At 68.4% G+C, this 56,177-nt stretch carries 49 protein-coding genes and 3 tRNA genes (1 of these 52 running past the window's edge); 16 read left to right on the forward strand and 36 right to left on the reverse strand.

What is annotated here, in order from left to right; genetic code table 11:
* Both ASC66_RS13565 and ASC66_RS13570 read right to left on the reverse strand, forming a co-directional pair.
* Positions 1-22, reverse strand: partial view of a LuxR C-terminal-related transcriptional regulator gene (locus ASC66_RS13565; RefSeq protein ID WP_055840540.1) — the 5' portion only. The gene continues 710 nt to the left of window position 1, outside the view; the window shows 22 of its 732 coding nt (coding positions 1-22); its start codon is at positions 20-22; the stop codon falls past the left edge of the window.
* A gap of 12 nt (positions 23-34) precedes the next feature.
* The gene (locus tag ASC66_RS13570) at positions 35-1,360 is read right to left on the reverse strand and encodes an ATP-binding protein (protein WP_082492340.1); all 1,326 of its coding nucleotides are present in this window, start codon (positions 1,358-1,360) and stop codon (positions 35-37) included.
* Positions 1,361-1,474: 114 nt separating this feature from the next.
* Here ASC66_RS13570 and ASC66_RS13575 point away from each other — a divergent pair, with 114 nt between their 5' ends.
* Both ASC66_RS13575 and ASC66_RS18475 read left to right on the forward strand, forming a co-directional pair.
* On the forward strand, positions 1,475-3,151 hold the full coding sequence (locus ASC66_RS13575) for a PspC domain-containing protein (RefSeq protein ID WP_055840543.1): 1,677 nt from the start codon (positions 1,475-1,477) through the stop codon (positions 3,149-3,151).
* Positions 3,152-3,160: 9 nt separating this feature from the next.
* Complete coding sequence (locus ASC66_RS18475; RefSeq protein ID WP_235496926.1) at positions 3,161-3,616, forward strand: hypothetical protein; 456 nt, start codon at positions 3,161-3,163, stop codon at positions 3,614-3,616.
* A gap of 149 nt (positions 3,617-3,765) precedes the next feature.
* Here the strand turns inward: ASC66_RS18475 and ASC66_RS13585 are convergent, their stop codons facing one another.
* Entirely contained in the window at positions 3,766-4,122 is a 357-nt protein-coding gene (locus ASC66_RS13585; protein ID WP_055840545.1) for a helix-turn-helix transcriptional regulator, read from the reverse strand.
* A gap of 157 nt (positions 4,123-4,279) precedes the next feature.
* On the opposite strand from ASC66_RS13585, the gene ASC66_RS18570 reads away from it, so the two are divergent.
* Positions 4,280-4,402: a hypothetical protein gene (locus ASC66_RS18570; RefSeq protein ID WP_278044041.1), complete on the forward strand. Its 123-nt coding sequence runs from the start codon at positions 4,280-4,282 to the stop codon at positions 4,400-4,402.
* Between the two features lie 107 nt (positions 4,403-4,509).
* On the opposite strand, the gene ASC66_RS13590 is transcribed toward ASC66_RS18570, so the two are convergent.
* The 8 genes from ASC66_RS13590 to gabT all read right to left on the reverse strand — a co-directional run bounded on the left by ASC66_RS13590 (position 4,510) and on the right by gabT (position 13,671).
* On the reverse strand, positions 4,510-5,709 hold the full coding sequence (locus ASC66_RS13590) for a UDP-N-acetylmuramate dehydrogenase (RefSeq protein WP_055840548.1): 1,200 nt from the start codon (positions 5,707-5,709) through the stop codon (positions 4,510-4,512).
* 9 nt (positions 5,710-5,718) lie between these two features.
* A complete protein-coding gene (locus ASC66_RS13595; protein WP_055840551.1) occupies positions 5,719-6,192 on the reverse strand; it encodes a MaoC family dehydratase in 474 nt (157 codons plus the stop codon).
* The gene (locus ASC66_RS13600; RefSeq protein WP_082492342.1) at positions 6,192-6,638 is read right to left on the reverse strand and encodes a MaoC family dehydratase N-terminal domain-containing protein; all 447 of its coding nucleotides are present in this window, start codon (positions 6,636-6,638) and stop codon (positions 6,192-6,194) included. Before ASC66_RS13600 ends, ASC66_RS13595 begins: the two co-directional genes overlap by 1 nt.
* 161 nt (positions 6,639-6,799) lie before the next feature.
* Complete coding sequence (locus ASC66_RS13605; RefSeq protein WP_055840557.1) at positions 6,800-8,338, reverse strand: APC family permease; 1,539 nt, start codon at positions 8,336-8,338, stop codon at positions 6,800-6,802.
* Positions 8,335-9,225, reverse strand: coding sequence for a universal stress protein (locus tag ASC66_RS13610; protein ID WP_055840560.1), 891 nt, complete (start codon positions 9,223-9,225; stop codon positions 8,335-8,337). Before ASC66_RS13610 ends, ASC66_RS13605 begins: the two co-directional genes overlap by 4 nt.
* A 47-nt stretch (positions 9,226-9,272) precedes the next feature.
* Positions 9,273-10,631: a flavin monoamine oxidase family protein gene (locus ASC66_RS13615; RefSeq protein ID WP_055840563.1), complete on the reverse strand. Its 1,359-nt coding sequence runs from the start codon at positions 10,629-10,631 to the stop codon at positions 9,273-9,275.
* Between the two features lie 68 nt (positions 10,632-10,699).
* Positions 10,700-12,199 (reverse strand): NAD-dependent succinate-semialdehyde dehydrogenase, encoded by a 1,500-nt coding sequence (locus tag ASC66_RS13620; RefSeq protein ID WP_055840566.1) that lies wholly within the window; start codon positions 12,197-12,199, stop codon positions 10,700-10,702.
* Positions 12,200-12,294: 95 nt separating this feature from the next.
* A complete protein-coding gene (gabT, locus tag ASC66_RS13625) occupies positions 12,295-13,671 on the reverse strand; it encodes a 4-aminobutyrate--2-oxoglutarate transaminase (RefSeq protein WP_055840569.1) in 1,377 nt (458 codons plus the stop codon).
* A gap of 159 nt (positions 13,672-13,830) precedes the next feature.
* Here gabT and ASC66_RS13630 point away from each other — a divergent pair, with 159 nt between their 5' ends.
* Positions 13,831-15,405, forward strand: coding sequence for a PucR family transcriptional regulator (locus ASC66_RS13630; RefSeq protein ID WP_055840572.1), 1,575 nt, complete (start codon positions 13,831-13,833; stop codon positions 15,403-15,405).
* Between the two features lie 187 nt (positions 15,406-15,592).
* Here ASC66_RS13630 and ASC66_RS13635 read toward each other — a convergent pair whose 3' ends face one another.
* Positions 15,593-16,795, reverse strand: coding sequence for a hypothetical protein (locus tag ASC66_RS13635; RefSeq protein ID WP_200944826.1), 1,203 nt, complete (start codon positions 16,793-16,795; stop codon positions 15,593-15,595).
* 177 nt (positions 16,796-16,972) lie between these two features.
* Here ASC66_RS13635 and ASC66_RS13640 point away from each other — a divergent pair, with 177 nt between their 5' ends.
* The 4 genes from ASC66_RS13640 (at position 16,973) to ASC66_RS13655 (ending at position 20,371) form a co-directional block, all read left to right on the forward strand.
* The gene (locus tag ASC66_RS13640) at positions 16,973-18,355 is read left to right on the forward strand and encodes an FAD-binding oxidoreductase (RefSeq protein ID WP_055840575.1); all 1,383 of its coding nucleotides are present in this window, start codon (positions 16,973-16,975) and stop codon (positions 18,353-18,355) included.
* A 113-nt stretch (positions 18,356-18,468) separates the two neighbouring features.
* On the forward strand, positions 18,469-19,248 hold the full coding sequence (locus tag ASC66_RS13645) for an SGNH/GDSL hydrolase family protein (RefSeq protein WP_055840578.1): 780 nt from the start codon (positions 18,469-18,471) through the stop codon (positions 19,246-19,248).
* On the forward strand, positions 19,245-20,120 hold the full coding sequence (locus ASC66_RS13650; protein ID WP_235496928.1) for a carbohydrate kinase family protein: 876 nt from the start codon (positions 19,245-19,247) through the stop codon (positions 20,118-20,120). The genes ASC66_RS13645 and ASC66_RS13650 overlap by 4 nt, the downstream gene beginning before the upstream one ends.
* 59 nt (positions 20,121-20,179) lie before the next feature.
* Positions 20,180-20,371, forward strand: a complete 192-nt coding sequence (locus ASC66_RS13655) for a DUF1918 domain-containing protein (protein ID WP_055840581.1) — start codon at positions 20,180-20,182, stop codon at positions 20,369-20,371.
* A 58-nt stretch (positions 20,372-20,429) separates the two neighbouring features.
* On the opposite strand, the gene ASC66_RS18205 is transcribed toward ASC66_RS13655, so the two are convergent.
* Entirely contained in the window at positions 20,430-20,600 is a 171-nt protein-coding gene (locus ASC66_RS18205) for a hypothetical protein (protein WP_157509805.1), read from the reverse strand.
* Between the two features lie 178 nt (positions 20,601-20,778).
* Here ASC66_RS18205 and ASC66_RS13660 point away from each other — a divergent pair, with 178 nt between their 5' ends.
* A complete protein-coding gene (locus ASC66_RS13660) occupies positions 20,779-22,485 on the forward strand; it encodes a cation:proton antiporter (protein ID WP_055840584.1) in 1,707 nt (568 codons plus the stop codon).
* A gap of 36 nt (positions 22,486-22,521) precedes the next feature.
* Here the strand turns inward: ASC66_RS13660 and ASC66_RS13665 are convergent, their stop codons facing one another.
* From ASC66_RS13665 to ASC66_RS13680, 4 genes are read right to left on the reverse strand one after another with little or no spacing between them, the layout of a single operon-like run.
* Positions 22,522-24,258 (reverse strand): glycoside hydrolase family 36 protein, encoded by a 1,737-nt coding sequence (locus ASC66_RS13665; protein WP_055840586.1) that lies wholly within the window; start codon positions 24,256-24,258, stop codon positions 22,522-22,524.
* A 9-nt stretch (positions 24,259-24,267) separates the two neighbouring features.
* Positions 24,268-25,113: a carbohydrate ABC transporter permease gene (locus ASC66_RS13670; protein ID WP_055840590.1), complete on the reverse strand. Its 846-nt coding sequence runs from the start codon at positions 25,111-25,113 to the stop codon at positions 24,268-24,270.
* Positions 25,113-26,045, reverse strand: coding sequence for a carbohydrate ABC transporter permease (locus ASC66_RS13675; RefSeq protein ID WP_200944827.1), 933 nt, complete (start codon positions 26,043-26,045; stop codon positions 25,113-25,115). Before ASC66_RS13675 ends, ASC66_RS13670 begins: the two co-directional genes overlap by 1 nt.
* A 60-nt stretch (positions 26,046-26,105) precedes the next feature.
* Positions 26,106-27,449: an ABC transporter substrate-binding protein gene (locus ASC66_RS13680; protein ID WP_055840593.1), complete on the reverse strand. Its 1,344-nt coding sequence runs from the start codon at positions 27,447-27,449 to the stop codon at positions 26,106-26,108.
* 104 nt (positions 27,450-27,553) lie between these two features.
* On the opposite strand from ASC66_RS13680, the gene ASC66_RS13685 reads away from it, so the two are divergent.
* Both ASC66_RS13685 and ASC66_RS13690 read left to right on the forward strand, forming a co-directional pair.
* Positions 27,554-29,698 carry an alpha-galactosidase gene (locus tag ASC66_RS13685; protein ID WP_055840597.1) on the forward strand — a complete coding sequence of 715 codons (2,145 nt, stop codon included), beginning with the start codon at positions 27,554-27,556 and terminating at the stop codon, positions 29,696-29,698.
* Positions 29,695-31,122, forward strand: coding sequence for a hypothetical protein (locus ASC66_RS13690; RefSeq protein WP_055840600.1), 1,428 nt, complete (start codon positions 29,695-29,697; stop codon positions 31,120-31,122). The genes ASC66_RS13685 and ASC66_RS13690 overlap by 4 nt, the downstream gene beginning before the upstream one ends.
* Before the next feature lie 24 nt (positions 31,123-31,146).
* Here the strand turns inward: ASC66_RS13690 and ASC66_RS13695 are convergent, their stop codons facing one another.
* The 7 genes from ASC66_RS13695 to ASC66_RS13725 form a co-directional block, all read right to left on the reverse strand.
* Positions 31,147-32,217: a LacI family DNA-binding transcriptional regulator gene (locus tag ASC66_RS13695; protein ID WP_082492343.1), complete on the reverse strand. Its 1,071-nt coding sequence runs from the start codon at positions 32,215-32,217 to the stop codon at positions 31,147-31,149.
* A gap of 305 nt (positions 32,218-32,522) precedes the next feature.
* Positions 32,523-32,596: transfer RNA gene (locus ASC66_RS13700), tRNA-Met, on the reverse strand.
* Positions 32,597-32,623: 27 nt separating this feature from the next.
* Positions 32,624-32,695: transfer RNA gene (locus ASC66_RS13705), tRNA-Thr, on the reverse strand.
* Between the two features lie 78 nt (positions 32,696-32,773).
* Complete coding sequence (locus ASC66_RS13710) at positions 32,774-34,747, reverse strand: glycoside hydrolase family 13 protein (protein ID WP_055840604.1); 1,974 nt, start codon at positions 34,745-34,747, stop codon at positions 32,774-32,776.
* A 71-nt stretch (positions 34,748-34,818) separates the two neighbouring features.
* Positions 34,819-35,781, reverse strand: a complete 963-nt coding sequence (locus ASC66_RS13715) for a sugar ABC transporter permease (RefSeq protein ID WP_082492344.1) — start codon at positions 35,779-35,781, stop codon at positions 34,819-34,821.
* A complete protein-coding gene (locus tag ASC66_RS13720) occupies positions 35,781-37,418 on the reverse strand; it encodes an ABC transporter permease subunit (RefSeq protein ID WP_055840607.1) in 1,638 nt (545 codons plus the stop codon). The genes ASC66_RS13715 and ASC66_RS13720 overlap by 1 nt, the downstream gene beginning before the upstream one ends.
* A gap of 150 nt (positions 37,419-37,568) precedes the next feature.
* Positions 37,569-38,810, reverse strand: a complete 1,242-nt coding sequence (locus tag ASC66_RS13725) for a sugar ABC transporter substrate-binding protein (protein ID WP_055840610.1) — start codon at positions 38,808-38,810, stop codon at positions 37,569-37,571.
* A 299-nt stretch (positions 38,811-39,109) separates the two neighbouring features.
* Between ASC66_RS13725 and ASC66_RS13730 the strand changes: the two genes are divergently transcribed.
* On the forward strand, positions 39,110-40,819 hold the full coding sequence (locus tag ASC66_RS13730; RefSeq protein ID WP_235496930.1) for a glycoside hydrolase family 13 protein: 1,710 nt from the start codon (positions 39,110-39,112) through the stop codon (positions 40,817-40,819).
* 236 nt (positions 40,820-41,055) lie between these two features.
* Here ASC66_RS13730 and ASC66_RS18575 read toward each other — a convergent pair whose 3' ends face one another.
* From ASC66_RS18575 to ASC66_RS13750, 4 genes are all read right to left on the reverse strand, one after another.
* Entirely contained in the window at positions 41,056-42,657 is a 1,602-nt protein-coding gene (locus ASC66_RS18575) for a peptidoglycan DD-metalloendopeptidase family protein (RefSeq protein WP_055840616.1), read from the reverse strand.
* Between the two features lie 257 nt (positions 42,658-42,914).
* Positions 42,915-43,535, reverse strand: a complete 621-nt coding sequence (locus tag ASC66_RS13740; protein WP_200944828.1) for a GNAT family N-acetyltransferase — start codon at positions 43,533-43,535, stop codon at positions 42,915-42,917.
* Entirely contained in the window at positions 43,532-44,383 is an 852-nt protein-coding gene (locus ASC66_RS13745; RefSeq protein ID WP_055840618.1) for an inositol monophosphatase family protein, read from the reverse strand. The genes ASC66_RS13740 and ASC66_RS13745 overlap by 4 nt, the downstream gene beginning before the upstream one ends.
* Positions 44,384-44,510: 127 nt before the next feature.
* The gene (locus tag ASC66_RS13750; RefSeq protein WP_055840621.1) at positions 44,511-45,380 is read right to left on the reverse strand and encodes an SDR family oxidoreductase; all 870 of its coding nucleotides are present in this window, start codon (positions 45,378-45,380) and stop codon (positions 44,511-44,513) included.
* A 128-nt stretch (positions 45,381-45,508) separates the two neighbouring features.
* On the opposite strand from ASC66_RS13750, the gene ASC66_RS13755 reads away from it, so the two are divergent.
* A complete protein-coding gene (locus ASC66_RS13755) occupies positions 45,509-45,889 on the forward strand; it encodes a winged helix-turn-helix transcriptional regulator (RefSeq protein ID WP_055840623.1) in 381 nt (126 codons plus the stop codon).
* A gap of 103 nt (positions 45,890-45,992) precedes the next feature.
* Here ASC66_RS13755 and ASC66_RS13760 read toward each other — a convergent pair whose 3' ends face one another.
* Together ASC66_RS13760 and ASC66_RS13765 are read right to left on the reverse strand one after the other, a co-directional pair.
* Complete coding sequence (locus ASC66_RS13760; RefSeq protein ID WP_055840626.1) at positions 45,993-46,667, reverse strand: TetR family transcriptional regulator; 675 nt, start codon at positions 46,665-46,667, stop codon at positions 45,993-45,995.
* 181 nt (positions 46,668-46,848) lie between these two features.
* Positions 46,849-46,933, reverse strand: a tRNA-Tyr gene (locus ASC66_RS13765).
* Between the two features lie 205 nt (positions 46,934-47,138).
* Between ASC66_RS13765 and ASC66_RS13770 the strand changes: the two genes are divergently transcribed.
* The 3 genes from ASC66_RS13770 to ASC66_RS13780 all read left to right on the forward strand — a co-directional run bounded on the left by ASC66_RS13770 (position 47,139) and on the right by ASC66_RS13780 (position 49,460).
* A complete protein-coding gene (locus tag ASC66_RS13770) occupies positions 47,139-48,158 on the forward strand; it encodes a LacI family DNA-binding transcriptional regulator (protein WP_055840629.1) in 1,020 nt (339 codons plus the stop codon).
* 94 nt (positions 48,159-48,252) lie between these two features.
* A complete protein-coding gene (locus ASC66_RS13775) occupies positions 48,253-48,741 on the forward strand; it encodes a YajQ family cyclic di-GMP-binding protein (protein ID WP_055840632.1) in 489 nt (162 codons plus the stop codon).
* Positions 48,741-49,460, forward strand: a complete 720-nt coding sequence (locus ASC66_RS13780) for an NUDIX domain-containing protein (RefSeq protein ID WP_055840635.1) — start codon at positions 48,741-48,743, stop codon at positions 49,458-49,460. The genes ASC66_RS13775 and ASC66_RS13780 overlap by 1 nt, the downstream gene beginning before the upstream one ends.
* 280 nt (positions 49,461-49,740) lie before the next feature.
* On the opposite strand, the gene ASC66_RS13785 is transcribed toward ASC66_RS13780, so the two are convergent.
* Genes ASC66_RS13785 through cpaB form a run of 6 tightly spaced genes read right to left on the reverse strand, consistent with a single transcriptional unit; the run spans position 49,741 to position 56,156 of the window.
* Positions 49,741-50,763 (reverse strand): alpha/beta hydrolase, encoded by a 1,023-nt coding sequence (locus ASC66_RS13785; protein ID WP_055840638.1) that lies wholly within the window; start codon positions 50,761-50,763, stop codon positions 49,741-49,743.
* Between the two features lie 34 nt (positions 50,764-50,797).
* Positions 50,798-51,667, reverse strand: a complete 870-nt coding sequence (locus ASC66_RS13790) for a type II secretion system F family protein (protein ID WP_200944829.1) — start codon at positions 51,665-51,667, stop codon at positions 50,798-50,800.
* 10 nt (positions 51,668-51,677) lie between these two features.
* Positions 51,678-52,634, reverse strand: coding sequence for a type II secretion system F family protein (locus tag ASC66_RS13795; RefSeq protein ID WP_055840642.1), 957 nt, complete (start codon positions 52,632-52,634; stop codon positions 51,678-51,680).
* The gene (locus tag ASC66_RS13800) at positions 52,631-54,091 is read right to left on the reverse strand and encodes a TadA family conjugal transfer-associated ATPase (protein ID WP_055840646.1); all 1,461 of its coding nucleotides are present in this window, start codon (positions 54,089-54,091) and stop codon (positions 52,631-52,633) included. The genes ASC66_RS13795 and ASC66_RS13800 overlap by 4 nt, the downstream gene beginning before the upstream one ends.
* Entirely contained in the window at positions 54,088-55,416 is a 1,329-nt protein-coding gene (locus ASC66_RS13805) for a CpaE/TadZ family protein (protein WP_055840650.1), read from the reverse strand. Before ASC66_RS13805 ends, ASC66_RS13800 begins: the two co-directional genes overlap by 4 nt.
* A complete protein-coding gene (gene cpaB, locus ASC66_RS13810) occupies positions 55,413-56,156 on the reverse strand; it encodes a Flp pilus assembly protein CpaB (RefSeq protein WP_055840653.1) in 744 nt (247 codons plus the stop codon). The genes ASC66_RS13805 and cpaB overlap by 4 nt, the downstream gene beginning before the upstream one ends.
* Positions 56,157-56,177 lie beyond the last annotated feature (21 nt).

The raw sequence follows: 56,177 nt of genomic DNA on the forward strand, positions 1-56,177 counted from the left end.
GTGCATCAGTGCTGGTGTTCATCGACTGCCGGCCTCACTGTTCCGATTTCGAGGGTTCTGGTGCTGTGGGTTCTGGTGCTGTGGGTTCTGGTGTTGAGCGTTGCGGCGCTGCGGGTTCGTGTTCCGTGCTCGTCCCATTCTGCCCGCGGCCGGCCGGCCGCGCGGCGGAGCGCAGCCGCACCTCGGTGCCGGAGCCGCCGACGCCGCGGCGCACGGTCGCGTTGCCCCCGGCCCGGCGCATGCGCCCGATGATCGACTCGCGCACGCCGAGGCGGTCGGCGGCGACCTCTGAGACCTCGAAGCCCTGGCCGCGATCGCGCACGTACACCTCGACGGCATCCGCGGTGCCCTCGATGTACACCGAGACCTCTCCGCCGGCGTGCCTGGCGGCGTTCAGCATGGCCTCCCTGGCTGCGGCGGCGATCTCGCCGCTGGCGCGTTCGCCGGACTCACCGACGGTGACGATGTCGACGCGCACGGGATAGTCGAGCTCGAGGGCGGCGGCCCAGTCGCGCAGATCGGTGGCCAGATCGCTGTCGGCGGGGGTGTCGGCCGCGAACAGCCAGCTGCGCAGTTCGCGCTCCTGAGCCCTGGCGATGCGGGCGACCTCGCTGGACGCTCCGGCCCGGTTCTGGATCAGCGCCAGCGTCTGGAGCACCGAGTCATGCAGGTGGGCGGCGATCTCACTGCGCTGCTCCTCGCGGATGCGGCGGGTGCGTTCGGCGCCGAGCTCCCGCCAGAGCCGGAGCAGCACCGGCGCGAAGACGAGGGCGATGCCGAGCAGCAGAGCGAAGCCGACAAGCAGCACGTAGAGGCTTCGCCACGCGGAGAGGGGGCCCAGGAAGACGGCGATGATGAGCACGCCGAGCACGATCGTCGCGGCGGCGCGCACGAGGCGTTCGGTGCGGCGCCCGCGCTCCGGATCGGTGCGGTCGACGAAGGTTGCCCAGAAACTCGCGGACACCGCGAGCACGATCGCCGCGAGGATCGGCAGGAGCACCCGATCGACAGACCAGGCGTCGTAGTAGTCATACGGCGCGAGGACGATCGCGGCGCCCGCGGCGACGGCGGAGCCAGCGACGAGCGCCCAGGCGACGGGCGCCCGACGCGTGACGGTGTCGGCCTCTGCGTCGCCCGTCGCCGGGTCGAACGGCAGGAATGCCCAGAGCCAGAGATAGAGCAGGATCCCCATGCCCGAGAGCAGACTGAGTGCGATGAACGCGGCGCGCACGACGCCCACCGGCCAACCGAGGTGGCGGGCCAGGCCGGCTGCGACTCCGGTGGCCAGACAGGAGCGCGGGCGGCTGAGCCGGGGCCGGGGTGCGCGGGGCACGGGGGCGGCCTGCGCGTTCGGTGACATAGAAGCATCCAAACAGAGATCGATCGCCGACGGAGACTCCCCCGGCCGATCTCAGGGTGCGTTCAGGGATTCACCCCATAGCGGGCGGATGCCGGCAGGGGCCACGATCGAATTATGAAACATGACCTCCCCGCCGATCTCGATGCGGACGCCGCTGCGAACACCGCCGCCGCCGGCGCAACCGGCGACACCGCCGGCAGCGGCCCTGCGACGCCCGACTTCTCGGCCTACTCCTCCAGTAGCGACCGCGATCAGCACGGCGGCGCACCGCACGGCTTCTTCGCCTGGCTGCGCAGCCTCGGCCTGCAGCGCCAGCCCGGCTGGATCGGCGGTGTGGCCTCCGGCGTCGCCGCGCGGATCGGCATTGACCCGATCATCGTGCGCGGGATCCTCGTTGTGCTCGCGATCTTCGCCGCACCCGTCTTGCTCTTCTACGGCGTCGCCTGGCTGCTGCTGCCAGACAACGATGGCCGCATCCACCTCCAGCGTCTCCTGAACGGCGACCCGCAACCGGCGCTGGCCGGCATAGCGATCTTCGTGCTGCTCGGTCTGATGACACCGTTGAACGCTGCGGCACAGTCGGTGGTCGCCGGGAACTTCTGGACGACGGGCGGCTGGTTCTGGGGCTGGTCCGGCTCCTCGGTGATCGCCACTATCCTCAACATCGCCGCGCTTGCCGCCATCACCGTCTTCGTGGTGTGGCTCGTGCGACGCAGCAACTCGAACTCCCGGGGCGGAGGTGCACCGTCGCCGACCACCCTCGCCGCGTACAGCACCGCCCCGGCCACAGACGGCGGCGGCATCCGGTCGGGGGACTCCGATGCCGCCGCCACCACAACGAGCGACGCCGCCCCATCGGCGGCCGCTACGGCCGAGACCGTGGCAGCAGAGCCGCCGGTCACGGCGCCGACCGCCGAGTACGAACCGATCCCGCCGGGCGCCGGTGCATCCGTCGACGAGCTCGCCGCGTGGAAACTGCAGCACGAGGCGTGGCGGGTCGAACGCGAGCGCTTCAACCGGGCCCAGACCGACGCCGACCAGGCGGCCCGATCGCACTGGGCGGCCGAGAACAAGGCCCGCTCGCAGGCCTTCGCCGAGCAGGCGGCCGAGCACCGTCGCCTGCGCAAGCTCGAGCGCCCCCGCGCCAGCGCGTCCGCCGTGTTCTTTACGCTCGGCGCCGCCCTCGTCGCCGGTGCCGCCAGCGCCATCGCCGCGATGGGCAGCCCCGAGAATGCCGACTACGCCGCGACCATCGGTGTGCTGGTGGCTGCGCTCGTGGCATCCGTCGCCATGATCATCGCCGGCATCGCACGCCGCCGCAGCGGCTTCCTCGCCGCCGTCACCATGGCGTTGCTCCTCATCGGGCTCGTCTCTGCGTTGATCCCGCGAGGGAGCACGCTGCTCTGGCCGGGCGAGTTCGTCAGCAGCACGTCGGCACCGGAATCTGTGACACAGCCCTTTGGAGCATTGACGGTGTGGGTCTACGACCACGAGAACAGCAACAGCGCCCCCGGCACCATGACCATCACCAAGGCCAACGGCGACCTCTACATCCAGATGGACCCGGGCGCCTCACTCGAGCTCGACGCGGCAATCGACGCCGATGAGACGATCACCCTCACCCGGCACGACAACGACGGCGACGCCGAAAGCAGGGTGCTCACGCCCCCGAGCGAGTCCAGCACACACACCCTCCGGATCGGCACGATCAGCCCAGACGACCCGGCGGACCTCACCATCGACGCCACGCTCACGCGCGGTTCCATCTTCATCACGCAGTTCCCCGGATAGGACACACTCATGAGCACAGCCAACGAGAACCCGGCCGACTCGCTCGCCGCCACCGCCCCGATTCCGGACGCCGCCGCAGCCACCCCGGTGCAGTCGCTGTTCACGGCTGCCGCCGACGGCGGCACCTCCCCCGGCGGCACCACCGCCAGCACAGAGACCGGGCCAGCGGGAACCACCGCCGCCGCCCCTGCGCCCACCGACACACCGGCCGCCGGTCACGGCCCGCGCACACGGTGGGCGGCCATCGTGTGGGGCCTCGTGTTCGCCGCGCTCGCGAGTGGCGCGCTTTACGTGGTGCTCACGCCGGAGCACCGCCTCGAGCTGATCGAGTGGGTCACGAGCCTCCAGCCGACGACTCTCGCCCTCTACGGCGCTCTGGCGATCGGCGTCATCGTGCTGCTGTTCGGCCTGGTCGGGCTGCTGCGCCGTGCGCAGCGCGCACTCGCCGCCCGCCGCTCCGCCTGATCCGCCGCCGGGGGCCGCTCCTGTTTTCGATCCCCTAGCCGGTCCGCGGATGCGGCGCTCGAAACAGGCCAAAAACGGCAGAAACCGCGGCATTGGGCGCCGCGCATCCGCGGACCGGCTGAGGCGCCCGCTGCCCGCGGGCTATGCGTCTAGGCGCTCTTGTCCGCCTTGGCGGACTTGTCCCGCTTGGCCACCCGCCGGCGCTTGTCACCGACGGCGTCGGCCTGGCCGGCATCCGGTCGCTTCTTCTTCTTTTTCTTCAGCGGCTTCGGCTGGGCGGTCGCGTCGTCGAGCATGGCGAGCCAGCTGTCACGGCCCAGGGCGTGCACGATCTTGCTCAGCGTTGTGAGTGTGGAGCCGTGCCCCTTCTCGAGGCTGCGGAGGGCTGTGAGGCCGACGCCGGCGCGGTCGGCCAGCTCGCGCTGGGAGTAGTCGCGTTTGATGCGGAGTTCCCGCACCGCCAGGCCGAGATCGCGCTCGACACGCTCCACATCGAACTCAATCATCGCAATTCCGACGCTTGATGCTGTAGCATGGTTCAAGTGTCGCATATGCGACCTTTGTTTCAGAACGTGGCGGGACCGACTCGCCACAACTCGTCGTCCGTATGGATTCCGTGCGGACGGCTCGTTTGTGCATCTGAGACCAGAAAGGATAACTCTCATGATCGTTCAACTCGTTGGCGTAGCCCTGTTCGTACTCGCCGCATCGACCATCACGTGGGCGATGCTTTCGTTGCGCACCGCCCAGCAGCGCCGCTCGGCAGCCACACAGCAGCTCGCGTGATCCTGTAGCGCCAGCCGTACGCCGACCACTCAGAGAAGGCCCCGATCCCCCAGTGGACGGGGCCTTCTCCGCACCCCGGGCAAGCGAGCCCACGACGAGCACGCCCACTACAGCTCGATGCCGACGAGCACAGGCTCCGGGTGCAGAATCACGCCGAACTCGGACTGCACCCGGCCCTGCACGTAGCGGGCCAGCTGCGCGATCTCCTCGGCGCGCGCGCCACCCGTGTTCGTGATCGCCAGGGTGTGCTTGCTCGAGATGGCCGCCCGCGAGCCCGGAAGCCGGAAACCGCGACGGATGCCCGAGTGCTCGATGAGCCAGGCGGCGGAGAGCTTGACGAGCGCCTCCTTCGACGCGGCGGCACCGGCATCGACCGTGGACGCCGCGAGCTCCTCCTGGTGTGTGAGGAACGCGTCAAGCGGAGTGCCGGAGGCGAGGCGCCCGAGCGGGACCACGACATCTGCGGCATCCGGGGCCAGCGGCCACCGTGGCGCGTCGGCGGGGAGCCCGCGGGCGAAGTTCTCGCGCACGATCGGGTTCGTGAAGAAGGATCCGGCGCTGGCGGTGTCCGGGTCCTCGGCGTTCAGGACCATGCCCTTGGAGGCCCGCAACACGAGCACCGCGTCGCGCATCGCCTGCACCGGCACCCGGTCGCCGAGTTGCACGCCGAGGGCTCCGGCCAGCTGCGCGTATGCGACCGGCTGCCCGAGCGCCCCGCCGAGCACTGCCTGTTCGTCGGCGGTGTCGTGCAACTCGAGTTCGACGGTGAGCACGATGCCCTGGCGGCCCCGCTTGAGAACGGAGGTGCGGTAGCCGAGCTCGAGCTCGGCCGCGCTCACACGGCTGACCTCGCCGGTGATGTAGTCGAGGAAGTCGATGGCGACGAGGCTGGAGGAGAGCTCCTGGCCGTATGCACCGATGTTCTGCACCGGTGCAGCACCGGTCGAGCCCGGGATGCCGGAGAGCGCCTCGATGCCCGACCAGCCACGGCCGACCGCGTAGGCGACGAGATCGTCCCACGGCTCACCGGCCTGCACGCGCACGCGCACGCGGCCCGGCGTCGCGGCATCCGTCGGCAGCACCTCGATGCCCCGGGTGGCGACACGCACCACGGTGCCGTCGAACGGCTCGTCGCTGGCGACGGTGTTCGAGCCGCCGGCCAGAACGAGCCACTCGTCACCATCGGCCCAGACCGCGAGCGCCGCGTCGACGAGGTCGCGCTGCGTCGTGGCCGTGACCATGCGTTCCGGCACGCCGCCGACCCGCATCGTGGTGAGCTCGGCCAGCGCCAGAGGTGAGTCAGTCATCACAGGCCCTCAGCCGGCGGCGGTGGCGAGGTTGACCCGCACCTGGGCCTTGCCGAGCACGGTCGCGCCGTCGAAGGTGACGGTGAGGTCGATGCGTGCGACGGAGTTCTCCGGCTCCAGCGCGCCGACCTTGGCGAGCACGCTGACCTGGGCGCCGCCGGCCGGGTCGACCGGAACCGGGCGGGTGAACTTGACCTGGTAGTCGACGACACGCGCCGGGTCGCCGACCCAGTCGACGACGGGCTGCACGGCCAGGCCCATGGTGAGCATGCCGTGGGCGAGAACGCCGGGCAGACCGACGGATGCCGCAATGTCATCGCGGTAGTGGATCGGGTTGAAGTCGCCGGAGGCACCGGCATAGCGCACGAGCGAATCGCGACTGAGGGCGAAGCTGCGCTCGGCGATGACGTCGCCGACGCTCAGGTCTGCAATCGCCACGCTGGTTGAGCCTGTCGATCCGCTGGTTGAGCCTGTCGAAACCATTACTCGTCCCCCCTGACCACGAGGGTCGAGATCGCCGTGACGACGTGCTCGCCCGCGGCATCGGTGATCTGCGATTCGGCCGTCACCATGGCGTGCGGTCCGAGCGTCTTGACGCTGGCGACGGTGAGCGTCGCGGTCAGCTCATCGCCGGCCATGATCGGGCGCGAGTAGCTGAAGCGCTGGTCACCGTGCACGACGCGGCTGAAGTCGATGCCGGCATCCGGCTCGGAGAGCAGCTGGGCGAGCGTGAGCTCCTGCACGACGACGGCGAAGGTCGGCGGGGCGACGACGTCGGCGTGGCCGGCGGCACGCGCGGCTTCCGGGTCGAGGTTGATCGGGTTCGTCGCGAAGACGGCGCGAGCGAACTCGCGCACCTTTTCACGGCCGACCAGATAGGGCGCGGTGGGCGGGAAGATCCGGCCCTGCAGTTCGGGGTTCACAGGCACCCGTCCAGTCTAGGCAACGGACCGGGCTCTCTGCTGGTCGAGGCGAGGTCTCGATACGCTCGTTCCTCGCTACTCGACCAGCGGAAGGGCGAGTGGATCGCCTCCTGTTGCTGAGGATGCCTTGGTAGAGGCTGCCGCCTTTCGCGCCGCTACGCGGCGCGCTAGTCGGCTGAAGCCCGCGAGAGCGTCTCGCCCCGGAAGAAGGCCGGGCGCTTGCGCGACTCGATGAACATGATCACCGCGCCGCCGAGCAGCACCACCATGCCGAGCACGAACACGAGACCGACGCCGAAGACGTTCGATCCGGAGCCGTACTCGGGGTTCATGCTGTCGATCAGGGTGGTGAAGAACAGCACGGCCAGGATGACGCCGCCCACGAGCGGGGCGAGCAGCGTGAAGAAGAACTCGCGGACGCTGTTGAACCACTGCGTGCGGAAGAACCACACACAGGCGAAGGCGGTGATGCCGTAGTAGAAGCAGATCATCATGCCGAGCGCCGTGATGGTGTCCCAGAGCACGTTCTCGCTGACGAAGCGCATCACCGCGTAGAACACGGAGGCCACGATCGCCGAGACGATCGTCGCGTAGCCCGGAGTGAAGAAGCGCGGGCTGACCTTGGCGAACTTCGGCGAGAGGGCCCCGTAGTGCCCCATCGCCAGCAGGGTGCGGGCCGGAGAGACGAAGGTCGACTGCAGGCTCGACGCCGAGCTGGTGAGCACGGCGAGTGAGACCAACACCGCGAGCGGGCCGAGGATCGGACCGGCGAGGTGGAAGAACACGTTGTCCTGGATGTCGGGGTTGCCGAGCCCGTACTCACCGGTGCCGACACCGGCGAAGGCGATGAGCGAGACCGCGATGAGCAGGTAGAGCACCACGATGATGATGACGGTCGTCGTGGCCGCACGGCCCGGCGTCTTCTCCGAGCCCTTGGTCTCCTCGTTCATCGTCAGCGTCACATCCCAGCCCCAGAAGATGAAGATCGAGAGCGACAGGCCGGCGGCGAAGGAGGAGAAGCTCTCAATGGCGAACGGGTTGAACCAGGAGAGTTCGATCGGCGTCGCGTCGAAGGCGTTGCCATTCGCGACCTCGACGAGCGCGGCGACCGAGAAGATGATGAGCACCAACACCTGGAAGCCGACCAGCCAGTACTGCAGCTTCTGCGTCGTCTGCATGTCGCGGTAGGAGATCCAGGTCGCGCCGAGCATGAACAGCAGGCAGACGACAACATTGATGAACGGGTTCGCCGCCAGATCGGCGAGCGCCGGGTCACCCGCGATCTGCGAGATCAGCAGGAACAAGAAGTCGACGGCGATGCCGGCGAGGTTGGAGAGCACGAGGATCGTGGCGGCGATCAGGCCCCAGCCGGCCATCCAGCCGACCCACGGCCCGAATGCCCTGGCTGCCCAGGTGAATGACGTGCCGGAGTCCGGCATCCGCCGGTTGAGCTCGCGGTAGCCGAGGGCGACGAGCAGCATCGGGATGAAGCCGACCAGGATGATGGCCGGCACCTGCACGCCGACCTCGGAGACGGTCGGGCCGAGGGCCGCCGTCAACGTATACGCCGGCGCAATGCAGGAGATGCCGATGACGATGGCACCGACCAGGCCGACAGATCCGGCGCTCAGGCCCTTCTTGGAGATCCCGGTGTCTTTCGGCGTGCCTTCTGCCGCCCCGACGTCGTTGGCGTTGTTGATGCTCATCGCTGGTCACTTCCTGCATTGGTGCCGGCGGCGTCGCGCGGCACAACGATCATCGGAACCGGCAGCTCGTGCAGCATCTTCGCCGCCGTCGAGCCGAGGAACAGTCGGCGCGGTTGCGCCAGGCGGCTCGAGCCGACGAGCACGACCTCGTCCGGATCCCAGTCCAATTGGGTGACGGCGTCCTCGATGGTGTCGCCGGATGCCACGACCGTCGTGACCTCGGCGTTCTCGTTGAGTGCCGCCCGCGCCCTGGCGGCTGCCGCCTCCGCGTGCTCTGCCCCCTTGGCCAGTACGACCGGGTCATCGTGACCACCCGGCAGGTCGACGCCGACGAGCGAGACGAGACGCAGTGGCACCCCGCTGCTCTCCGCAACCTGGATGCCGGCGGCGAGCAACGCCTCGGCGCCCGCCCTGGTGCCGACCGCGCAGGTGACGCGGCTGATCCCGGACCCCGGCTTGGCGTTGCGCGCGCCCTCAGGCGCGAGCGCGACGGGAACGTGCGAGAAGTGCAGCAGCGAGCTCGCGACGCTGCCGATCGTGAACCGGCCGAGCAGCCCGCCACGGGCGGCCCCGACGATGATCATGTCGCTGCCGAGGCGCTCCGCCGTCTCCAGCAGCCCGTCGGCGAAAGACTCGGCGTAGACGAGATGCCGGTACGCGGTGACCTCCGCCGGGACCATCCCTGCCGCCTCGCTCAGCCAGCCTGCGGCGAGCTCGGAGAGGTGACGCTCGTAGCCGGGGTCGGTCGGCGTGAGCGTCGCCCGCTCCTCGCTGTGCAGCACGAGCACGATGTCGAGCACGGCGCCGCGGCTGCGCGCCAGGCGCACACCCAGGGCGATCGCGTCGGCCCCGGCCGGGGTGGCGGTGTATCCAACGATGTAACGCATCGAACTCCTCATTGAGCCAGTTGTACCGGTGCAGCGGGTGCTGAATGCTACCGCAGCTCGGCGATGATCGCGGCAGCCGTCTCACGTCCGACGCGAATTGCGCCGTCGACGTGCTGGTAGCCCTTGCCGGCCAGGTCGCTGCAGGAGAAGGAGATCGGCCCCACGGGCGTGCGCTGGTCTGCGCCGTAGCGCGAGAGTCCACCCATGTCGAAGCTCGCGGCGTAGGCGCCGCGCGTCCACTCCTCGCTGCCCCAGTCACTCTCGTAGTAGAACAGCGGCTGCTTGGTCTGCTCGCCGTAGTAGTGCGAGAGCGACTCGAGGATGCGCTCCTTGCGCTCCTCCGCGCTGAGCTCGAACACGCCATCGGCGTTGCGGTCGGAGACGAAGCCGACCAGCGTGCCGTTGCTGTCGCCGTGGTTGCTGTTGTCGTAGGCCTCGTGCGCGAGCTCATAGGGGCTGAATGCGGTGCCGGAGAGCCCGGCCTCGCGCCAGAACGGCGTCTCGTAGACGGCGTGCACCTTGATGACGAAGCCCATGGAGAGGTGCTGGTGCATCTGGTGCTGACGGCGCGGGAGGGGCGGCTCGTACGAGATGCGGCTGACCAGGGGCGGCGGAACGGCCACGACGGCACGGCGCGCGTGCACCTCGAGCCCGCTGCCGGTGATCGCGACGACGCCGTCATCGCTCCAGCGGAGCGTGCGCACGGGGTGACCGAGGTGCACGTCATCGCCGAGGCGCTCGGCCAGGCCGATCGAGACGCCCTGCATGCCGCCGACGACGCGCTTGTCGAGGATGAAGTCGGCATCGACGAGGTGAGTGAAGCTTCCGGCGGATGCGGCCATCAGCAGCGCCTGCAGCAGCGAGAACGCGTAGTCCGGCTTCGTGATCATCGCGGCGCCGATGTACAACGAGATGTTGTCGCGCGCCTCCTGATCGGCCGTGGCATCCTCGAGCCACGCCTTGAAGGTGACCTGGTCGAACTCGAGGGCGCGCGGGTGCGCCCACGGCTGATCGGGGTCGATCTCGGCGACGAGTACATCGAGCTCATCGATCAGGCGCACGAGCTCCGCCTCGGTGGCGGGGCCGACCGGGAAGATGTCGCCGGTGAACCGACGCGTCTGGTCGTCGCGGTCGATGTAGATGCTGTCGCCCTCGCGGTAGCGCGAGTAGGTCTCGAGGCCGAGCTCGGCCAGTGTCTCGATGAGCGCGTCCTGGTCGGGCGACACCCACTGGCCGCCGATCTCGATCATGTGACCGTCGAAGTGGTCGGTCCAGGTGCGGCCGCCGACGCGGTCTCGCGCCTCGAGAACGGCGACCGTGAGGCCGGCCTTCTTCAGCTCGCTTGCCGCGGTGAGGCCGGACGCCCCTGCTCCGATGATGACGACGTCGCGTTCAATCGCGGCCATGCTGTGCTCCTTGATGTTGTGACGGGTACGACAGGGTGGTTCAGACAGGTGCGTCTGACCGGTGCTTCTTACTGCGTGGCGGGGATCAGAGTGTATTTGGTGGAGAGGTACTCGTGAATGCCCTCGAGCCCACCCTCACGGCCGAGGCCCGACTGCTTGACTCCGCCGAATGGTGCGGCGGCATTGGAGACGAGACCAGTGTTGAGCCCCATCATGCCGGTGTCAAGCTTGTCGATCATGCGGTGGCCGCGGGCGACATCCTGGGTGAAGACGTAGCTGATCAGGCCGTACTCGGTGTCGTTGGCCAGGCGGACGGCCTCGGCTTCGCTGCCGAAGGTGGTGATGCCGACGACCGGGCCGAAGATCTCGTTGCTGAGGATGTCGCTTCCCGGCTGCACGCCGGAGAGGACGGTGGGCTCGAAGAAGGAGCCTGGGCCCTCCGGGCGGCGCCCGCCGACGACCAGTTCAGCGCCGCGCTCGACGGCGTCGGCCACGAGTGCGGCGGTCTCGGCGACGGCCTTCTCGCTCACCAACGGGCCGATCGACACGCCGGTCTCCGTGCCGCGCCCCATCGCGAGTGCTCGCACACGCTCGGCCAGGCGCTCCGTGAACTCGGCCGCGACGGACTCATGCACGATGAAGCGGTTGGCCGCGGTGCAGGCCTGACCGATGTTGCGGAACTTGGCCAGCATCGCGCCGTCGACGGCCTTGGCGAGGTCGGCGTCCTCGAAGACGACGAACGGGGCGTTGCCGCCGAGTTCCATCGAGGTGCGCAGCACGCCCTGTGCCGCCTGCTGGATGAGTCGCTGGCCGACGGCGGTGGACCCGGTGAAGGAGAGCTTGCGGAGGCGCGGGTCTGCGATGATCGGCCCGGACACCTCGGAGGAGCTGGAGGTCGTGATGACGTTCACGACACCGGCCGGAACACCGGCGTCTTCGAGCAGCTGCACGAAGAGCAGCGTGGTGAGCGGCGTCAGCTCGGCCGGCTTGATCACGACGGTGCAGCCGGCGGCGAGAGCCGGGGCGACCTTGCGGGTGGCCATGGCCAGCGGGAAGTTCCAAGGGGTGATCAGGAAGCAGGGGCCGACGGGGCGCTGCGAGACGACCATCGTGCCCGTGCCCTCAGGGGTCTGGCCGTAGCGACCGCTGATGCGCACGGCCTCCTCGCTGAACCAGCGCAGGAACTCTCCGCCGTACGCGACTTCACCGAGGGCCTCGGCCAGCGGCTTGCCCATCTCCATCGTCATCAGCAGGGCGAAGTCGTTCTTGCGCTCCTGCAGCAGGTCGAACGCGCGGCGCAGGATCTCGGCGCGCACGCGCGGGGCGGTGGCCGCCCAGCTCTCGGATGCCAGGGCCGCGGCGTCGAGTGCGCGCATGCCGTCTGCGGCATCCGCGTTGGCGATGCGCTTGATCACGGCGCCGGTTGACGGGTCGGTCACGGTGATCTGCTCGCCGCTGCCCGCCTGCCACGTGCCGTCGATGTAGAGTCCGTCCGGAACGCGCGCGAGCAGCTCGAGCTCGTGTGCGGTGAGCTCAGCGGGAACGGCGAGCGTTGTGGTCTGCGTCATTGCGAAAAGTCCAATCGTGCGGTGCTGTGGCTGTGGAGATTTCGACAGGCTCAATCAGCGGTGGCTGATTGAGCCTGTCAACGGGTCGCGAGCGGTTACGCGGCGGCGAGGGCGTCGATGACGACCTGGAGGCCCTCGGTGAGCAGCTCGTCGCTGATGGCCAGCGGCGGCAGGAAGCGGATGACATTGCCGTAGGTTCCGCAGCTGAGCAGGATCACGCCGGCGGCGTGGGCCGCGGCGACGACGCGGCCGGTGAGTGCGGCATCCGGCTCACCGCTTGCGGCATCGACGAGCTCGATCGCCATCATGGCGCCGAGACCGCGCACCTCGCCGATCCGCGGGTCGGCGGCCTGCGCGGCCTCCAGGACTCCGCGCATCAGCGCGCCGATCTCGCCGGCGCGGGCGATCAGGCCGTCCTCCTCATAGCTCTCGATGGTGGCGAGCGCCGCTGCACAGGCGAGCGGGTTTCCGCCGTATGTGCCGCCGAGGCCGCCGATCTGCGGGGCGTCCATGATCTCCGAGCGGCCGGTGACCGCCGAGAGCGGCAGACCGCCGGCGATGCCCTTGGCCGTGACGACCAGGTCGGGCACGATGCCGAACTGCTCGCTGGCGAACATCGTTCCGGTGCGGGCGAAGCCGGTCTGCACCTCGTCGGCGATGAAGACGACATCGTTCGCTCCGCACCAATCGACGATCGCCTCGAGGAAACCGTCGGCCGGGACGATGAATCCGCCCTCGCCCTGGATCGGCTCGATCATGACCGCGGCCAGGTTGCCCGCGCCGATCTGCTTCTCGATCTGGCTGATGCTGCGCTTGGCCGCCTCTGCACCGCTCAGGCCGCCATCGCGCAGCGGGTAGCTCGTCGGCACGCGGTAGACCTCGGGCGCGAACGGGCCGAAGCCGTTCTTGTATGGCTGGTTCTTGGCCGTCAGCGCCATCGTGAGGTTGGTACGACCGTGGTACGCGTGGTCGAATACGACGACGCCCTGCTTGCCGGTGTAGTGGCGGGCGATCTTAACCGCGTTCTCCACTGCCTCTGCACCGGAGTTGAAGAGCGCGCTGCGCTTGCTGTGGCTGCCGGGGGTGAGTCGGTTGAGCGCCTCGGCCACCTCGACGTAGGAGTCGTAGGGCGCGACGGTGAAGCAGGTGTGGGTGAACTGCTCGAGCTGCGCAGCGACGGCGGCGACGACCCGCGGGGCGCTGTTGCCGACGCCGGTGACGGCGATTCCGCTGCCGAGGTCGATGAGCGAGTTGCCGTCGACATCGACGAGCACACCGCCGCCGGCGGCAACCGTGAAGACGGGGATCGTTGAGCCGACGGACGCGGAGACGGCCTGCGCCTTGCGGGCACCGAGTTCGATCGACTTCGGCCCAGGGATTGCGGTGACGATGCGGCGTTCCTGCGGCAGCGACGGACCGCCGACGGGAGGCGTGGTGCCCTGGACGATGGCCGGCGAATCGATGAGCGTCATGGCTCCTCCACAATCTATGTTCGTGCTGAGTTTGTTCGTGCTGACGTTGTGCGTGCTGGGCAATCGTAGGCACCGCAGCTGCCGCGTCGATATCGCCGTCCCGTATAGTTGTCGCACCGCTGTTGGCCACTCTGTACAGCCCCGAATCGACCGGATGCCATGCTCCCCACACTGCGCTCCCTGATGCGTCAGCGCGAGCTCGCGCTGCACCTGCTCACCCCGGAAGACGCCCTGCCCGCCGGCGCGCTCGACGCCGCCATCGAGTGGGTGCACAGCTCCGATCTCAACGACCCGACACCGTTCCTCTCGGCCGGTCAGGTGTTGCTCAGCACAGGCACCCAGTTCGAGGGCGAGCCGGGAGCCGAGTCGGTCTTCGCCTATGTGCGTCGACTGCATGATGCCGGCGTCGCGGGGCTGGGCTTCGGCACAGAGGTCGTGCGCGCCGGAACCCCCGAGGCACTCCTGGCCGCGTGCCTCCAGACCGGCCTGCCGTTGTTCGAGGTTCCGTATCGCACGCCCTTCATCGCCGTTGCCCGGGCAGCATCCGAGATGGCCGCGGAGGAACGCTTCGCCAGGCGCAGCTGGTCGCTCGGGGCGCAGCGTGCGATCGCGATCGCCGCACTTCGCCCGGACGGTCTGAGTGCGAGCCTCGAGGAGCTCTCCCACCAGCTCGGCCACTGGGTCGCGCTGTTCAATGCGAACGGCGCACTCGAGCGGGTGTTCCCGGCGGGCGCTCTCGCCGAGCCCGCCGACACCATGTCGAGCGAGACCGCGGCGGGCGGTGCGGCTGCGCTCGTCGACACGGTGCGCCGCGAGGCCACACGGCTGTTGCGCCGCGGGCAGCGGGCCAGCAGCACCATCACGGCGGGCGGCGAGACGCTCACCCTGCAGACCCTGGGTCGCCGCGAGCAGCTGCGCGGCGTGCTCGCGCTCGGCGGCAGTTCCGAGCTCGACCAGGCCGGCAACGAGGTGGTGACCGCGGTGATCGCCCTCGCCGGACTCGCGCTCGAACAGAACCACAGCCTCGACCGGGCGCGCGGACAGATCCGGGCCGCCGTGCTGCGCGCCCTCCGCCTCGGCGATCTCGAACTGGCGACGAGCGTCAGCGACGGACTCTGGGGTGAGCTTCCGAGTGAGCCGGTGCGCTGCGCGGTGGTGGAGACGCGCGGTGGGCAACTGGATGCCGTGACCGAGCACCTCGAGGCGCTCGTGTCCGAGCACCCCGGCACCCTCTTCTTCGCCGTCGACGGCGGCCGGCTCGTGCTGTGCATCGGCGATGACGGCCTGCCCCTGCTCACCGAACTCTGTGCTGCATTCGCGCTGCGCGCCGGCCTGAGCGAACCGGGCGGCTACACCGATCTCGACCGGTCCAGGATGCAGGCGGAGCAAGCCGTCGCCCGCGCGGGCGACGGGGTCGGCGTGAGCGGGTTCGGCGAGATCGCCCGCGACGGCGTGCTCTCCTACCTCGGCACCACGGATGCCGGTGCGATCGGCCGCGCCGTGCTCCAGCCACTCATCGAGCACGACGCCGCGCAGCACAGTGAGCTGCTGCGCACGCTGCGACTCTGGCTCGAGCAGAACGGCCAGCTCGACGCGACCGCGCAGCTGCTGGGAGTGCACCGACACACCGTGCGGGCCCGGATCGCGCAGATCGAGAAACTGCTCGGGCGCGACCTGAGCGGTTTCCACGAGCGCGCCGAGCTCTGGGCGGCCCTGCTGGTCTTCGCCGAGTAGTCCGCGGTCATGGCCCGTCGATTGAGCTTGTCGACATCAGCTCAGGGCTTCGCGTGCGTCGCTGCTCCTTCGTCGCGGCGCCGCTCGCGGGGGCCGACGTGCATCGACACGCCGGCTTGAGGGAGCAGCCGCGGAACGAGGCCGCCCCCGAAGCCCTGAGCGAGAGCGGGGACTGCGGGACAGCCGACTATTCGACCAGGGAGGCGACGGGGGCGGCCGGCGCCGTCTCCTGCGCTGGCCCCGCATGGCGCGGGCCCACAGCCGTGCGCATGGCCTCGCCCCGGGCGATCGCGGCATCGCTCGACCCGGCCGAGACGGTGCGGAGGAACACGATGATCCAGCTGAAGATGAGCACGGCGGCCACGAGCTCGACCGCGGTCAGGTTGTAATAGCCGATGGCGAAGAATACGGCAACGGTGACGATGACCACGATGAACGCGTAGCCGAGGCTGACGAAGGGCTTGGGCATCTGTGGAAGGAACTTGGGCAACCCGATCACGAGCACGGCGAACGTGACGGCCATGCCGGTCGCGACGGTGTTGTGCACCGCGAAGAAGCGGTCCACCGGGAAGATGCCGACACAGGCGAGGCAGATGCCGATGAGCACGAGCCCCCAGCGCACCACCTCGACGCCACGCGGCACGGCTTCGCCGACGCGCATCATGCTCGCCGTTGCGTAACGCGCGATGGTGGTCACGATCACGCCAGCGACGATGAGGGTGAGGTTGAACGTCATCGCGGAGATGTCATCCGTCATCCCCAGCGCACTGAGGTTCATCTTCCACCACTCGGGGTCGGTCGAGGTGAGCATGCTTGTGAGTGCACCGACCACGAGGAAGACCAGGAGCACGCCCGAGAGGCGCATCGTGCTCATGCCGGCGGCCGAGAGGTAGCTGAAATAGGCGCTGACGGCCGCAGCCGCACCGGAGAGCAACATGGCGGGGATCGCGTACACCTCCGCACCCTGGAAGCTCTGCTCGAGCAGATCGGCTGCCCCCGTCCACAGCAGCAGGCAGATCACGCCGTGCGCGAAGGAGAGCGCGGCGACGTCCAGGATCCGCGGCGCCCTGTGCACGGTGATCCCCACCAGCGGGCCCTCCAGACCCGCGATGACCGCCGGCCCGGTGCCATCGTGTTGGTGCGCGGTGGCGGAGAAGTAGCGTCCGGCGATGAAGGCACAGAACCCGGCGAAGGCACAGGCGATGGCGACGTACTCACCCAGGGAGCCGGGCCCGGCGATGGGCACGTGGTGCATGCCGATCACGGGCAGTGCGATCAGCGCAACGACCAGGAAGGCGATCGTGCCGGCGCCGAGTGCCAACGATTCGGTCGTCGTCGCACTCGAAGCGAGACGCACCCGCAGGGCGTTCCATCTGGTCACAGTGCTCATGCGGCGTCCCCTCGTCGTGCCCGCGCCCGACCGAGGTGTCGGTCGGGCGCGGAGCAAGTTCTGTGGTCATCATGGCGCAGGCGGACGGACGGCGTCGAGCGCGACGCTGCGCGTCGCACGATTAGGCTGGCGCAGAACTGCAGCAGCCGGCGCAGAACGCCGAGAACGAGGAGCGCCATGTCCGCCGAACAGCCCGAGCCGCCCGCGGCCGTCGTCGTCGCCCTGCTCGAGGCGCTCGGCTCCGCCGTGTCGACGGATGCCGTCGCGCTCGCCGCCATGCGCGCAGACAAGTCCGGCCACCGCACGGCCGCGCCGCCGCTGGCCCTCGTCACCGCGACGAGCGTGGAGCAGGTGCAACAGACGTTGCGGATCGCGAGCGCCCACGGCACCCCCGTCGTCACCCGGGGCGCGGGGACCGGGCTGGCCGGAGGCGCCATCGGCGGCCGCGGCGAGATCGTGCTCTCCACCCTCGCCATGAATCGGATCCTCGAGATCAACGTCGCCGACGAACTCGCCGTCGTGGAGCCGGGCATCATCAACGCCGAGCTCAACTCGCAGCTCGCCCCGCACGGCCTCTGGTTCACCCCGGACCCGGCCAGCCGCGCCATCTCGACGGTCGGCGGCAACATCGCCACGAATGCGGGCGGGCTGCTCTGCGCCAAGTACGGCGTCACCCGCGATTCGGTGCTCGGGCTCGTGGTGGTGCTGGCCGACGGCCGCCTGCTCCGCCTCGGCCACCGCAGCGTCAAAGGCGTCACCGGCCTCGACCTCACCGCGCTCATGGTCGGTTCGGAGGGCCTGCTCGGCGTGATCGTCGAGGCCACCGTGCGCCTGCGCCGGCTGGTCGGCGGCCCGACGCCCACGATCGGGGCCTACTTCGACAGCGTGCGCGCGGCGGCGGAGGCCTCGGCCGCGGTGACCGCCGCCGGCATTCGGCCCGCCGTCATGGAGCTCGTCGATGGCCCCAGCCTCGACGCGATCGGTGCGCTGCTCGGCCTCGAACTGAGCGGGGCCGCCTATCTGCTGGTGCAGACCGACGGCCCAGGCGCCGAGGCAGAGGCCGCCGCGGTGCTCGAGCTGGTGCGGTCCGGGGGCGGCAGGGCCGAGATGACGACGGATGCCACGGAGGCCGAGCGCCTGCTCGAGATCCGCCGTGCCATGCACCCGGCCATGGAGCGACTCGGCACCACCCTGATCGAAGACGTCTCCGTTCCACGGAGCGCGCTGCCGGCCATGTTCGACGCCATCGCCGACATCGAGCGCCGCCACGGCATCCGGATCCCGACGATCGCCCACGCCGGTGACGGCAATCTGCACCCCAACTTCATCTACGACGCCGGCGTCGACGACGAGGTGCCCGCGCACATCTGGGCGGCGGCCGATGAGATGTTCCAGGCGGCGATCGCACTCGGCGGCACGCTCACCGGCGAGCACGGCATCGGCGTGCTGAAGCGTCGTTGGTTGCGCGATGAACTCGGCGACGCGCAGTTCGAGCTGCAGCAGCAGATCAAGAACGTCTTCGACCCCTCCGGAATCCTGAACCCCGGCAAGGTCTTCTAGACCTCCGGCCACGCACATGCAAGCCCCGGCCGGGTTCGGGCCGGAGCGCAGAGTGCCCCCGTCGCGGGCGTAGGCTCGGACGGGCGCAGCACAAGCAGGGCGAGGGAGAGCGGATGTTCACGAGTTACGCGGCGATCGGCGACAGCTTCACGGAGGGCATGGGCGACGAACTGCCAGACGGAAGCGTGCGCGGCTGGGCCGACTTCGTCGCGATCGGCCTCTCCCGGGCGGCACAGGCCGCCGGCGGTGAAGCCATCGGTTACGCCAATCTCGCCATCCGCGGCCGCAAGCTCGCTCCGCTGCTCGACGAACAACTCGCGCCGGCCATCGCCATGAAGCCGGCACTGCTCAGCCTGAACGGCGGCGGCAACGACATCATGCGGCCGAAGATCCTGATCGACGATGTCGCGGACAAGCTCGTCGCAGCCGCGCGGACGGCGACGGATGCCGGCATCCACGTGCTGTTGCTGAGCGGAGGCAATCCGGCCAAGAACATGCCGCTCGGCGGCCTCATGCAGCGCCGGGGTGACGAGCTCGCCCGGGCCGTGCGGGCGCGCGGGCCCCACGCCGGAGTCACCTTCGTCGACAACTGGGCCGACGAGGAGCTCACCGACATCCGCTACTGGTCGGCAGACAAGATCCACCTGAATGCGATCGGCCATGCCAGGGTCGCAGGCAACGTGCTGCGCGGCCTCGGCATCACCGTGCCGGAGCAGTGGGGCATCGACGAGGACGCCGTCGCACGGGCCAGCCGGCGCAACACCCTCGGCTACTACCGCGAGTACGTCGTGCCGTGGATCGGGCGTCGCCTCACCGGTCGCTCGTCCGGCGACGGCCGCGCGCCCAAGCGGGCGACGCTGCTGCCCGTCGCGATCGAGGGCAAGGCCGCGTGACGCAGCCGGGGCGCGTCTTCATCGGCGGACCCTGCTCGTGGAATCAGATCGTGCAGCTCGACGAGCTGCCGGCCGCGACCCCGCACATGCAGTTCGCCGACGCCGACTGGCACACGGTCGGTGGCACCTCGGCCGGCAAGGCGCTGCACCTGGCCGAGCTCGGCGTTCCGCTCACGCTCGGCACGGCGCTCGGCGACGATGAGGCCGGCGACCGGCTGCGTTCGCTGCTCGGCGGTGTCGCCGGCATCGAGCTGCTGGCGGCCACCGTGCCCGGCCCGAGCGAACGCCACCTCAACCTGATGGACAGAACGGGCGGCCGCGTCTCGCTCTACCTCAGCACCCCAGGCGCGCCGAGCCAGGCTGATGTGGCGGCGGCCCGCGAAGCGCTCCGCTCGGCCAGCGTCGCCGTGCTCGACCTCGCAGAATCCAGCGTGCCGCTGCTCGCAGACGCCCGGTCCGCCGGTGTTCCGGTGTGGACCGACATCCACGACTACGACGGCCGCGCCGCCTTCCACCGCCCCTTCATCGACGCGGCCACCGCGGTGTTCATGAACGCCGACAAGATCGGTGACCCGCTGGCCTTCGCCGGCTCGCTGGTCGCGGGCGGGGCGACGCTCGTGGTCTGCACGCTCGGCGCCGACGGCGCCGTGGCGGTCGACGAACACGGGGTTGAGCATCGTGTCGCCGCGGCGGCCGTGCCGCGCATCATCGACACCAACGGCGCCGGTGACGCCTTCTTCGCCGGCGTCCTGGCGGCGAGCCTCGCCCGTCCGCACGATGTGCCCGCGGCACTCGCAGCCGGCGCGGCACAGGCGACGCGCGCCCTCGGCAGCCGTCACCTCAGCCCGGTGCTCGACGCGGCACTCGGCTAGACGCGACCCCTGTCCCGACGGCGCACTCCGGCGTACGCTGGCGGCAGGAGGCGATTCTCATGCAGGCAGCAGCAGGCGAACGTATTCTCATCCGCAGCAAGACGGTCGGCGGAACGGAGCGTCACGGCGAGATTCTCGAGGTGCGTGGGGCAGACGGTCAACCGCCGTACCTGGTGCGTTTCGACGACGGGCACGAGAGCCTCGTGTTCCCGGGGGCCGACAGCGTGATCGAGCATGCGCCGGCCGGTTGAGCAGGCGCGAAGCGACTGATCGAGCTAGTCGAAGTCCAGCGCTAGTCGAACTTCTGCGTTAGTCGAACTTCTCCAGCAGGTGGATCGGCAGGCCGATCGAGAGCGAGACCACGAGGATGCCGCCGCCGAACATCGCCATCTCTGCACCGGGCGTGCTGAAGGCGTAGCCCATCAGCAGGAGTCCGCCGACGAATCCAAGAATTGCCAGAATCGCAATAAAGCCGTTCATATCGGTGTCCTCCGCTGTTTCTGATGCTCGCGTGCAGCGCACGTGTCCCCTCAGTTTGCCATGAATCCCCTGCCGCGTCCGGATGCCATGACCGACGACGTTGCACCGCGTGCGGCGAACGGTGCAAGCTGGTCTCCGCTCCCGTGACCCGTTCGAAGGCGGAAGCGGAGGGAGCCCCATGGAACCGACCGTGCTCGGAGTCATCGCCGTCGCCCTGATCGTCGGCGCGGCGGTGCTCGGCAAGAAGACCGGGATCGCCTCTGTGCTGCTCCTGCTCGTCATCGGCATCGGCATCGGCTACATCCCCGGCGTCCCGCGGGTGGAGGTCGACCCGGAGTGGATCCTCGCCGGCGTGCTGCCGCTGCTGCTCTACTCCTCGGCGGTGAACGTGCCGTTCACCGACTTCCGCCGCAACCTCCGTGCCATCACGGGCCTCTCGGTGACGCTCGTCATCGTCACCACAGTGATCAGCGGTCTGGTGCTCGTGCTGCTGCTGCCGGGTCTCGGCCTCGCAGCGGCGATCGCCCTCGGCGCGGTGATCAGCCCGACGGATGCCGTCGCCGCGACGTCGATCGCGAAGCGGCTCGGCCTGCCGAACCGGCTCGTCGCCGTGCTCGAGGGCGAGAGCCTCGTCAACGACGCGAGCGCCCTCGTGCTGCTGCGCTCCGCGCTCGCCGCCACGGCAGGCACCGTGACCCTCTGGGGTGTCGCCGCCGACTTCGTCTACGCCACCGTGCTCGCCATCGGCATCGGGCTCGTCGTCGGCTTCGTCACGGTGTGGATCAGGGCCCGCATCAGCGAGCCGGTCATCACCACAACCATCTCCTTCGCGATCCCGTTCATAGCCTTCGTGCCGGCCGAGCACTTCGGGGCTTCCGGCGTGATCGCGGTCGTCACGGCCGGGCTCGTCACCGGTCACCGCGGGCCCAGCCGCTTCGCCGCCAATCAGCGCATCAGCGACCACACCAACTGGGCGACGGTGCAGTTCATCCTCGAGCACGCCGTGTTCCTGTTGATGGGCCTCGAGCTGCACGCCTTCATCGAGGATGTCGCGGGCTCCCCCGGTGGCGTGCCGTTCGCTGTTCTGCTCGGCCTGGCGCTCACGGCAACGGTCGTCATCGTGCGCTTCCTCTTCGTCATCCCGCAGCTGGCCATACTGAGGCGCTGGGAGCGCAGGAGCGTCGAGAGCAGCGACAAGAGGCTGGACGGGGTACGCGAGTTCATCGACGCCACGCCGAGCGAGACGCCGCGTCAGGAGAGACGGAAGCGCGGCCTGCTGCGGCGCGTCAGCAAGCACGAGGCCGACAGCGAGTTCTACCGGGCGGAGGGCCTGCAGTGGCGCGAGAGCCTCGTGATCTCGTGGGCCGGCATGCGTGGCGTTGTGACGCTCGCCGCCGCGCAGTCGCTGCCAGCCGACACGCCGTTCCGCAGCACCCTGATCCTCGTGGCCTTCGTCGTCGCGGTCGTGACACTGTTCGGCCTCGGTGGAACGCTGCCCATCGTCATTCGCAAAACTCAGATCACCGGAACCGGCGACGAGGCACGGATGCAGGAGATCCGCGAGCTGCTCGAGACCGTGAACCGGGCGGCCGTTGCCGTGCTCGACGACCCGGAGAAGACGCGCATCGACGGCACCCCCATCGACCCGTCGATCGTCGCCGGGCTCCGCGCCCGCTACGAGAGGCCGGCACGGACCGAGATCGCCGAGGACTCCACGAGCGAGATCGATGCGCGCTCACAGATGCTCATCCTCGACGAGCGGATGCGGGAGACCGCCAGGGCCGAGCTGCTCGACGCCCGTGCACTCGGCAGCTTCAGCTCGGAGGCGATCGCCGCGGTGCAACGCCTGCTCGACATCGAGGAATCCCGCTTCGACGCGTTCTGATCCGCAGCTCGGCGGATCAGAACGCGCGAGACCCGGCTATGCGGTGAGCGTGATGCGCGTGATGCCCCACGCCGACACCTCGACGAAGCCACGCTCGGCGAACGCGACAGCGCGGGTGGCGGTGTCGCCCTCGCCCAGTGCCGAGCCGGAGCGGGGCAGCTCGCCGAACACCGTGTACGGCAACGCGCCGGAGGCGGTCGAATTGAGGATCACGAGCTCGCTGACTCCCTCGAGGTCCAGCTCGAGCTGTCGCGGCTGATAGGCGGCGACGACCAGCGTTGAGCCGAGGCGCGAGGTCACGACGGGGTAGCTCTCGTTGGGCAACCCGACGCTGAGCTCACCGCCGAGCAGCACATCGCGGAGCGAGCGCCACTCCGTCAGCAGCTCCTCGGCCCGTTTGCGGTGCGCCTCCGGCAGCACGTCCAGCGGCATCGAGATCTGCGGAACGGAGAAGAACGCGCAGAGCAACTGCCTGGACACGGTTTCGACCGGTGCACTCGGATCCCACATGATGGGGTCGGAGTGCACGACCTGCGAGATCGCCAGCAACCGCAGATTCACCGTCGAGCGTCGGTTCTGATCGGCATCGGCCGGGCAGTCGTTCGCCCGGATGACGTCGGCGAACGGCGCGACGGCCGGCGAGATGTATGGCTGGCGGAACTCGATCAACGAACCCGGGCGCATGGCGTCGAGTGCAGCAGCGATCTCGCCCAACACCAGAGTCATGGCGTCACCGACATCCGCGACATCGCCCGATGACGGTGTTCCTGCGTAGTTCATGACGTCGTTCAGGAAGTCGATCTTCAGCCCGTCGAGCGCGTAGTCGCGCATCAGGCGGGTGCACACGGCCACCAGGTGCTCGCGCACCTCGGGGTGGCGCGGGTCGAGCACCCAGGTGCGCAGGTGCTCGGAGTAGTGGCCCGCGAAACGGGCGAGGCCGGGGTAGGCCGCGCTCTGCTCCCCGATCAGGAATGGCGCAATCCACATCACGGCCTGCAGGCCGGCGGCGTTCAGCTCGGCGACCGTTCCACGCAGATCGGGGAACTTGGCGGTGTCCGGCACCCAGTCACCACAGCCGGCGTACCAGCGGCCGTCGCCGAAGCGCTGCCAGCCGTCGTCGAGGAACACCGACTTGCAGCCGATCCCGCGCGCGACGGGGGCGTTCCGCATGATCACGTCGTGCGAGATCTGCTGCGAGTACGCGTACCAGCTCGAGTAGACGGGCTCGAGGGCGATCTCGCTGGCCGGACGGCCGGCGATGCCGTCGTGCAGGAGCACCGAGAGCTCACGCACGGCCTGCTCGTGGGCGAGCTCAGGGGCCACCACCGCCAGCCGAACGGTGCTGCGCGCGGCGGCCAGCCCGTCGGTGATCGCCAGGCGCACGACAAAGGTCTTGGCCTCCTCGGATGCGCCGAACTCGAGCTCGCCCTCCTGGGTGAGGCAGTCGAAGGAGAAGGCGAAGCCGCTCTGACCGTTCGCGTCGCAGAGCACGCCGATCGGCGCAGATCGCACGGCGCTGAAGCGCTCGCGGCCCTTCCAGTCGGCCGGCAGCGAATCGCCGGGATCGAAGCACGGGTGCCAGTACGCCGCAGCATTGCCGAGCGGCGCCTCGAGCACGATCTGCCCACCCGCGACGACGTTCACGGTGACGATGTCGACGAGGCCCCGGCGCTCGACGCCCTCGACGAGACACCCCCCGCCGATGCCGAAGCTGATACCCCGGGAGAGTTCCGTCCACTGCACGGACAGGAGCTGGTGGTCTTCAAGTAGCACTGGGGTTCCTTACTGCTTCACGGCGCCGGCCAGAATGCCTGCGACGAAGTGACGTTGGAGAAAGAGGAAGAGGATGAGCACCGGCAGCATCGAGAGCATCGTGCCCATCAACAGCTGCCCGTAATCGGTGGTTCCGATGCCCTGCAACGAGGCCAGGGCGACGGGCACCGTGTACGACTCCGGTGTGCGCAGCACGACGAGCGGGTAGACGAAGTCGTTCCACTGAGCGAGGAAGAGGAAGATGGCCAGCGCCGCGATCGCGGGGCGGATCGTGGGCACGACGATGCCTGCGAAGACGCGGAACTCGTTGGCGCCGTCGATGCGCGCGGCCTGGATCATCTCATCGGGGATCGCGTACATGGTCTGCCGCATCAGGAAGATTCCGAAGGGCAGCGCGAGGTTCGGCAGGATGAGCGCCTGGTAACTGTCGAGCCAGCCGAGGGAGACCATGATCTGGAACAGCGGCACGAGCGTCACCTGCGATGGCAGCGCCAGGGTCACGAGCACCGCGCCGAACAGGAAGCCCTGGCCGCGGAAACGGAACTTCGCGAAGGCGTAGCCCGCCGCGGTGCAGACGACCAGCCCGAGCACCGTGTACGTGGCAGAGACGAGCACCGAGTTGGCCATGGCCCGCCCGAACAGCGTGTCCCGGAACAGCCCGACGAAGTTGTCGACGAACGCCGTTCCCGGCAGGAAGTGCGGCGGTGTGGAGAAGATCTCCTTCGCGTCGTAGGTGGTCGCGATCAGCAGCCAGTAGAAGGGCAGCACCATCAGGACGGCGCCGGCCGCGATGGCGGTGGTCAGCACGAGCGAGCGCCCGCGGCTCTTGGCCGCGACGATGTTGGTGTCCGTCATCAGGACTTCTCCTTGAACAGGCGCAGTTGGATCAGCGAGATGACGCCGATGATGATGGTCAGTGCGTAGCCGATTGCCGAGGCGTAACCGAAGTCGAAGTACTTGAAACCGTTCTGGTACAGGTACATGCCGACCGTGAGCGTCGCGTTGTCCGGCCCGCCGTTGGTGAGCACGTATGGCTCATCGAAGAGCTGCAGGGTGCCGATCGTCGACAGGATGACGGTGAGCACGATCGCCGGGCGGATACCGGGCAGCGTGACGTGCCAGAAGCGCTGGAACGCGCTGGCTCCGTCGACGTGCGCGGCCTCGTAGAGCTCGCCGCCGATGGACTGCATCTGGGCGAGGTAGATGATGGCGTTCTGACCGGTGTAGTGCCAGGTCATCGCGATGACGATGGACACCTTCGCCCACATCGGGTCGCCGAGCCAGGGAATGGGCCCGATACCGATGAACCCGATCAGGTAGTTGACGAAGCCTTCGTTCGTGTTGAGCAGCGCCCGGAACAGGATTCCGTAGGCGACCAGGCCCATCACGATCGGAACGAAGTAGGAGGTTCGCCAGAAGGCGCGCCACTTGAGGATCGCCGAGTTGAAGGCGACGGCCAACAGGATCGCGAGCACGAGCATGATCGGAACCTGCACGAGCAGGATGATGCCGGTGTTGCCGAGCGCCGTGTAGAACAGCGGGTCCTGCAGGAGTCGCGTGTAGTTCGCGAGCCCGGCGAATTGCACGTCGCCGCCGACGTTCTTGGTCAGGCTCAACCAGAACGCCGAGATGTACGGGTAGAGCTTGAAGCCGACGAACAGCAGGATCATCGGCAGCAGGAACAGGTAGGGGGTGATCCGCGGGTACCCGGCCGAGGAGCGTCGGCGCCTGGGCGCCTGCGCCGTCTCGACGCGCGTGGGCACCGGGGCTTTGAGAGCAGTTGTCATTGTCATGGCCTTTACACGGGTGCGCCGGCCATCGGCCGGCGCACCCTGGTTCGACTGCTGTTACTCGGCCAGTGTCCGGCCGGTGGCCTGAGCGACCTGCTCGGCCGCGGCATCCAGCTCCGTCTGCGGGTCAGCGCCCTGGAGCACGACCCGGGTCTGAGCGTCGACGTAGGCCTTCAGCGCACGCGCGTAGTCACTCGTGTAGTTCACAACCGGGGTGTCCTGGTTGAGCTCGTCGATGAAGATCTGGTTCACCTCGGTGCCACCGAAGTACTCGTTCGGGGCGACGAAGCCTGGCGACTCGAGCATCGGTGCGAAGCCGGGGAACATTCCGCCTCCGTCGTAGACGAGCTGCTGGCCCTCCAGCGTTCCGAGCGCGAAGTTGATGAACGCCCATGCGGTTGCCTGGTTCGGGCTGGAGCTCGGAACGGAGAGGTAGGTGCCACCGTTGACGGCACCGGTCAGACCACCGGAGGTGACGGCCTTGGGCGGGCTGACGCCCCACTTGCCGGCCATGTCGGGTGCTTCGCTCTCGATGACGCCGCTGAGCCAGCCGCCGGAGGAGGAGGTTGCGACATCGCGCTCGCCACGCAGCGTGATGAGCAGGTTGTCCCAGGTGCCGGGAACGTCTTCGACGAGGCCGAGGTCGTTCGCCTTCTTGATGATCTCGAGCGCGCGGACGCCCTCTTCACCGTTCATGGTGATCTCGCCGTCGGCGTTGAAGTAGAAGGCGCCCTGCAGGTTGATCAGCAGCTCGAAGAGTCCGGCGGAGTCTCCGACGGTGCCGGCCTTGTCCATGCTGAACAGCGATGCACCCGTCTTCTCCTTGAGCACGACTCCCGCCTCCAGCAGCTCGTCCCAGGTCTCGATGGCCGCGTAGTCCAGGCCCGCCGCCTCGAAGAGGTCCTTGCGGAAGAAGAAGCCGGCGGCGTTGACCTCGTAAGGGATGCCGTAGACCTGGCCGTCGGAACCGGAGCCGCTCTTCCACGCTCCGGCCGGGAACTCCCCGGCAAGCTCGTCCGCACCGAAGTCGCGAAGGTCGACCAGCTGGTCCGGGAACTTCTCTGCGTAGTTGCCCATGTAGTCGATGCCGATGTTGAGCACGTCGGCGAGTCCGCTGCCTCCTGCGGCCATGCCGGTGGTGATTTTCTCCCAGATGGCGGGGTTGCCGACATCCTGCACGTCGATCTCGACGTCCGGGTGGAGTTCCTGGAAGGCGGGGATCGCGGCGCGGAGACCCTCGCCGGGGGCATTCCACGTCCAGACGGTGATCTTGCCCGAGATCTCTCCCTCGGCCTGGGGCTCATCGGCCTGCGCCGAGCAGCCGACCAGGGTGGCCACAGTCGCCGCGGCAACAGTCGCAATCGCGACGCGGCGCCATGGCTGTGTCTTCGAGAACATCATTGTTCAGGTCCTTTCTTGGTGATCGCGGGGGGCGCGATTTACCGAGAGTAACATGGTACAAGTATATATGCAGTACTTTTCTGCAAAATTGCAAGGGAGCAATCATGGGGTCGTCCGCACAGCATCTGACAGCCGCCGGGGTGAGTGTGATCGTCGTGGCGGAGCCCGACTCACTGCCCGTGATCGCCTACTGGGGAGCAGCACTCGGGCCGCTGGATGACGCGGCCCTGCAGAGGATCGTCACCGACACCCGCCCGGTTCGTGCGGTGAGTGAGCCCGATGTGCCGCTGCCGATCGGCGTACTGCCCGAGGCCAAGCAGGGCTGGATGGGCTTCCCCGGTATCGCGGGGCATCGGGGCGGCCAGGGCTCGTTCGCCGATGTGCGGGGCGTCGTGACCGGGCATGCGCCCGCCGAGACGCCGGATGCCGCTGAGCGCATCACCGCGCGCGGGGTCGACATCTCCGGGCTCCTCTCTGTGACGGTCGAGATCGAACTCTTGCCGAGCGGGCTCCTGCGCACCCGCGCCGCCGTGCGCAACGACGGGGAAGACGACTACTCGCTCGCCGGCCTCGACCTCGCGCTGCCCATACCCGGCCGCGCCACCGAGATGCTCGACTTCTCCGGCAGGCACAACGGCGAGCGCCGCCCACAGCGGCACGGCCTCGTCGACGGAACGCACCTCCGCGAGAATCGTCGCGGACGGACGGGGCCGGATGCCGCTACGCTCCTCGTCGCCGGGACCCCCGGCTTCGACGGCGCGCGCGGAGAGGTGTGGGCCATCCACGCCGCCTGGTCGGGCAACCAGCGTGTCTGGGCCGAACGCACGAACGGCGGGCGCAGCTTCCTCGGCGCCGGGGCACTGTTGCACGCGGGCGAGATCACGCTGTGCCCCGGCCAGGACTACGCGAGCCCCTGGATCTACGCGAGTCACGGCGACGGGCTCGATGCGGCATCCGCCCGCATTCACTCCACCCTCCGCGCCCGGCCGTCGCACCCGCCCGTCGGCCGCCCGGTCACCCTGAACACCTGGGAGGCCGTGTACTTCGACCATTCCCTGCCGCCGCTGATCGAACTCGCCGAGCTCGCGCAGCGGGTCGGCGTCGAGCGCTTCGTGCTCGACGACGGCTGGTTCCTCGGCCGCCGCCACGACCGGGCAGGGCTGGGCGACTGGCTCGTGGACGAGGGCGTCTGGCCGAACGGGCTCACCCCGCTCGTCGAGCATGTGCGCGGCCTCGGCATGCAATTCGGCATCTGGTTCGAGCCCGAGATGGTCAATCCGGATTCGGAGCTCGCCCGCGCCCACCCCGAGTGGATCCTCTCGCCGCTGCACCGCGACGCGCCACTCGCCCGGCAGCAGCTGGTGCTGAACACGGCGCACCCGGACGCATACGCCTCGCTGCGCGACCGGATCATCGGCCTCGTCACGGAACACCGCATCGACTACATCAAGTGGGATCACAACCGTGACCTGCTCGAGCCCGTCGACCGGGGCACCGGCGTCGCCGGCGTGCACGCGCAAACCCTGGCCAGCTACCGGCTGATCGACGAGATCCGCGCGGCGTGCCCGTGGCTGGAGATCGAATCGTGCTCCGCCGGCGGCGGGCGCATCGATCTCGGCATCGTCGAGCGGGTCGATCGTTTCTGGACCTCCGACTCGAACGATCCACTGGAACGACAACGGATCCAGCGTTGGACGAGCCTGCTGATGCCGCCAGAGCTGCTCGGCTCGCACGTCGGTGCCGCCCGCGCGCACGTGACCGGCCGGCACAGCTCGCTCACCTTCCGCGCGATCACGGCGCTCATCGGAAGCTTCGGCATCGAGTGGGACCTCCGGGAGGCTTCGCCGGCCGAACTGGCGGAGCTCACGGCATGGATCGTCCAGGTGAAGCGGCTCGCACCCCTGATCGAGCGGGGAACGCTGCACCGGCTGGAGACCGAGCACGCCCACATCGCGCAGAGCATCGTCTCCGGCGATGCCGGACACGCCATCGTCACGATCGCCGCCATCGACTCCCCTCCGCACATTCCCGGCCCGACGCTCCGGCTGGCCGGGCTGGAACCCGAGCGGCTCTACCGCGTCGCCCGCGTGCGGATCGAGGGTGCCGACGACCCGACGTCCACCCGTGCACAGCCGGCGTGGTGGCACGAGGAGTTCAGCTACCCGGGCGCGGTGCTCATGCGGGTCGGCCTGCCGATGCCGACCCTCCGCCCGCAGGAGGCGGCACTCATCGAGGTGATCGGGCAATGAGCGGCATCCGGATCGAGTCCGACAACGCTGAGATCGAGCGGATCTTCGCCTGGGCGAAGCGCACCGCAGCCGTCTCGCTCATCTCCGATGGCGAGAGCGGACCGCTGGACGTCTCGGAGGCGAACCCCGGCCCGTTCCGGCACGCGCCGTACCGGGCAAGTTACCGCGCCGGCTACGCCCACCGCAGCGGCTACTACCTGCGCGACTTCGCGCACCAGGCCGTCGGTGCCCAGCTGCTCGGCTGGCAGCGCCACAATGCGGGCATGCTGGCTGCCCTGCTGGCCACGGCCACAACGGAGCACGGCGGGTGGCCGGTGTGGGCGCTCAACTTCGACGGCGAGACACCGCTCGCCATCGACTACCGCGGGCCGCGGGAGTTCGTGCGGGAGCTGCCTGCGATCTTCGAGATGGTCGAACTCGTGCACACGCTGTACCGCTGGACGGGCGATGCCGAGCTGCTCGGACACCGCGCCTTCTGGCGCAACACCCTGGGCGCATTCGTCGAAGCCCATGACGGCCACCGCCCCAACGGGGTCGCCGAGGGCAGCGGGCTGGGCATCTTCGACGGGGCCGCGAGCTACAACGAGCACCCGACGGCGCACTTCCGAGAGGCCGGGGACGCCTTCGGCGCCCAGTACGCCGCAACCCTGCACGCCGCCGCGCTGGAGCGGGCGGGCGGCAACGAGGAGCGGGCCGGACACTACGAGCAGACGGCGAGCGCACTCGCCGAGTATTTCCGGGACACGTGGAGCCGCGAGGAGACGTCCGGGGCCATCGTCAACGGCTGGACCGTCGACGGAGAGCCCGTCACCACGTGGGGGCGGGAGACGACCTGGTTCATGCCCCTCAAGGGTCTCTTCGCCAACGACCGGCGGGAGGATGCGCTGCTGGCCGAGATCGACCGCCTCTCTGCCGACCCCATCGGCGCACCGACGAACATCGAGGCGCTCAGTTACGTGCCCGACCTCTACCTGCGCCACGGCGATGCCGACACGGCGTGGCGGTGGATGCGGCACATCTTCGGCATCCGGAATGAGGCTCACGAGGTCCCGCACCAGGGCCAGAACGGCAGCTACCCGGAGGTGTCGTTCACGCTCGTCGCACAGATCGTCGGGCTGCTCGGGCTGCAGCCGAACGCGGCGGGGAGCACGGTCACGACCCGCGTGGTGCTTCCGACCGGAGTCTCCCGGCTCGCGGCGTTCGAGGTGCCGTTCGGCGACGGCACGATCGACCTCGGCGTATCGGCTCCGGGAACGGCCGCCGGCACGCTGTGGCTGCGCAACGGCACGTCGAGGCCGATCCGCTGGCAGCTCGCCGGCGAGACGGAGCCTCGCTTCCAGGACCCGCACCTCGACCGCGCCACCGCCCCCACGGCATCCGTCACCGTCGAACCGGGCGAACGGATGACACTCCCGGCGGGGTAGCGGCCGCCGCTTCTGGCGCGTCGCTCAGGCGGTGCGCACCGGCGCGGTGGACTGCCGGGCGTGGAAGGTGGGCTCCATCAGCATCTCGTCCGTGCGCACCGGGCGGTTCTGAATCATCGTGACGAGGGTGCGCGCACAGGCCTGGGCGAGGTGCTCGACCGGCTGCGCGACGCTCGACAGCGGTGGGTCGGTGAACTCCAGAATCGAGGAGTTGTTGTAGCCGATCACCGAGACGTCCTCCGGCACACGCAGACCGCGCCGCTTGATCGCCCGGATGGCCCCGAGCGCCATGTCGTCGCTCGACGCCACGATCGCGGTCACATCGAGGTCGAGCAGCGCATCGGCGGCGTAGCGGCCACCGTCGACGCTGTAGTGGTAGCGGACGACGAGGTCCTCTGCCCCCTCTATGCCGCGGGCATCCATGGAGTTCAGGAAACCCTCGACCCTGCGGTCGGCCGGGGTGTTGCCGAGTGGTCCGGCGCACATGCCGATCCGACGGTGGCCGAGCTCGTAGAGGTGGTCGACGGCGAGCTCGGCTGCACGCCAGTCGTCGGTGGAGATCACGGGGGCATCGCCCTCGGCGAAGCCGCCGTTGACGCAGAGGTAGGGCACACCGCGGGATTCCAACAACGCACGGGCCGAGTCGTCGGCGTTCTGCAGCGTGTTGCTGGAGGAGAGGAAGATGGCGGCAGCGATGCCGGTGTCGACGAAGGCTTCGACGTAGTCCCGCTCGTAGACCGAGCCTGGCAGCACCGGCCCGATCACCGCACGGAGGCCGTGCGGGCTGAGATCTGCCTCGATGGCGTTGCACATCTCGCCGAAGAACGGCGTCGCAAGGCCGGGCACCAGGACCAGCACGATCTCGCCCTTGCGCGGGCGCTCGTAGCCGATCTGACGCAGGGCGTCCTCGACCTGTTCCCGCGTGTTCGGCGAGACCCCGTACTTGCGGTTGAGCACCCGGCTGACGGTTGCCTCGCTGACTCCGGCGAGGGTGGCGACCTCGGAGAGCTTGACGGAACCGGCAGGCGAGCGGGTCTTCTTCCCCGGGCGCGGGTTCAGTCCGTCAGGCAGCTTCGAGACACTCGCGTCGGTCATACCGATCATTCTGGTCGATAAATCCAGCACGGGGCGGCCGAAACCACAATCGCTCCCGCACTGGGGGCCGCGGCGATCACGTCGCGCACTCGGCTTCGGGGGCGGCCTCGTTTCTCGGCTGCTCCCTCGAGCCAGCGTGAGTCATAGGGCGGCACGGTTTCGACAGGCTCAACCAGCGGAGAACGCACGCGAAGCCCTGAGCTGATCAGCCGACACGGGCGCCGCGGCATCCGCGGAACGTGCGGGAAAAGAAAAAGCTCCAAGACGGCGAGATCTTGGAGCTTTAAAGGTGGGCCTGGACCCTGTAGCTGAGGCGGGGATCGATCCCGCGACCTCACGATTATGAGTCGTGCGCTCTAACCATCTGAGCTACTCAGCCGTGGGCTCTATGTGAACACAAAGCCAGGGCCCCGACCGGGATTTGAACCCGGGACCCCTTCCTTACCATGGAAGTGCTCTACCACTGAGCTATCGGGGCGAAACCATCTCGCTGTGAAGTTCACGGCGAATTTGGCAACCAGTAGAGAATATCAAAAGATTCGGGCGCCCGTGACCATCACGGGCTCTCCACCCCCGAAAGTGCCCATGCGGCGAACTGCGGGCCCACCGCGCTGAGCGTGATTCCGTCGTCGGATGTCACGAGCCGGGCGCCGTCGAAACCGTCGACTTCCGCGCCAAACAAGGGCAGTGGGGCATCTGCTTCGGTGAACGCGGTGGCGAGCGCCGCCGCAGGAATCGTCACGGAGAAGTCGCCACGCCCGGCCGCAACAAGCACAGAATTTCCCGCCGACTCGCGCACGAACACCAACACGTCGTCGCCGACGTGCAGCCAGCGCATGCCGCCGCCGTTCAGGGCCGGCTGGCTGCGCCGCAGGGCGATGAGTGCGGCGTAGAGCGCGGTGGTGTCGCGAGCGAGGTCTCGACGCGCTCGGTCCTCGCTACTCGAGCGGGACGGGTCCTCGCCCAGGAGCTGCCACGGGATCGGCGTGCGCGAGGCCTCGCCGTCGACGCCGACGAGACCGAACTCGTCACCGGCGAAGACCACGGGGATGCCGGGCAGCGTCGCGGCGAGCCCGAACGCCACAGGCACCGTGCCCGGCAGCGCGCTCGTGAGGAAGCGGGGCGTGTCGTGCGTGTTCAGCGCGTTCAGCGTGCCGAGGCGGGTGCGCCACGGAAAGCCCGAGACGAAGCGGTTGTGCGCCTCGAAGAACTGCGCCCCGGTGTGCGCGGGAACCTGGGCATCGGCGAATCCGATGCCGCCCGCTGCCCGGCTCCCCGGCCGCATGAGCCAGCTCCACAGCGGCCGCGTGAACGGCGAGTAGGTCATGGCTCCGTGCCAGGCGTCGCCCTGGAAATCACTCGCGGCGTCGTTGGTCGACTCCCCCAGCAGGATCGTGTCGGGGTTCACCTCCGCCATGGTGCGCCGGATCGTCTGGCGCACCTCGGCGTTCAGGTCTTCCGCGCCGAGCCTGCCGGTCATGTTGGCGACGTCGATGCGCCAGCCGTCGAGGCTGAAGGGCGGCTTCAGCCAGCGGGCGACGACCGAATCCGGGCCCTCGATGAAACGCCGGCGCAGCTCGCGAGAGCCCCAGTTGAACTTGGGCAGGCTGGGGACACCGAGCCACGACTCGTAGCCGTCGTTGTCGGCATCCCGCCAGTAATAGAAGTCGCTCTCCTGCGCATCCGGGTGATGGTGCGCGGCCAGGAACCACTCGTGGGCATCGCCGGAGTGGTTGCTGGTGAGGTCGCCGATCACGCGGATGCCGCGGGCGTGGGCCGCCTCGACCAGGCGCACCAGCGCATCGTCACCGCCGAGCAGCGGATCGACCGCGTCGAAGGTCAACGCGTCGTAGCGGTGGTTGGAGCGGCCGGCGAAGACGGGCGTGAGGTAGAGCAGGTTGATGCCGAGCGCGTCGAGGTGATCGAGGTGTTCCAGCACGCCGTCGAGGTCTCCCCCGAAGAACTGGGCGCTGCGGCCGGGCGGGTTCGGGTCGAGCGGGTCATCCCAGGCTGCCGGGATCGCCCACTCCGGCAGCGGGCGCTCGTCGGCGGCGGCGGAGCGCGCGAAGCGGTCGGGGAACACCTGGTAGAGCACGCTGGAGGCGAGCCAGGCCGGCGGCCCGATCTCGGGCGCGCTGGCGACGAGCTTGAAGTCCTCGCTGTCGCGGGTCTCGGTGTCGTGCAGCCCCTCGGCGTTCAGCCAGAGCTGGCGCGGGGAGCCTGCGCCCACGGAATCAGACGCCGTCTGGCCCTGCAAGAGGAAGCGGTAGCCGTGCACCGGGTTCTCGACCTCGACCTCGGCCTGCCACCATGCCCAGCCGTTCCGCTCGCCGAGCAGCACGGCCGGAGCGAATCGCGGCTCGTGGTTGGGGTTGGAGCGCACGCTCACCGCGTCGAGACTGGCCAGGCCGAGTGCCGCGAGGCCCTCTGCGCCGGCTGGCACCCGCAGCCGCACGCTCACCTCCTCGCCGAGCACGGGCGCCTGCGTCGAGACGTGCAGTGGGGAACCGTCGTGGTGGGGTGCGAGCATGCGCCTATTCTCCACTTCCGTGGTGACGGGCGAGCCCGCCACCGAGCCAATCCTGGGTATCGTGGCGTGCGTTACTTCACCGAACCGGCCGTCAGGCCGCCAACGATGTACTTCTGCAGGTACAGGAACAGCGCCATCACAGGCAGCGCGGCCATCACCGCACCGGCACAGAACGCGCTCCAGTCGGCGTAGCGCGGGTTGGAGACGAGCTTGGTGAGCCCGACCGCGAGGGTCTGCTTCTCCGGGTCGATCAGGATCACGGATGCCACCACGAATTCGTTGACGGTCGCGATGAAGCTGAGCAGCGCAACGACGGCCAGGATCGGCGCGACCAGGCGCAGGATGATCGTGAAGAAGATGCGGGCGTGGCTGGCGCCGTCGATCTTGGCCGCCTCGTCGATCTCCTTGGGCACGGTGTTGAAGAAGCCGTACATCAGGAAGGTGTTCACACCGAGCGCACCGCCGAGGTAGACCATGATCAGGCCGATGTGGGTGTTGAGACCCAGCGCGGGGAACCAGTCGCCGATCTTCGACATCAGCAGGAAGATCGCCACAACGGCCAACAGCTGCGGGAACATCTGGATGATCACGATCGACACCAGGCCGAACCGCCGCCCGGTGAAGCGCATGCGCGAGAAGGCATACGCGGCGAGGGCGCCGAGGAATACGGTCGCGATGGCTGTGATGCCTGCCACCAGGAGCGTGTTCATGAACCAGCTCGTGTACGGGATGTCCGGGCTGCTGAGGATGCGCAGGTAGCTCTCGAAGCCGATCGCCGAGAACAGCGCGTTCGAGCCGGTCAGCGTGCCCTGCGGGTTGAGCGAGCTGGAGAGCACGAACAGCAGCGGGAAGCAGGAGAAGACGATCATGACGATGCCGACGACGTGGCGCCAGCCGGTGGCCCGGAACCAGCGGCCGAAGTTGAACGGACGCCGCTCGTAGACGCCGCGGGTGTTGCCGGCCGTCACGGCCCTGGTCGAGGTGTCGTCGGGATCATTCGTGCCGACGGTGCTGGATGTGTCGATGGCGTTCATTAGTTGAGGTCCTCCAGCGCCTTGGTCTTGCGGAAGCTGATGATCGCGATGATCGCCACGATCAGGAAGATGATGATCGAGAAGGCGCTCGCCAGCCCGTAGTCACGCGTCTGACCGGTGAAGGCCACCTTGTAGACCATGGAGATCAGGATGTCGGTATGCCCGACGGGTATGGGAGCGCTGGAGTCGCGCGGCCCACCATTGGTCAACATGTAGATCAGGTTGAAGTTGTTGAAGTTGAAGGCGAAGGATGCGATCAGCAGCGGCGCGACCGAGACGAGCAGCAGCGGCAGCTTGATCAGCCGGAACACCGCCCAGGGTTTTGCCCCGTCGACGGTTGCCGCTTCCTGCAGTTCCTCTGGGATCGACTGCAGTGCTCCGGTGCAGACCAGGAACATATAGGGGAATCCGAGCCAGAGGTTCACGATGAGGATCGAGACCTTCGCCAACGTCGGGTCTGTCAGCCAGGGAACATCCGCGCCGCCGAGCAACACCTGGTTGATGAACCCGAAGCTCTCGTTCATGAGCCCGGCCCACACCAGCGCAGAGAGGAAGGAAGGGAAGGCGTAGGGCAGGATCATCAGCACGCGGTAGAACTTGCGGCCGCGCATGCGCATGTCGTTGAAGACGATGGCGAGGAAGAGGCCGAGGAAGAAGGTCGTGGCGACCGAGACGATCGCGAAGACGAAGGTCCAGATCGTCACGTACACGAGCGGGCCGCGGATGCTCTCGTCGGTGAGAGCACGCACGAAGTTTTCGCCGCCGACCACGATCTGCCAACCGGGGAGCAGCTGCTCGCCGTCATCCGCCGTGAAGGCTCCGGTGCCGTTGTCGGTGTAGACGGTGCCGGTCGTGGTGTCGGTCATGGTGCCTGCGGCCTCGTCGTACTCGAGGGTCGAGACGTAGAGGTAGCCGCTCGTGCCGTCCGGCGTGCGCAGCGCGCCGTCGTTGGGGTCCTCGGATGCCGGAACGGCGAGTGCGGTGATGGCATCGCTCTGCGCGATGATCTCCTGGAAGCTCAGGGTGCTGTAGCCGTCGAGCGCGACAGCCTTGTCGCCGTCGAACTCGGCGTTGTCGACCGTGCGCAGCGGGGTTTCGGCGTTTCCAACGCTCACCTCGCCATCGGGGTCAGTGACGAGCAGGTTGAGCTGACCGGCCCGCTCGAGCACCGTCACGGCGTAGGTCGGCGAATCCTCGACGCGCTCGAGCGCGGAGCTCATCAACGCCGAGACCGCCTGCTCTTTGGTGCCGTTGTGGCCGGTGCCATAGTTGGTGAAGCCGATGTACGCGGTGTAACCGAGCACGAAGATCTGGAAAATCACCAGGAAGATCACACCGGGCGTCAGGTACTTGGCCGGAAGCTTGCGCTTGCTGAGGTAAACCCAGTTGATCATTCCCGTCGCGACGACCACGATGCCGATCACGAGCCACTCGCGCTGGGCGAGCAGGATGAAGATCGCCGTCAGCGCCAGCGCGTCCAACACGCCAAGGGCGATGATCTTGACGAGGATGCCCCGGATGCCGCCGGATGCCGCGTCGGCGATGTTCGACGCCTTGCGCTGCCTCGGGCTCAGCTTCGGTGGCCCCTCGACCGTGGCCTCCAGGCCGGCGGAGACGTTCTCGGTGGTGCTACTCATCTGTTGCCTGCTCTTCTCGCGTGCCGCGTGCGACGTACTGCTGGAACCTCTTGCAGCGAATCCGCCCGCACACGGATGTGCCGGGCGAATCGCTGACGAAAGAAATTCCGGGGCGGAGGCCAGCGGCATCCGCCCCGGAATCACGGGGTGTTACTTGTTGATTGCTGCCTGGACGTCGGCGGCGAGCTTCTGCCACGTCGCGACGGGGTCGGCACCGTTGATGATGTCGGCCTCGGCGATTCCCCAGAACTGCCAGACGGCACCCATGGCCGGGATGGCCGGCATCGGCACGGCCTGCTCACCGACGGCGGCGAAGCCGGCGACGATCGGGTCTGCGGAGGCGGTCTCGGCGGCAGCGGAGAGGGCGGGGAGGACGTTGCCGGCCTCGAACAGGTCGAGCTGCACGTCTTCGGTGCCGATGTAGTTGACCAGGAAGTCGTTGGCCGCGACCTTGTTCTTCGACTCGGAGGAGAGGTAGAAGCCCTTGACGCCGGCAAACGGCGAGGCGATCTCTGCGGTCGGGCTCGGAACGGTGTCGATGGCCACGTTGATGCCGGCGTCGACAGCAGCACCAACGTTCCACGGACCGGTCAGCCAGAAGGCCGCGGTGCCGTCGAGGAAGGCCTGCTTGGCGATGTCACCGTCGATGTCGGTGTTGAAGACGCCGGTGCCGTTCTTGCCCTGGCTGCCGAGCCACGTGGCGAACTGCTCGCCGCCGGCGTTGCCGATCTGCAGATCCGTCGGGTCATAGCCCTGGTCGTTGGTGCCGAAGACGGGGGCGCCGAACGCGGTCTGGAACGGGTAGAGGTGGTACGGGTTGCCCTCTGCACCCTGCTCGACGACGAACGGCTGCGCGAGGCCGGCGGCCTTGCCCTTGGCGATCATGTCGTCGAAGTTGGCCGCGGCCTCCGGAACGATGTCCGCGTTGCGCAGGACGGCGATGTTCTCGACGGCATAGGGCAGCAGGTAGACCGAGCCCTCGTAGGTGGCGGCGTCGATGGCGACCTTCAGGTAGTCCGCCGCGCTGTCCCCGAGTTCGAGCGGAGCGACGACACCGTTGGTGCTGAGCTCGCCGGCCCAGTCGTGGGCGCCCATGGTGATGTCGGGACCCTTGCCGGTCGGCACCTGCTGGATGAAGTCATCCTTGATGGTGTTGTTGTCCTTGGAGACGAGCTTCACCTCGACACCGGTCTTCTCGGTGTAGGCGGCCGCGGCGCCCTTGAGCGCGTCGACGCGCTCGGCGTCGACCCACACCGTGAGCGATCCGGCGGAGGCGCTGGGCTTGTCGCTGGAGCCGGCGCTCGTGTCGCCGCTTGCGCAGCCTGCCAGGGAGAGCGTTGCAACGGCCGCGACTGCGAGGGCAGCCAGCAGGCCCTTCTTCTTCACCATCATTGGTGTGCCTTTCGTTAAGCGCTGTGAGTTGGCCCCCAGCCGCTGCGGTGAGCACCCGTGGTGCACCGTCACGCCCGAAAGGCCGTTCTCTCGATGTGCTGCGGTCGCACGCGATCAGGTGACCTCGACAACTATGCAAGCGATTACATGTATACCTGCTCCGTCGAGCAATCACAACTCGCCGTGATCAGACCGTTACGCATGGATGCTGGCCAAAATTCTATGTAAGCGGTGACAGCGACGCGCCACCAATGTGTAACCGCTTTCATTTCGGGGCGAATCATCGTATGGTTTCCGTCATGACTACAGAGTGGTGGCGCACTGCCGCGATTTACCAGATTTACCCACGCTCCTTCGCAGACGCGAACGGCGACGGCATGGGCGACCTCGCCGGCATCACCTCGCGGATGCCGGCCCTGGCCGAACTGGGCATCGACGCCATCTGGCTCTCCCCGTTCCAGACCTCCCCCCAGCGCGACGCCGGCTACGACGTCGCCGACTACTGCGACGTCGACCCGCTGTTCGGCAGCCTGGCCGACTTCGACGAGATGCTCGCAGAGGCGCACGCCCGCGGCATCCGCGTGATCGTCGACCTCGTGCCCAACCACTCCTCCGACCAGCACCCCTGGTTCGTCGAGGCGCTCGCTGCGGCCGAGGGCAGCGCAGAGCGCGCCCGCTACCTGTTCCGCGACGGCAGCGGCGAGAACGGCGAGCTCCCCCCGAACAACTGGGAATCGGTCTTCGGAGGCCGTGCCTGGACCCGGGTGACCAACCCGGACGGCACCCCCGGCCAGTGGTACCTGCACCTCTTCGACAGCTCCCAGCCCGACTTCGACTGGAGCAACGAGGAGGTGCGCGAGGAGTTCCGCCGCATCCTGCGGTTCTGGCTCGACCGCGGAGTCGACGGCTTCCGTGTCGATGTTGCCCACGGCTTGGTCAAGGCCGATGGCCTGCCCGACTACACCCCGCCGGCCGAGGGCGGCAGCATGGGCGGGGCGGCCGGCCTCGAGGGGCTCAACGAGGGCGCGCTCGATGAGCTTCCGAGCGCGCCGTACTGGGCACAGGACGGCGTGCACGAGATCTACCGTGACTGGCGCGTGCTGCTCGACGAGTACCCCGGCGAGCGGATCCTGGCCGCAGAGGCCTGGGTCGACCCGCTGCCTCGGACCGCGCTGTGGGTGCGCCCGGACGAGATGCACCAGGCGTTCAACTTCGCCTACCTCGAGACGCCCTGGAAGGCCGACGCCCTCCGCCGCGTCATCGATGACTCGCTGGCGACCTTCGCCTCGGTCGGCGCTCCGAGCACCTGGGTGCTCTCGAACCACGACGTCGTGCGCCACGCCTCCCGCCTCGCGCTCACGGCCGAGAACCCGCAGGGCCACGGCATCGGGCCGAAGTCCAAGGGCCTGCCGATCGCCGAACTCGGCCTGCGCCGCGCCCGCGCGGCCACCGCGCTGATGCTCGCCCTGCCCGGCAGCGCATACATCTACCAGGGCGAGGAGCTCGGCCTGCCCGAGGTCATCAACCTGCCGGACGACGCTCGCCAGGACCCGACGTGGTTCCGCACCGAGGGCGAGCGCTACGGCCGTGACGGCTGCCGCGTTCCGCTGCCCTGGGAGGGCTCGTCGCCCTCCTACGGCTTCGGTGCCGGTACCGCCTCGTGGCTGCCGCAGCCGACCGAATGGGCGGAGCTCGCCCGCGACAAGCAGTCCGGCGTCGAGGGGTCGACCCTCGAGATGTACAAGCTCGCCTTGCGGCTGCGCCGCGAGCTCGGCCTGGCATCCGGAACGCTGGAGTGGCTCGGCGCGGATGAACTCGGCGCGAGCGACGACCTCGTCGCCTTCCGCAACGGCGGCGTCACGGTGATCGGCAACACGGGCTCGAGTGCCGTGCAGCTGCCTGCAGCCGTCGGCTCGACCGTGCTGCTCACGAGCGGCCCGCTCGATGCTGGCGCCGACGCGACTGCACTCACGCTGCCGGCCGACACGACCGTCTGGCTGTCCGCCTAGCGCGCACCGTAGAAACGCAGAAGGAGAGCGCCTCCGGCCCGCATATGCGGCCGGAGGCGCTCTCCTTCTGCGTGCTTGGTGTCCTTAGACCGGGCCGCGGTGTGCTCCCCGGCGCACCGGCGCGAGCAATCCGCCTCCGGCAGCTGCCAGACGCCCATCAGGCCAGAATTCAGCGCTGTGTCGTGCGCGCGCGGCTGTGTGCTTCTGCGCTGTCGAGGGAGAAGCGAGCGGAGGAGCTAGTTGGTGTTGGCGTACAGCCAGTCGAGCGGGTCGACCTTGGTGCCGCTGATGCCGCCGAGGCGGATCTCGAAGTGCAGGTGCGGGCCCGTGCTCATGCCGGTGTTGCCCGTGTTGCCGATCACGTCGCCGGCCTTCACGATGTCGCCGACCGAGTAGAGCATGGTTCCGTGCTGCATGTGCGCGTAGACGCTGGTGATGGTGTCGCCGTTGATCTCGTGCTCGATCATCATGTGCACGCCGAGGCTGCCCTCGCCGTCTTCGGCGAGGGTCACAACGCCGTCGGCAATGGACTGGATCTCCGCCCCGAGGCCCGGGTTGAAGTCCTGGCCACCGTGGTTGCTGGAGCAGCCGGCGCAGTCGCGGTAGCCGAAGCGGTCGCCGACGTGCACGCCGACGGCGAATGGCCACTGCACGGTGCCGTTCGGGTTGTTGACGAAGGTCGCCTCCATCCGGATGCCGCTGGCGGCCGCAGCCTCCGCGATCGTGGAGGTCTCGTAGCCGTCCGTCTGCACGGTGATCGAGTCTGCCCCGCTTGCGACGATGGACTGACCGGGCTCGTGGCTGGCCGAGCTCTTCGCCAGAAGGGTCGCGGCCTTGACGTCGTCGGCCGTCAGCAGGGCCTCAGCCGGAACCGAGGTCGCAACGGCCATGAGCGCAACGAAACCCATCGCGACGACGACGGAGGTCTTGGCGACGATGCGGCGCCCGAGTGGCCGGAGCACGCCCGCCTTGCTCGGCGCAGGTGCGGCAGGAGCCGAGGATGCCGCGCGCGACGGGGCGGACCGAGGCGCAGAGGGCGCTGCGGTGAATGGCGCTGCGGTGAGGGGCTCAGAAGCAAAAGGTGACGAGGCGAAGGGTGACGAGCTGACGTTCGCTGAGCTGAAGGTCGCGGAGCCGGCGCCCTCGGCGTCACGGGGCGTCGCAGGGGTGCGGCGGCTCGGCGCGATGGGGAGCGGAATCTCGGCGACCATGGGGCCGAGGCCCCTGACCGCACGGCGCTCTCCGGTCACGGCGCCGAAGTCGGCCGAAACCGTGGGAGTCGAGGCGACATCGACGTCGACGGAGGCGGCGCGGCGCGAACGGCGCTGGGTCGGAGCCCCGGAGGAGGCGAACTCTGTGGAGCCGAACTCGGTGGCGACGGCCGGTGGCTGCTCCACCGGGGGGATGCTGATGGCGACCTTGGGCGCTGCGGCGAGCGACTGCGCGGTGGCCAGCGGGGCGGCATCCGGCGTGGGAAGCACGAGCGACTCGAGCAGCGCCGAGTAGGAGGATGCGGTGCGCGGGGCCGGCTGCGGCGCGATCGGGATGACGGCGGTGCGGGTCGGCACCTCGGGCACGATCGGCAGCACTGCGGTCGCGGTCAGGCCGGCCGACTCGGCTACAGCCTGCTCCCCAGCCGAAGGCGCTACACCCTGCTGCTCAGCCGAAGGCGATGCGAGCGGCGGCTGTGCGGCGAGCTCGATCGCCCGTTCCCGCTCGCGGATCTCACGCCGCGTCAGCGGACGATTCGAGCCGGAGGGGGAGCTGTCGACACCCGGCTGAACCGGTGCACCAGTGCCGGGCGCAGGGGCGTCCGGGGCAGTGGTGTCAGCAAGCAAAGTGGGGGCCTTCAGCGAGGTGTTCAAGACAAATATGAGGTGATCACCCTGGCCTCGCCAAAGTAACGAATTCATAAAGGCTAGCGGGCGCAGTATGAAAAATCCATGTGAACGGATGCGTTTGCCCCCTAACGGGGGTAATCACATTGGGGGGCACGTTTACCCGGCGTTCACCGTCATGCGCCATCGATTGTGTGCGGATTCAGGGGCCCATCACGGCTAAATCACGGCTGTGTCACGGCAGAATCCGGGGCGGATCACCGGTGACTCCCGGCGGGTTCCCGGGTGCGTCTGGCCCGATAGAGCACGTGTGGCGCGAGCGGGTGGTCGGCGGGCAACGCGGGGTGCCCGAAGTCGCCGGCCTCGTCGCGGACCATGCCGATGCGTTCCATGACGCGCCGCGAGCGCAGGTTTGAGCGCGACGTGAACGACACGATCTCGTGGAGGCCGACGGTGCCGAATCCGTACTCCAACACCGCGGACGCCGCCTCGCTCGCGTACCCGTTGCCCCAGGCGTCTGCGGCCAGCCGCCAACCGATCTCGACGGCCGGCCCCGGCGCGGATCCGTGCGGCGACGTGAAGTGGGCGGTGAAGCTCGGCACCGCGAGCCCGACGAAGCCGATGAACTGCCCGGAGTCCAGCCGCTCCACCGCCCAGAGCCCGAAGGCAGCGCGGCCGGAGCCGTTCCGTTCGAAGCCCGCTTCGATGCGGTCGATCAGCGCGTCGGATGCCGCGGCGTCGAGCACCGCGGGGAAGTACTCCATCACGGCCGGATCGGCGTTCATTCGGGCGAAGGGCGCCCGGTCGGCATCCGTCCAACGCCGCAGCAGCAGGCGCTCCGTGACGATTCGCGGCCCGCGTGCGACGGGAGCGCTCACGCGGAGGTCCCGATGCCGGCCTCCACGAGTGCCGCGTGCAGCGCGGCGAAGAGTCCCGGCTCGGCGGCGATCAGCAACTCCGCGGTCGCGGGGGCACCGTGCAGGCCGGCCACGTGGGCACCGGCCTCCCCCGCGATCAGAGCGCCGGCGGCGTGATCCCACGGGTTGATGTGGCGTTCGTAATAGGCGTCGAGGCGGCCGGATGCCACGGCGCAGAGATCCAGCGCGGCGCTGCCGCCGCGGCGGATGTCGCGGACCCGAGGCAGCAGTGCGCCGAGCACAGCGCCCTGGGCGGCCCGGCGCTCTGCGATGTATGAGAAGCCGGTTCCGACCAGTGCGTGCGCAAGCGTTGGATCGGCGTTCACCTGCAGTCGCTCCGGCACACCCTCGCGGTCAAGCAGCTCGAGCCAGGCCCCTCCGCCTGCACTGGCCGTGTAGAGCTCGCGGACCGACGGCGCGTAGACGGCTCCGGCGAGCGCCCGCCAGGTGGCGGTCGGTTCGTGGCCGGCAGCGGCGTCTGGATCGAGTTCGCCCACCGCGATGCTCACAGCCCACGTCGGGTTGCCGTAGAGGTAGTTGACGGTGCCATCGATCGGGTCGACGACCCAGACGAGCCCCGAGCTGCCGGTGGTGGCATCCGATTCCTCGCCATAGAAGCCATCGTGAGGGCGCTCGGCCGCGATCAGCGCCCGGATCAAGGCCTCGGTCTCACGGTCGGCTGCCGTGACGACGTCGACGTCACTCGACTTGCTGGCGGCAACCGAGACCCCCTCGCGTCGGCGATCCGCGGCAAGTGCTCCAGCCTCGAGCGCGATCCGGCGGGCAGTCTCCATCAATGCAACACTCATACGCCAACGCTACCCGCCGCCCGTGCTCGTGAGTGGGCGCAATCTGCCCCATGGCGACGCTCGAAGGGGCCGATTGCGCCCACTCGCGGCCCGCCTCAGGCGAGACAGGGCGGGCGGGCGGGCGGCGCTAGGCGACGAGCGCTGCGGCGGCGGTGGCGAGCTCTGCGCGCAGCGGCGTGGTCGGGCGGCCGAGAAGGCGGGCGAGCTCGCCACTCGTCTCGGCCAGGAGCCCGTCACGGATGTTGCCGTCGAGCGCGACGACGAAGCCGGCGGTGCCGGCGTCGAGGCCGGCCTGCTCGAGTGCTGCCTGGTGCTCCTCCGGGCTGAGGCTGCGGAAGGCGACAGGGCGACCGAGCACGTCGGCAGCGGCCTCGGCGAGTTCGGCGTGGCTCCAGGCGACGTCGCCGCTCAGCTCGTAGACGGCTCCGCTGTGGCTCGCGTCGACGAGCACGAGTGCCGCGGCAGTCGCGTAGTCGGCCCGGCTGGCGCTGGCCACGCGCCCCTCGCCGACGCTGGCCGCGATCTCGCCGCTCGCGGCCGCCTGGCTCAGCGCGCCGAAGTAGTTCTCGGTGTACCAGCCGTTCCGCAGGATGGTGGACGGGATGCCGGAGGCTGCGATCAGTTCCTCGGTGGCCTTGTGCTCCGGGGCCAGAATCAGTGCGGACGTGGTGGCGGCCGGCGCGCTGGTGTAGACGAGGCGTCCGACCCCGGCGGCCTTCGCGGCGTCGATGACGGCGGCGTGCTGGGCGACTCGCTGACCGACCTCGCTGCCGGAGATCAGCAGCACGGCATCCGCCCCGGCGAATGCCTGCTCGAGCGCTGCGCTGTCGGAGTAGTCGGCGACGACGGTGCGGATGCCGCGCTCCTGCAGCTCCGCGAGGCGCTGCTCGTTGCGGCCGGTGCCGATGATCTCGGCGGTCGGCGTTCCGCCCTGCAGCAGTGCATCGATGACGAGGGCGCCGAGCTGGCCCGTTGCTCCGGTGATGACGATGGTCATGGTGTTCCTTTCGAGTGCGCCCAGCTGGCCGCGGATGTCACGACCGCTCTGGCCGTCGTCGGGTACAACCCCGTGCACCCGACGTTACTTCCCAGAAGAAGGTACCCACCTTTTGGTAAGGTACGTACATGACGGTGAGAAATGAGCAGCTGCAGGGGATCCCGGGCACGACGGCGGGAATCTTTCCGGCGGCCTGTCCGAGCCGCACGGTGCTCGACCACGTCACGAGCAAGTGGGGCGTGCTCGTGCTGCTGGCGCTCTCCCGCGAACCGCACCGCTGGGGCGAACTCCGCCGCGGCATCGAGGGCATCAGCGAGAAGATGCTGGCGCAGACGCTGCGCACACTCGAGGGTGACGGCTTCGTGCATCGCGAGGTTCAGGCGGTGATTCCCCCGCGCGTGGATTACAGCCTCACGGCGCGCGGCCGCGAACTCACGGAACACCTGTTGCCCCTGATGGGCTGGATCGACGACAACGCCGCCGAGATCCTCGCGCCCCGGTTCGACTGAGCTCGCGTCAGGCGAGGGCGGGATTGGCCGGTGACGGTCCCCCGATCGCCACCGGCTCCATGCGTCTGTCCCCCGACGGCGCATGTCCCTTCGTACGATCGTACTATAACTGGACGGTGTCCCCCGGCTGCCGGGCCAGGAAGCGGCCCGGCTCGACCACACCGAGCAGAGCGAACTCCCGTTCGAGCATCTCCTCGATGCGCTCCGGCAGATCCTGCCGCCCGGTGAGCCGCTGCGAGATCTCCTGCACCCCATAGAAACCGGCGACGAGGTGCCAGGCCTCGCTCGCGAGGTTCCTGCCGGGCGGGATCTCGCCGTCATCCGATGCCTCGATCAGGCACTGTGCGATCACGGCCACCCAGCTGACGTACGGCGTTGGGAAGGTGGCGGGGATGACGTCGTACTCGCGGAGGAGTCGTACAGCGGCACGCACGCGTACGTCGTCGCGGAACGCTCGGGACACCGTGCGGATGGATGTGACGATCGCGGCCATGCCGCGCAGGGGGACGGACGATCCGATGATGTTCGCGAACGAGGCTTGGGCGTAGGCGCTCTGCACGATCTCGACGGCGAGGTCGACCTTGGCCTTGAAGTAATACTGCACCAGCCCCTTGCCGACGCCTGCCCGTTTGGCGATGCCGCCGATCGACGTTCCGGCGTAGCCCCGCTCCGCGAATTCCTCGGCCGCGATGCTCAGGATGCGATCGCGGGTCTCGGCCGAGCGCGCGGTCGATCCGGAGGGCGATGCCGAGGGCGACTGCGCGGTGGAAACGGTCATGTCGGCTGGACTCCTTCACTCACGCTGGCTGTTCCCCAGTTTCGCAGACCCGGCCAGCGGGGGCCTGTGCGGCGCGGTGCACGGGATCAGGCCGTCCCGTTCGCCGGACACCGCGGCAGGTGAAGCGATTTCGACCGGCTTAATCGACAAAACCCCGGAATCGCAGTGATTCCGGGGTTAGTGGTGGCGAGTGAGGGATTCGAACCCCCGAATGCTGAGCAGTCTGATTTACAGTCAGATCCCTTTGGCCGCTTGGGTAACTCGCCAGCGCGCACCCGACCATATGTTGCCACCTGACCGAAGACGCTCCACAAGCATACTTACCATCGGCCATCTGGTGAAATTGAGTCGCCCTCCCCCGCGCATTCGGGCGTTTCGGATGCCGCTGCGCCCGCGTCGGCAGCGGTCGAAGTGGTCTGAATCGCTAGACTTCTGGCGTATCCAGCATGCTCAGCGGAAGGCGGCGATGCGATGGCCGGCATCGAAGAAGTGGCGAAGCTCGCGGGCGTCTCCACCGCGACCGTCTCCCGCGCCCTGAGCGGCAACGGCTCGGTGTCGCAGGCCACGAAGCTCAAGGTGGATGCCGCGGCCGAGCAGCTCGGCTACGTGGTGTCCTCGAATGCGTCGAGCCTCGCATCCGGCCGCACCAAGAACATCGGTGTCGTCGTTCCCTTCCTCAACCGCTGGTTCTTCTCCACCGTTCTCGAGGGCGCCCAGCAGGCACTGCTTCGTGACGGCTACGACATCACCCTCTACAACCTCTCGGGCGACGGCGCCGAGCGGCACAGCGTGTTCGAGCACTTCCTGCTGCGCCAGCGCGTGGACGCCGTCATCGCGATCTCGCTTGAGCTCACCGCCGACGAGGTCTCCCGCCTGCACCGTCTGAAGAAGCCGCTCGTCGGCGTCGGCGGCCCGATCCCCGGCGTGCGCACGCTCGCCGTTGACGACACGGCCGTCGCGAGGCTCGCCACCGGGCACCTGATCGCGCTCGGCCACCGCCGCATCGGCCACATCGGTGGAGTGCTCGAGCTCGACGTCGACTTCCACCTGCCGAGCAACCGCCGCGTCGGCTATGAGAGCGCGTTGCGCGATGCCGGCCTCGACGTCGATCCGGCCCTGTTCCGCCCCGCCGACTTCACGATCCAGGGCGGCTACCAGGCGGCCAAGCAGCTGCTCGGCAGCCCGTACGGACGCCCGAGCGCGATCTACGCCGCCAGCGATGAGATGGCGATCGGCGCGATCCTCGCCGCCAAGGACCTGGGCCTCAGCGTTCCGCGCGACGTCTCCATCATCGGCATCGACGACCACGACCTGGCCGAGTTCTTCGGGCTCAGCACCGTCGCGCAGTTTCCGCGCGCGCAGGGCGAGAAGGCGGTGCAGATGCTCATGGAGGAGCTGCACCCCGAGCGGCACGATCCCGTGCAGAGCTCGATCGCGCTGCCGTTCGAGCTGGTCGTGCGCTCCAGTACGGCGACGCCGAGCGCCGACTAGCCCGCGGCATCCGGGTTTCGACCCTTCGACAGGCTCAGGGCCGGCCGAGCTCATCCGACGGGCGGTTATCAGCCCCGAACGCTAACATCGAGGCATGGCTGATTCCACTTTTGACATCGTCTCCAAGGTCGACCCGATGGAGGGCGAGAATGCCCTGCACCAGGCGCAGAAGGAAGTTGCTCAGCGCTACGACTTCAAGAACGTCGGCGCCTCCATCGAGCAGACCGGCGAGAAGGTCCTGATCAAGGCGAACAGCGAAGAGCGAGCCAAGGCGATCCTCGAGGTCTACGAGGCCAAGCTGATCAAGCGCGGCATCTCGCTGCGCACCCTGGATGCCGGCGAGCCGTTCGCCTCCGGCAAGGAGTACCGCATCGAGACCTCGCTGAAGGCGGGCATCGACTCGGAGAACGCGAAGAAGATCAACAAGATCATCCGCGACGAGGCGCCGAAGAGCGTCAAGAGCCAGATCCAGGGCGATGAGCTGCGCGTCTCCTCGAAGAGCCGCGACGACCTGCAGGAGACCATGTCGCTGCTGAAGGGCAAAGACCTCGACGTCGCCCTGCAGTTCGTCAACTTCCGCTGATGACCTCGGTGCCGGCCGCCGGCGTTCCGGGGGCCGGCGTTCCAGGGGCCGGCGTTCCAGGCGTTGACATTCCGGACCGCCGCGGCCGCACCGGCCTCGACCAGGTCGGCCGCGATCTCAGCGGGAACCCGCGGGTGCGGGTGCGCGATGTGCGCCTGCTCACCTCGAACTGGTTCGTCACCCGCGCGACGACGATCGACTTCCAGCACAGCGACGGCCACTGGTCGGTCGAAGAGCGGGAGACCTACGATCGCGGTGACGGCGCGTGCATCCTGCTCTACAACGTGGCCAAGCGCAGCGTCGTGTTGAGTCGGCAGTTCCGATACCCGGCGTATGTGAACGGGCACCCCGACGGCAATCTGATCGAGGTGGCCGCGGGGCTGCTCGACGATGACGACCCGGAATCGGCCATCCGGCGCGAGGCCGAGGAGGAGACCGGGCACGCCGTCGGACCGGTCGAGCGCGTGTTCGAGGTGTTCATGAGCCCCGGTTCCGTCACCGAGCGGCTGCACTTCTTCGCGGCTCCGTACGACGAGAACACCCGTGCAGGCGGTGGCGGAGGCCTGGCCGACGAGGGTGAGGACATCGCCGTGCTCGAGCTCGACTTCGCCGCGGCCCTCGCGATGATCGGCACCGACATCGTCGACGCGAAGACGATCATGTTGCTGCAGTGGGCGGCACTGTCCGGGCCATTCTCGGCGCAACGCCCCGCTGGTTGAGCCGGAAGCAGCTGGTTGAGCTGAGGCCAATGGGTTGAGCAGAAGCCGCTGGTTGAGCAGAAGCCGCTGGTCGAGCAGAAGCCGCTGGTTGAGCTGAAGCCGCTGGTTGAGCTTGTCGAAACCCTCACGCTGAGCTGATTTCGACAAGCTCAATCGACGGGTGGGGCCGCTCAATCAACGGGGTAGGTCCGCTCAATCGACGGGTGGGGCCGCTCAATCGACGGGTGGCTCCGCTCAATCAACGGGGTGGTTCCGCTCAATCAACGGGGTGCGGCGGATGTCAGTGCGCGAAGTAGCCGCGCAGCCAGCGCGTGATCGCTGCGTACGCGGCCTCCCGCACCGGCTTGGCCGAGAGCATCACGTCGTGAATGGCGCCGTCCAGGCGCTCCACCGTCACGCCCGGCGCGAGGCGCAGCGAGCGCACGGCGATGTCGTCGACGACGAGCACGATGTCGCTCGTCATCATCGCCGGCGACCACACCAGAGAGATCGTTGAGCGCGACGACATCAGTGAAAGCACGGGGGCCCCGACGTCGATGCCGGCAGCGATGGTGCCGTGCCCGAACAGCACGGCCTTCAACCAGGCGGGGTGCGTCGGGAAGCCGCGCTCCGGACGCCATGCCGTGTTGTAATCCCACTCCCCGTCGAACGCCTTCGACACCGTGCGGGTGTAGAAACCGAGGTCGACGTTCGGCAGTTGCGCCAGCGGGGCGACTTTCGCGCCGAGCACGATGGCCGGGGCGATCACCTCGCGGCCGATGCCGCGCGCCTGGAATTCCAGCCACGGGCTGTTGAGCACGAGCGCCTGCGCACGGCCTGGATGCCGAGCGGCCCACAGACTGAGCGTCAGCCCACCGGTCGAATGCCCCATCAAGATCAGTGGACGCCGTTTGCCGACGTTGACGGTTGGGCCCGGCTTCGGAGCCTCGTGGCCCATCGCCGTGAGCGCAGCCTCGATGTCCTCGTCGTAGATACTCAGATCGTCAACGAATCCGGGCGTCTGATAGTCGCGCAGACTGCGGCCGTACTTGCGGAGGTCCAGTGCGTGGAAGCGTGCCCCCACGCTCCGCCAGTACTCGGCGAGGTGGGTCTGGAAGAAGTAGTCCGACCAGCCGTGCACGTAGAGCACGTCGGCGCCGTCGGCCGGCAGTGCGCGCAGCTCCAGGGGGCGGAGCGCCGTGTGCCGGACGAGCGTGGCAACGACCTCGCCCTCGACATCCGACTTGAGCGGCAACGTCAACTGTTCGAAGTGGGCGCCGAGAACATCCGGCTTCCAGCGCTCTCCCCCACGGTTTTCGCTCACAGCCTCACCCTAGCCCGCTCGGTGAGGCGCCGACTCAGGAGAAGGCGTCGACCATGCTCAGCACGGCCGGTGTCATCAGCACAATGAACAGCACGGGCAGGATGCAGAAGATGAGCGGGAAGATGACCTTGACCGGAACCTTCATGGCTTGCTCTTCCGCCCGTTGCCGACGCCGCATGCGCACCTCCGCGGCCTGCACCCTGAGCACCTCAGCGATCGCGATGCCATAGAGGTCCGCCTGGATCACCGATCGGGTGAATCGGCGGAGGTCAACAGAGGTGGTCCGCTCGGCAAGGCCGTGGTACGCGTCGATCCGGGAGCGCCCGATGCTCATGTCCTGCAGGGTGCGGATCAGTTCATCGGCGAGCGGGCCGCGGCCGTTATTGCCGGCCTTCAACATCGCCGCTTCGAAGCCCAGGCCGGCCTCGACCGAGATGGTCATCTGGTCGAGAGTGTCTGGCAACGCGTTCTGAATGGCCTGCTGCCTCTCCTGCCCTCTGCTGTAGATGAGCAGATCGGGTGTGAAGAAGGCCAGCAGGATGACGGCACAGGCGATCACGATGCGCACAATGCTGGGGTCGAGGCCGACCCACCACACCGTGAACAGTCCGCTTGCCACGAGCAGCATCACTTTCGCGATGAGGATCTTGTCGATGGTCCACGCGGGTGGACGGCCGGCGAGCAGGAGCTGCCGCTCGAGCATGCCGATGTAGCCCTTGGGCGCGAGCTCGCTGAGTTTCTTGATGCGCGGCGCCTGCTGGGCGGCCGGGACGTCGGCGGACCTCTGTCCGGCATTCGGAGCGACGGCCTGATGTTGGCTTCGCCCGCCAACCAGGATCCCGATGAGGGCGCCGAGCCCGCCGGCGACGGCGAGGGCGGAGAGCACTGCAATAAGAGGAGGCATGATCATGTCCTTAGAACTTCACCTTGACGACGGCCATCATCCAGATCGATCCGACGATGAGCAGCACGACCGCGACGACGAGGGCGAAGATGCCCCAGATACTCGTGAAGACGCCCGCGAAATACTCCGGACGGACGAGAAGCAGGAAGGCGAACACCCCGACCGGAAGAAGGAGGAGCACCCAGGCCGACATCTTGCCCTCGGCGGCGAGCGCCTTGACCTGACGCCGGATCTGGTTGCGCTCGCGGATCGTGAACGCCACCTGGTTGAGCACCTCGGAGAGATTGCCGCCGACCTCACGGTTGATGGCGATCGCCTGGGCGACCCATTGGAAGTCGTCGCTTTTCATCCGCAGCGCGGTGTTCATCAGGGCGTCGCCCAGGTCGCGACCGATTCGGGTTTCGTTCACGACCCGGGCGAACTCTTCAGCGATCGGCGAGTCCGTCTCTTGCGAGACGGCGTCGATCGCGCGTAGCAGGCTGTGCCCGGCCCGCAGGCTTCCGGCCAGCAGCGTGAGCGCATCGTCGAGTTGTTCGGCGAATGCCGCGCGACGCTTGCCGGCGCGCACGCCGAGCACGAGCTTGGCCCCGATCGGGGACAGCGCCGCGAACGTCACCATGAGCGGGATCACCCATGGAGTGCCATTGCCGATGAGGAGCCCGAAGGCGGCGAGCACGATCGCCGCGCACACCACCATCAAGACGAACGACGGCGGCGACATCCGGATGCCGGCCTGCTCCAGCTCGGCTCCACCGAACAGGGGGTTGGAGCGCTTGCTGATCACGCCGTCGATCATGTCGACGGTGCGATCGGTCACGCGCGTGAGCGTGGAGGTCTGGACAGCGCCAGGCGCGCGTCGCCGTTCGATCGGTACCCGCGGGGCGGGCGGGGCGATGACCAGGAATACGAGCACGAGCAGGGCGATGAGCCCGAGTGCGAGCCCCGCGTAAGGGATGATGGCGCTCATCGCACTGCCCTCACGGCGAGCGGGGCTTGGAAGACGCTCGGGGAGAGCTCGATCCCCTGGTCGTGGAAGCGATCGGCGAAGCGGGGCCGAACGCCCGTCGCCTCCGCGTGCCCGAGGAAGCGGCCACCGGCGTCGACGCCCGCGGCGTAGTCGAAGGTGAAGGCATCCTGCAGGGTCACGATGTCCCCCTCCATTCCCTGCACCTCGGTGACATGGGTCACGCGGCGCGAGCCGTCCTTCAGGCGGGTCACCTGCACGATCACGTCGATCGCGGAGGTGATCTGCTCCCGGATCGCCCGGAGCGGCAGGTCCATGCCGGCCATCAGCACCAGGGTCTCCAGTCGGGCGATGGCGTCCCGTGGCGAGTTCGCGTGCACGGTCGACAGCGAGCCCTCGTGGCCGGTGTTCATGGCCTGCAGCATGTCGAGGCTCTCGCCGCCACGACACTCGCCGATGACGATGCGGTCCGGCCGCATGCGCAGGGAGTTGCGGACGAGATCCCGGATGGTGATCTCGCCCTTGCCCTCGATGTTCGCCGGCCGCGACTCCAGCCGCACCACGTGGTCCTGTTGCAACTGCAGCTCGACGGCATCCTCGATGGTCACGATGCGTTCGTCCGTCGGGATGTACGCCGAAAGCACGTTCAGCATCGTGGTCTTGCCGGTTCCGGTTCCGCCGGAGACGATGATGTTCAGTCGCGCTTTCACACAGGCTTCGAGCACGTCGGCGATGTTCTGATTGAGTGTTCCGAAGCCGACCAGGTCCTTCACGGTGAACGGCTCCCTGGCGAACTTGCGGATCGTCAGCGCCGAGCCGTTCACGGCCAGTGGCGGAATGATGGCGTTCACACGAGATCCGTCGATGAGTCTGGCGTCCACCAGCGGCGATGACTCGTCGATTCGCCGCCCGACCTTCGACACAATCCGTTCGATCACCCGGCGCAGATGCGCCTCGCTCGTGAAGCGCACATCGCAGAGCTCGAGTCGGCCGTTCCGCTCGACGAAGATCTGCTCGTGGCTGTTCACCATGATCTCGGTGATGTCCGGGTCGTCGAGCATCGTCTCGATCGGGCCGTAGCCGAGCACGTCCGCGCCGATCTCCTTGATCAGGCGCTTCCGCTCATCGCCGCTGAGAGGAATCTGCTCCTCGCTGACGATCTGGGAGAGCTCTGCACGTGCATAGGCGTGCAGCTTCTCCTCCGTCAGGCTCGAGTCGTTCATGCGGGTGCCAATGCGTTCGAACAGCTCCTGGGCGGCCCGCTCTTTGAGCTCGGCCAGCGGGTCGACGTGCACGGGCGCCGGCAGGTGCCTGACTCGTTCCGTGACCGGCGGCGGCGCGTCAGCGATCGCACCGATCACGGCCGTGGCACCGGCCGTCTCGGGCGCCGTCTCCACTGCTGCGTCGGCCTTCGCCGGGGTGACCCCGCGCAGCGCGTCAATGCGTTCGGTGAGTTTCATGCGACTACCACCCTCCGGTGAGCCCGGCCACGTTTCTGCGCGGCCGCGCTGTCGAATCGGACAACGATCTGGTTCAGAGCCTTCGCCGCGGGATCCCGCGAGTCCTGCTCCAAGAGGGGAACACCCCGGTTGGTCGAGAGCGCAACGGCGCTTGAGCGCGGGATCGCGACATCCACCGGCACGCCGATGGTCGCCTCGACGTCCTTGGCGTTCAGCCCGCTCACCTTGTCTGCGAAGTTCATCACGACGTGCCGTTCTGCAGGCAGGATGCCGAGAGCGGCGAGCGTCGCGAGCTCTTGCCTGAGCCCCCGCACGCTCGGCACCGACATGGTGCACAGCACGATCGCGTCGCTGGCGCATTCGAGCACCGAGAGCGCGTGCTCCCCCAGCCCGGGTGCAGTGTCGACGATCACAAAGCGGAAGATGCCGGCGAGCTGCTGCACGAGATGACCGATCTGGTCGCCGGTGACCCGATCACCCGTCGCAGGATCCTCGGAGCCGGCCACAACATAGAACCCGGCCGGGTGCACCGAGAGGAAGGTCTTCAACACCATCGTGTCCCGCGGCGCCAGGCCGCTCACCATGTCGGGCAACGTGTGCTCGGCTTCGAGCGCGAGCGCCGTCGCCACGTCGCCGAACTGCACATCGGCGTCGACGATCACGACCGAGAGCGGGGCCACCCTGGCCAGGCCCACGGCGAGGTTGGTGGCGATGGTGGTCTTGCCGAGACCGCCCTTCGGTGAGACGACCGCGATCACTCGGCCCTCCTCACCGTCCGCGGAGCCCACCGTGGTGATCGCGGCCAGAGGCTGCAAGTCAGGTGCATCCTCGAGTGGTGCGCCGGGTTCGGCGAGCGTCAAAGCCTCGGTGGCTTCGACGCTCGAGTTCGGTTCACTGTCTGTCTGGGGCGGCAGTGCGCCGTAGTCCGGCGCCTCGCCGTCCGCGGCGCCGGCGTCAATGAGCCAGGTGCGCATCTCCCCGAGGAGCTCCACAACCGTGTCGTCGTCAGCAGTGGGGCTGAGCACCGATTGGATCGGCATCTCCGACACCCACTCCTCGATCTCGGCATGGTTCTCGTGCACCAGCACCAGGCCGAGATCAGGAAAGCGCCGAAGCAGTGCGGTCACAAGCTCGTTCGCATCCTCATAGCTGAGGAACGGTCCGAGAAGAGCGACTTCGGCGTCGTCGCCCGCGAGCTGGTCCAGGGCGATCTGAGCTCCGAAGCTCAGATAGGCGCCCATCACCGTGGCGACGTCGTCACCGAGCAGCCTCTGCATCCGTGCGTCGTATTCGCGGCTGCGACTGACGACGATGACCCTGCTCATTGGAACACGACATTTCCGTCAACGACGTGGGATCCGCTCTCATCCGCGTTCTCCGGTTCCAGAGTGAGCCAGACGGTGCCGAACTGCTGACCCCACACGATCTCCTCGATGTCAGGAGTCGTGCGTGCCAATGTCACCATCAGCGCACTGACCGGCTCGGGAACGGCCTCGGCCTCTGGATCCTCATTGGCGAGTACCGTTGTTCCCTGCTGCACGGCGAGCACGAGCACCTTGTGGAAGGTCTGCTTTGTCATGAGGACCTCCTCGGAGGAACCGTTGACCTTCGCGGTGGCGGCGACGACGATGCCGACGGTGTCGCCGGCCTTGATCGCGCCGCCGACGGCACGTTCGACCGGCAGCGTGATGGTGACCGATTGCATGCCCTCTGGCAGATCGACCTCCCCTCGTGCCGCGAGCGCCGCCGGCTCGACCCAGCGTGATGAGATCAGCTGCTCACCGGGCTGGAGGGCGGCATCACTGACCTGCCCTGTGAGCTCGGAGAGCTTCTCGACGCCGCCAGGGACAGCCGCTAGTGCCGGGATCTTCTTGACCGTGACAAACTCGCCGATCTGTTCGGCCGGTGTGCCGAGTGGGACCTCGTTCGTGACCACGAAGACAGGTACCATCGCCGCCCCGTCGGCAGCTCGGGCGTCTGCGCTGTTCACGTAGCCGATCAGCACGACAGCGCCTGCCGCGGCCAACACGATGGCGAGAATTGCGCCGATGAGTCGGGTTTTCATGGTGTGTCTCCTCAGTGAGAT

It is taken from the genome of Leifsonia sp. Root4 (assembly GCF_001425085.1).
Taxonomy (GTDB): Bacteria; Actinomycetota; Actinomycetes; order Actinomycetales; family Microbacteriaceae; genus Microterricola.

What these genes read in the sequence shown, in the direction of transcription:
- ASC66_RS13635 (WP_200944826.1), bottom strand. Translation starts at nt 16,795, where the DNA reads ATGAGCACTGTGACCAGATGGAACGCCCTGCGGGTGCGTCTCGCTTCG.
- ASC66_RS13640 (WP_055840575.1), top strand. Translation starts at nt 16,973, where the DNA reads ATGTCCGCCGAACAGCCCGAGCCGCCCGCGGCCGTCGTCGTCGCCCTG.
- ASC66_RS13585 (WP_055840545.1), bottom strand. Translation starts at nt 4,122, where the DNA reads ATGATTGAGTTCGATGTGGAGCGTGTCGAGCGCGATCTCGGCCTGGCG.
- ASC66_RS13715 (WP_082492344.1), bottom strand. Translation starts at nt 35,781, where the DNA reads ATGAACGCCATCGACACATCCAGCACCGTCGGCACGAATGATCCCGAC.
- ASC66_RS13615 (WP_055840563.1), bottom strand. Translation starts at nt 10,631, where the DNA reads ATGGCCGCGATTGAACGCGACGTCGTCATCATCGGAGCAGGGGCGTCC.
- ASC66_RS13605 (WP_055840557.1), bottom strand. Translation starts at nt 8,338, where the DNA reads ATGAGCATCAACAACGCCAACGACGTCGGGGCGGCAGAAGGCACGCCG.
- ASC66_RS13755 (WP_055840623.1), top strand. Translation starts at nt 45,509, where the DNA reads ATGACGGTGAGAAATGAGCAGCTGCAGGGGATCCCGGGCACGACGGCG.
- ASC66_RS13780 (WP_055840635.1), top strand. Translation starts at nt 48,741, where the DNA reads ATGACCTCGGTGCCGGCCGCCGGCGTTCCGGGGGCCGGCGTTCCAGGG.
- ASC66_RS13710 (WP_055840604.1), bottom strand. Translation starts at nt 34,747, where the DNA reads ATGCTCGCACCCCACCACGACGGTTCCCCACTGCACGTCTCGACGCAG.
- ASC66_RS13690 (WP_055840600.1), top strand. Translation starts at nt 29,695, where the DNA reads ATGAGCGGCATCCGGATCGAGTCCGACAACGCTGAGATCGAGCGGATC.
- ASC66_RS13750 (WP_055840621.1), bottom strand. Translation starts at nt 45,380, where the DNA reads ATGACCATCGTCATCACCGGAGCAACGGGCCAGCTCGGCGCCCTCGTC.
- ASC66_RS13590 (WP_055840548.1), bottom strand. Translation starts at nt 5,709, where the DNA reads ATGACTGACTCACCTCTGGCGCTGGCCGAGCTCACCACGATGCGGGTC.
- ASC66_RS13800 (WP_055840646.1), bottom strand. Translation starts at nt 54,091, where the DNA reads ATGAAACTCACCGAACGCATTGACGCGCTGCGCGGGGTCACCCCGGCG.
- ASC66_RS13760 (WP_055840626.1), bottom strand. Translation starts at nt 46,667, where the DNA reads ATGACCGTTTCCACCGCGCAGTCGCCCTCGGCATCGCCCTCCGGATCG.
- ASC66_RS13660 (WP_055840584.1), top strand. Translation starts at nt 20,779, where the DNA reads ATGGAACCGACCGTGCTCGGAGTCATCGCCGTCGCCCTGATCGTCGGC.
- cpaB (WP_055840653.1), bottom strand. Translation starts at nt 56,156, where the DNA reads ATGAAAACCCGACTCATCGGCGCAATTCTCGCCATCGTGTTGGCCGCG.
- ASC66_RS13730 (WP_235496930.1), top strand. Translation starts at nt 39,110, where the DNA reads ATGACTACAGAGTGGTGGCGCACTGCCGCGATTTACCAGATTTACCCA.
- ASC66_RS13805 (WP_055840650.1), bottom strand. Translation starts at nt 55,416, where the DNA reads ATGAGCAGGGTCATCGTCGTCAGTCGCAGCCGCGAATACGACGCACGG.
- ASC66_RS18570 (WP_278044041.1), top strand. Translation starts at nt 4,280, where the DNA reads ATGATCGTTCAACTCGTTGGCGTAGCCCTGTTCGTACTCGCCGCATCG.
- ASC66_RS13630 (WP_055840572.1), top strand. Translation starts at nt 13,831, where the DNA reads ATGCTCCCCACACTGCGCTCCCTGATGCGTCAGCGCGAGCTCGCGCTG.
- gabT (WP_055840569.1), bottom strand. Translation starts at nt 13,671, where the DNA reads ATGACGCTCATCGATTCGCCGGCCATCGTCCAGGGCACCACGCCTCCC.
- ASC66_RS13675 (WP_200944827.1), bottom strand. Translation starts at nt 26,045, where the DNA reads ATGACAACTGCTCTCAAAGCCCCGGTGCCCACGCGCGTCGAGACGGCG.
- ASC66_RS13645 (WP_055840578.1), top strand. Translation starts at nt 18,469, where the DNA reads ATGTTCACGAGTTACGCGGCGATCGGCGACAGCTTCACGGAGGGCATG.
- ASC66_RS13725 (WP_055840610.1), bottom strand. Translation starts at nt 38,810, where the DNA reads ATGATGGTGAAGAAGAAGGGCCTGCTGGCTGCCCTCGCAGTCGCGGCC.
- ASC66_RS18475 (WP_235496926.1), top strand. Translation starts at nt 3,161, where the DNA reads ATGAGCACAGCCAACGAGAACCCGGCCGACTCGCTCGCCGCCACCGCC.
- ASC66_RS13745 (WP_055840618.1), bottom strand. Translation starts at nt 44,383, where the DNA reads ATGAGTGTTGCATTGATGGAGACTGCCCGCCGGATCGCGCTCGAGGCT.
- ASC66_RS13575 (WP_055840543.1), top strand. Translation starts at nt 1,475, where the DNA reads ATGAAACATGACCTCCCCGCCGATCTCGATGCGGACGCCGCTGCGAAC.
- ASC66_RS13655 (WP_055840581.1), top strand. Translation starts at nt 20,180, where the DNA reads ATGCAGGCAGCAGCAGGCGAACGTATTCTCATCCGCAGCAAGACGGTC.
- ASC66_RS13620 (WP_055840566.1), bottom strand. Translation starts at nt 12,199, where the DNA reads ATGACGCAGACCACAACGCTCGCCGTTCCCGCTGAGCTCACCGCACAC.
- ASC66_RS13570 (WP_082492340.1), bottom strand. Translation starts at nt 1,360, where the DNA reads ATGTCACCGAACGCGCAGGCCGCCCCCGTGCCCCGCGCACCCCGGCCC.
- ASC66_RS13670 (WP_055840590.1), bottom strand. Translation starts at nt 25,113, where the DNA reads ATGACGGACACCAACATCGTCGCGGCCAAGAGCCGCGGGCGCTCGCTC.
- ASC66_RS13595 (WP_055840551.1), bottom strand. Translation starts at nt 6,192, where the DNA reads ATGGTTTCGACAGGCTCAACCAGCGGATCGACAGGCTCAACCAGCGTG.
- ASC66_RS13770 (WP_055840629.1), top strand. Translation starts at nt 47,139, where the DNA reads ATGGCCGGCATCGAAGAAGTGGCGAAGCTCGCGGGCGTCTCCACCGCG.
- ASC66_RS13790 (WP_200944829.1), bottom strand. Translation starts at nt 51,667, where the DNA reads ATGCCTCCTCTTATTGCAGTGCTCTCCGCCCTCGCCGTCGCCGGCGGG.
- ASC66_RS13610 (WP_055840560.1), bottom strand. Translation starts at nt 9,225, where the DNA reads ATGCGTTACATCGTTGGATACACCGCCACCCCGGCCGGGGCCGACGCG.
- ASC66_RS13775 (WP_055840632.1), top strand. Translation starts at nt 48,253, where the DNA reads ATGGCTGATTCCACTTTTGACATCGTCTCCAAGGTCGACCCGATGGAG.
- ASC66_RS13795 (WP_055840642.1), bottom strand. Translation starts at nt 52,634, where the DNA reads ATGAGCGCCATCATCCCTTACGCGGGGCTCGCACTCGGGCTCATCGCC.
- ASC66_RS13685 (WP_055840597.1), top strand. Translation starts at nt 27,554, where the DNA reads ATGGGGTCGTCCGCACAGCATCTGACAGCCGCCGGGGTGAGTGTGATC.
- ASC66_RS13695 (WP_082492343.1), bottom strand. Translation starts at nt 32,217, where the DNA reads ATGACCGACGCGAGTGTCTCGAAGCTGCCTGACGGACTGAACCCGCGC.
- ASC66_RS13720 (WP_055840607.1), bottom strand. Translation starts at nt 37,418, where the DNA reads ATGAGTAGCACCACCGAGAACGTCTCCGCCGGCCTGGAGGCCACGGTC.
- ASC66_RS13680 (WP_055840593.1), bottom strand. Translation starts at nt 27,449, where the DNA reads ATGATGTTCTCGAAGACACAGCCATGGCGCCGCGTCGCGATTGCGACT.
- ASC66_RS18205 (WP_157509805.1), bottom strand. Translation starts at nt 20,600, where the DNA reads ATGAACGGCTTTATTGCGATTCTGGCAATTCTTGGATTCGTCGGCGGA.